Source organism: Phaeobacter italicus (assembly GCF_019801785.1).
Lineage (GTDB): Bacteria > Pseudomonadota > Alphaproteobacteria > Rhodobacterales > Rhodobacteraceae > Phaeobacter > Phaeobacter italicus.
Genome location: NZ_JAHVIJ010000009.1, coordinates 1 through 55680, shown reverse-complemented (window position 1 = coordinate 55680; position 55680 = coordinate 1). Strand labels below are relative to the sequence as shown.

Below are 55680 nucleotides of genomic sequence, written 5' to 3'. Positions count from 1 at the left end.
TGCGCAGGCGATAGAAACCTTGGGGCAATCCGGTGAAGCAATACCCGGTGATGAAAATTCGCGCCTAAATCCAGCCCTCAGGCCAAGAACGCTTTGCCCCATCTGAAATAACTTGGCTCAAAGCGTAACAAAGCAAGGTGGCAAGGGTCAAATTCCGCCAATCAGACAGAAAAAGACCGCGCCCATGTTCGGACGCGGCCCCTGTATTTCAGCTTTGGCATTTGCCCAATCGGGCTTAGCTGCGGCGGTTGTTCTTGAGGTGTTTGGCCAAGGCGCCTGCGTTTTTCTCGCGTTTGCCCTTGTAGGGGTTCTTGTCCCCCTGCCCGCGCATGTAAAGACGGATGGGCGTGCCCGGCATGTCAAAATCTTGCCGCAGCCCGTTCACCAGATAGCGCGTGTAGCTGTCTGGCAGCTTGTCGGGGTGCGAACACATCACCACAAAGGCCGGCGGGCGGGTTTTGGCCTGCGTCATGTAGCGCAGCTTGATCCGCTTGCCCTGCGGGGCGGGCGGCGGGTGCTGTTCCAGCATGCCAATCAACCAGCGGTTCAGCGCCGCAGTCGGCACCCGGCGGTTCCAGATTTCATAGGCGCGCATGATAGCTGCGTGCAGACGATCAAGCCCCTTGCCGGTCTTGGCAGAAACCGTCACCAGCGGCGCACCGCGCAGCTGTGGCAGCAGCCGGCCAAAGGCCTCCTTGAGGTCACGCAGTTTTTCCTGCTTGTTTTCCTCGGCGTCCCATTTGTTCACCGCCACGACGACCGCCCGGCCTTCACGCTCTGCAAGGTCAGCGATCCGCAGATCCTGTTGCTCGAAGGGGATGCTGGCATCCAGCAGCACCACAACGACCTCTGCGAATTTGACCGCGCGCAGACCATCAGACACAGAGAGCTTTTCCAGCTTCTCCTGCACCTTGGCCTTTTTGCGCATGCCTGCGGTGTCGAAAACCCGCATCGGCACGCCCTGCCAGTCAATCTGCAGCGAGATGGCGTCACGGGTGATCCCCGCTTCGGGCCCGGTCAGCAGTCGGTCTTCGCCAAGGATCTTGTTGATGAGGGTGGACTTGCCTGCGTTGGGGCGGCCCACAACAGCCACCTGAAGCGGCTTGTTGGCGGTCGGCATGGGCACCGAAAGATCGTCATCCTCGTCGATTTCCTCATCGACAGTCACATCCGTTTCCGGGCTGGTGGCTTCTGCGATCTTGTCGAATTTGTCCGCCAGCGGCATCAGCTGCACATAGAGGTCGTTCATGCCCTCGCCGTGTTCCCCCGACAGGCGGATCGGCTCACCAAGGCCAAGGCCATAGGCCTCCAGCACGCCGGCATCAGCTGCCGAACCTTCGGATTTGTTGGCCGCCAGAATGACATGCGCGGATTTCTTGCGCAGGATATCGGCAAAGACCTCATCCGTAGGCGTGACCCCGACGCGGGCGTCGATCATGAACAGGCAGACATCAGCCATATCCACCGCGCGCTCGGTCAGGCGACGCATCCGCCCCTCAAGCGAGTTGTCGGTGGCCTCTTCCAGACCGGCGGTATCCACAACGGTAAAGCGCAGATCGCCAAGCCGCGCTTCGCCCTCGCGCAGATCGCGCGTGACCCCGGGCTGGTCATCGACCAGCGCCAGCCGCTTGCCGACGAGACGATTGAACAGTGTGGATTTGCCCACATTCGGGCGCCCCACGATAGCGAGGGTAAAAGACATCAGACCAACTTTCTGCGATTCAGACGCGCCCCATAGCGCATCTGCGCGCGTCCTTCCAGACCGCATCGTCAGTTTTGGCTCTCCGCCTGCAGTGACCTGTCAGCGGAAAGCGTGCAATTGCCCCTTGGTGGACACCACATAAAGCGTCCCACCTGCCACCACCGGTGCGGTTGTCGCACCACCGGGGATCGACACGGTGCGCAAAAGGGCACCGCTTTCGGGGCTAAAGAAACGGATCAACCCATCGTTGGAGGCCACAACAACCTGCCCCCCAGCAACGACCGGGCCGTGGTGGGCGACAATGGCTCCACGCTTGCGGGGCTTGTCCTTGAGGTAGCCAGGCAGATCAATCGCCCAGACTGCCGCGCCGCTGTCGGCGTCAAGGCGCACCAACTGGTTCAGGTCGCTCAGCAGGAACAAGTTGCCCGCGATCGGCCAGACCGGATCGGTCGCACCGTGGGGCGCGGTCCAGATCCGCTCTCCGGTTTCTGCGTCAAAAGCCGCGGTCCGACCCGACTGGTTGCCAATGTAAAGGCGACCACCAGACACGACCGGTGCCCCCGTCACATCCCCGATCCGCGCGATGGAGCGGCCAATCCGCTGCCCGGCAACCGAGGCATTCCAACGGCGCAGACCGCCCTTGCGGAAGGCTGCCGCGACATCCCCTGACCCAAAGGCAAAGATCGCAAATTTTGATGTGACCGCTGGCGCAGGCGCTCCCAGCACATTGGATGGGCTCGGGGTGCCCTCGACCTGCCACGCGATGCGGCCGTCTTTTGCATTGATGGCCCAGCCGGTGTCATCACCCGCCACCAGATAGACAAGCCCGTCGCGCACGGTCGGCTGGCCAGATCCGGTTGCGTCCAGCTCCTGACGCCAAAGGGTTGCGCCGGACTTGGCATCAAGCGCGGTCACCACGCCAAAACCGGAGGAGACGTAGACAACACCGCCGTCATAGGCGAGCCCGCCACCGGTTGCCTGGCCTGCGCTGTCAGACGCCGGGATCAGGTCGCTTTGCCACACAACGGCCCCCGACGGGGATACCGCTGAAACCTGGGCCGCGCTGTCGAGCGTGTAGATCAGACCATCGCCGATCACCGGCGTTGCGGTGATACGCTGGCGGCGGCTGTCCCCCTCGCCAATGGAGGTGGACCAGATTTCGCTGGGCGCTGCGGCCAGGGCCGGATGCGTCGGGCGCAGGCCTTCAAGACCGCCGCCCTGTGCCCAATCGGCATTGGTGCGTGCAGCAGGCAGCGCAATGGCGCGGCTTTGGTCAACAATCGTGATCGTGCTGTCGGGGCGGATGTCCTCGCGCTCGCCGCGCAGGATTTCTTCGGGTTCGGTGCAGCCGCTCAGAACCAACGCCAGCGCGGTGCCCCCCAGAATGCCCCCTGCACGCCAAAAGCTCTTTACTGCCGTCATTGCCCTGCCCCGTTTAATGCACTTTTACTGTACTTTTGATACGCTTCGCCCCGCGCCCCAATACGCGGAACGGCTGGATTACTGGATTATCCGTCAGACCCGGTCTCAGGCTGAAGCGACCCCCCAAGGGCCACAATCACTTGAGAGGCGCGGTCTTGCAAGTCCGAGGTGACTGTTGCCGCATTGATAATGTCACGCAGCTTGGAAATCGCCTCTTCGGTCTTGCCCTCTTCGATATCAATCAGCGCCAGCTGCTCGCGCGCCAGCAGATCCAGCGGCGCGCCCGGCTGGGCCAGCGCCTCGAACTGAATGCGCCGGTCGGCGGCAGGCAGGCTGTCCTGTTGCAGGCCAAGGGCCTTGAACGTCGCGATGTGGCGGTAGATCAGCGGCACGTCACCATTGCCACCGATCGCGTTGAGCGCTGCAATCGCGGCGTCACGCTCTCCTGCATCTGCAAGGGCGCCCGCCTGCAAGAGCTTCAGCACGGTATCACCACCCGCCGAACCCGCAGTGATCTGCGACAGGGCTTCGGCTCGCGCTGCGCTGTCATCGCTGTCCAGCGCGGCAATCATCTGATCGCCCAGCTGCTCGGCCGCCGCCTGCGTCTGCGCCCGGTCATATTCACGATAGGCAGCGCCACCAACGATCAGGGCAACCGCAACGCCACCGATCCAGCCATAGCGCTTCAGCATCAGAAACAGGCGATCGCGGCGGACTTCTTCTGTCACCTCATCAATAAAGCTGTCGGTATCGCTCATGAAATTGTCCCTGACCTGCCCCGCCTGCCAGTTCCCGGCTGACGGAAAGTTTCCTGTGTTCAGCCTCTCTTACAGTGCAACAGATGCCAAGCCAAGTGGCGCTGTCGTTACCGATTGCCCACAAATCCGCCAGAAACAGCAAAAAATGTGAACTGAACTACATAGTTCAGTGTGGACAAACCCTATATGGCACTTATCACTTGGCGCAAATTTGCCAGTGTGCGCCCGATTTGGCGCGGATGTTGACTGGTCTTATAGTACCCCTTGAGGGACGACTGACGTTTAGGAAGGCCCCGTATGCGTGTAATTCCATTGCTGACTGCCGCAATTGTGACCACCGGCTTGTATTATGCCGTGATCGAGCGTGAGGCGCTGCTTGCCTTTGCCCGTGGCGAAGACGCTGTTGCCACCGACACATCGGCAGAAGCCACAGCGCCAGTGGCCGCACCGGCCACAGACAACGCAGAAAAATCCGGCGCGGCCCGTGTTCGGGTTGTGGCCCTGCGCAGCACCGCCCGCGGGATCGACAGCGCGGTCATCCTGCGGGGCCAGACAGAAGCCGCCCGCCAGGTAGAAGTGCGCGCAGAAACCACATCAACAGTTGTCTCCGAACCGCTGCGCAAAGGTGCGCAGGTCAAGGCCGGGGATCTCCTGTGCAAGCTGGACCCGGGCACCCGCCCCGCCACCCTGTTGGAGGCCAAGGCCCGTCTTGCAGAGGCCAAGATCCGCGTCCCCGAAGCCCAGGCCCGTCTGGATGAGGCCCGCGCCCGCCTGAAGGAAGCAGGCATCAACCTGACGGCAGCGCAGAAACTATCCGAAGGTGGCTATGCCTCGGAAACCCGCCTCGCAGCCGCGCAGGCGGCAGAGCGTTCCGCGGTTGCAGGCGTCGCGACGGCGGAAACCGGTCTGGAAACCACCCGCGCCGGCATCGAAGCAGCCTCTGCTCAGGTTGCAGCCTCCGAAAAGGAAATGGCACGCCTCGACATCCTTGCGCCCTTTGACGGTCTGCTGGAAAGCGACGCGGCCGAACTTGGCAGCCTGATGCAGCCCGGCAGCCTCTGTGCCACGGTGATCCAACTGGACACCATCAAGATCGTCGGCTTTGTCCCGGAAACCGAAGTGAACCGCGTGAAGATCGGCGCCACAGCCGGAGCGGAGCTTGCAACCGGCAAACAGGTCAGCGGCAAAGTGACCTTCATCAGCCGTTCTGCCGATCCGACCACCCGCACATTTGAGGTGGAAATCACCATCCCCAACCCCGGTCTCGCCATCCGTGACGGCCAGACCGCTGACATCGTGATCGCCGCCGAGGGCACCAAGGCACATCTGCTGCCGCAATCGGCCCTCACGCTCAACAACGACGGTCAACTGGGGGTGCGTGTTGTGGGCGCTGACAGCATCGTCGCCTTCTTCCCCGTAACCCTGCTGCGGGACACCTCAGACGGCGTCTGGGTCGCGGGCCTGCCCGAACAGGCCGACGTGATCGTGGTTGGCCAGGATTTTGTCGTGGCAGGCGTCCCTGTCACTGCCACCTATAAAGAGGCCAGCCAATGACCGGTATCGTCAGCTGGGCCGCCGAACGGGCGCGCATGATTCTGGCGTTTATCGCCATCTCCATTCTGGTCGGCGGTTTTGCCTATGCCTCGCTCCCCAAGGAAGGCGAGCCTGACATCGAAATCCCCGCCCTTTTCATCTCTGTCCCCTTCCCCGGCATCTCGGCCGAGGACGCCGAAACCCTGCTGGTTAAGGTCATGGAGACCGAGCTTGCCGATCTGGACGGGCTCGACAAGATGTCGGCCACTGCCGCAGAGGGCTATGCCGGCGTCGCGCTGGAGTTCGACTTTGGCTGGGACAAGACCGCGATCATGGCCGATGTGCGGGATGCGATGGATTCCGCCGAGGCCGAATTCCCGGAAGGGGCGGAAAAGTATTCGATCAACGAAATCAACTTCTCCGAATTCCCGATTGTGATTGTCAACCTGACCGGCGCCGTTCCGGAACGGACAATGGCCCGTATTGCCAAGGACTTGCAGGACGAACTGGAAGCGCTGGAACCGGTCCTGGAGGCCGGGATTGCGGGCAACCGCGATGAAATGGTCGAAGTGCTGATCGACCCCTTGCGCCTTGAGGCCTACAACGTCACCGCGCTGGAACTGATTACCGTTGTCCAGAACAACAACCAGCTGATTGCAGCCGGTGAAGTCGAAACCAATCAGGGCACCTTCTCCGTCAAAATCCCATCGTCCTTTGACGATGTGCGCGACATCTATGCCCTCCCGGTCAAGACCAACGGCGACCGAGTGGTGACACTGGGCGAGCTGGCCACCATCAACTTCACCTTCGAGGACCGCCGCGGTACTGCGCGCTTCAACGGCGAAGACACGGTGGCGCTTCAGGTGGTCAAGCGCAAAGGCTATAACCTGATCGATACCGTCGATCTGGTCAAAGAGACCCTCGACAAGGCCAAGACCAAATGGCCGCCAGAACTGCAGGCCGCGGTTCAGGTGGGCACGTCAAACGACCAGAGCCGGGTTGTCGGCTCTATGGTCAGCCAGCTTGAAGGCTCCGTTCTGACGGCGGTGGCACTGGTGATGATCGTTGTGCTCGCCTCGCTTGGCAGCCGCGCCGCGCTGCTGGTTGGTTTTGCCATCCCGACCTCGTTCCTGTTGTGTTTTGCCTTTCTTGCGGTGATGGGTGTCAGCATTTCGAACATCGTGATGTTCGGTCTGATCCTTGCAGTGGGCATGCTGGTGGATGGCGCCATCGTGGTGGTGGAATACGCCGACAAGCGCATCAGCGAGGGCACGGGCCCGATGCACGCCTACGTCGAGGCCGCCCAACGCATGTTCTGGCCGGTGGTATCCTCGACCGCAACGACGCTCTGCGCGTTCCTGCCCATGCTGTTCTGGCCCGGCGTGCCTGGTGAATTCATGGGCATGTTGCCCGTCACGCTGATCTTCGTTCTCTCCGCCTCCCTCGTGGTTGCGCTGATCTACCTTCCGGTCATGGGTGGTGTCTCTGGCCGGATGAGCCGCGTCTTTGAACGTATGGCCGCTGGCCTGCGCGCAGTTGCGCCCTGGTGGGTGCGTGCAGCTCTCGTGCCGGTGGCGCTGTGGGGGATGTTTGCAGGGGCGATGCAGATGCTGAACCCGGGCTATCTTCTCCCTGCCGAAACGGCAGGTCCCGCCGCGCTGATTGTTGGCGCTTTGGTCTTTGTCCTGTCGGCCTTTGGCGCCTCTGTCACCCTGCAGGCCGCCCAGCTGACCCGCCGCGAAAAACCGGTGGATCCCGGCCATCAGCACACGCCCTTTGGTCACTTCATCAAGTTCATCGTCGGCAATCCGATCATGCCGGTGGTTACGGTCGGCGCTGTGGCCTTTGCCATCATGACCGTTTTCGCCACCTTCAGTGAAAACAACTATGGCGTCGAATTCTTTGTGGAATCCGAACCCGAACAGGCCACCGCCTATGTCCGCGCCCGCGGCAACACCTCCTTGATGGAGGAAGACGAAATGGTGCGCCTGACCGAACAGGTGATCCTGTCCCATCCGGCGGTTGTGAACGTCTTCTCCTTTGCCGGTGAAGGCGGGCTCAATACCGATGCCTCTGGCGCGCAGACGCCGCCGGACACCATCGGTCAGGTCCAGTTCGAGATCATCCCATGGGAAGACCGTCCAACCCAGACGGAAAGCTGGTTCAATGGCTGGTTCACCCGCGAGGTGACTGCCACCGAATTCGATGGCGACACTGTCATCGACGAGATCAACGCCGAACTGGCCGAACTGCCCGGTTTCGAGGCTGAAATCCGCGCGCTGGCCCAGGGTCCGGCATCGGGCAAGCCTGTGCACCTGCGCATCAAGGGTGACAACTGGGAGACGCTGACAGCTGCCACCGCTCAGGCCCGCGCCAAGTTTGAGGCGACCCCCGGGCTCGACCTGATCGAAGACAGCCTGCCCCTGCCCGGCATCGACTGGCAGATCGACGTGGATGTCGAAAAGGCGGGCCGCTATGGCGCGGACGTGGCCACCGTTGGTGCAATGGTGCAGCTGGTCACACGCGGCATCCTCTTGGATACCATGCGCGTTGACAGCTCTGACGAGGAGATCGAAATCCGCGTCCGCCTGCCCGAGGAGGACCGCGTTCTCTCAACCCTCGATGCGCTCAAACTGCGCACCGAAGACGGGTTGGTGCCACTGTCCAACTTCATCACCCGCCAGCCCGTCCCAAAGCTGGCGGAAATCAACCGCGTCCAGCAGCAGCGCTATTACGACGTGAAGGCCGACATCGAAGCTGCCGTGGCAAAGGTCGTGGCGCCCAACCCGAACAGCGGCACCGATGAGACGCTTGCCTATGTGAAACTCGACGCCGATGGCCCCCTCACATCATCCAGCGGCATGCAGCTGTCGCTGTTCCAGCTGGAGCAGGCGCAGGACACCGAAGCGCTGAAAGAGGCGCTGGCAGATGGCGCGCGTGTTGTTGTCTTGAACCCGAACGAGCGGATCGCCAAGCTCACCGAGTGGCTGGAAACCTCACCGTTCCCGGCTGACATCACGTGGGAGTGGACAGGCGATCAGGAAGAACAGGCCGAATCCGGCGCCTTCCTGTCCAAGGCCTTTGCCGGGGCTCTGGCCTTGATGTTCGTGATCCTGCTGGCCCAGTTCAACAGTTTCTACAACTCTATCCTGGTGCTGTTGGCGGTGGTTCTGTCCACCACTGGCGTGCTGATCGGCATGATGGTGATGAAACAGCCCTTCTCGATCATCATGACAGGCACCGGCATCGTGGCCCTGGCCGGGATCGTTGTGAACAACAACATCGTCCTGATCGACACCTATCAGGAATTTGCCCGCAAGATGCCCCGCATCGAGGCGATCATCCGCACTGCAGAGGCGCGGATCCGTCCGGTTCTGTTGACCACGATCACCACGATGGCGGGCCTTGCACCGATGATGTTCGGGCTCAGCCTCGATTTCATCAACGGCGGCTACTCCATCGACAGCCCGACCTCCCTGTGGTGGAAGCAGCTGGCAACCGCCGTGGTCTTTGGTCTTGGCATTGCAACCGTGCTGACCCTTCTGGTGACGCCGTCGCTCCTGGCGATCCGGGTCTGGCTGTGGATCTACGTCGCGGCCCTTGGTCGCCTGTTTGCGCGGCTGACGGGGGGCCGGTCCAGCCGGATCGCCCGCGACATGCGCCTGGCCACCAAGGCCCGCACCCTGCCCACCACCGAAATCCTGTGGGAGCGGGAAGGCAGGCTTGATAACGAAAGCAAGGAAGAGGCCGACGCCGAGGCGCCCACCAACCCCTCGCTCCGCGCAGCCGAGTAACCCCACCAAAAAAAGCCCCGCTCTAGAGCGGGGCTTTTTGTTTTGTGTGCTCGGCGTCAGGGGCCGGATAGTGCTGCAACGACTGCAAGACAGCCGATCACGGCACCAAGGCCCGATGCGGTTGGATGCCCGCGCTAATCACGCAGCATCCTGATCCGATTGCTGGCGCTGCCACAGATGCGCATAGCGTCCATCGCGGGCCAGCAATTCATCATGGGTGCCTTGCTCTGCGATCTCGCCCTGCTCCAGCACGATGATCTGATCGGCTTCGGCAACCGTGCTCAGGCGGTGGGCGATGGTGATCACCGTGCGCCCCTGCCCCGCGCGGGTCAGCGCGTCCTTGATCTCCTGCTCGGTGTCGGTATCCAGCGCCGATGTCGCCTCGTCCAGCAGCAGGATCGGCGGGTTCTTCAACAAGGTGCGCGCGATGCCCACACGCTGTTTCTCGCCTCCGGACAGTTTCAGCCCGCGCTCTCCCACCTGGGTGTCATAGCCTTCGGGCAGACGCAGGATGAAATCGTGGATCTGGGCATCCTTAGCGGCCTGCTCCACCTCCTCCTGCGTGGCCCCGTCGCGCCCATAGGCGATGTTGTAGCGGATCGTGTCGTTGAACAGCACCGTATCCTGCGGCACCACGCCGATGGCCGAATGCAGGCTCTTCTGCGTCACATCGCGCACATCCTGACCGTCAATGCACAACGCACCGCTGGTGACATCGTAGAAGCGGAACAACAGCCGCCCAATCGTGGATTTGCCAGACCCGGTTGAGCCCACAATCGCCACTGTCTCTCCCGCCTTGGCTGTCAAGCTGACACCTTTGAGGATCTGGCGATCACTGTCATAGCCGAAACGGACATCCTTCAGGGTGATGGTGCCGCCCTTGACCTGCAGCTCGCCCGCTCCGGGCCGGTCGGTGACATCCGGGTCCTGCTCGATCAGGTCAAACATCTCTCCCATGTCGACAAGGCTCTGGCGGATTTCGCGATAGACCGTCCCAAGGAAGTTCAACGGTACGGTGATCTGGATCATGTAGGCGTTGACCATGACGAAATCACCAACCGTCAGCTGCCCCGCCTGCACACCAATGGCCGCCATCACCATCACCGCAACCAGACCAGCGGTAATCACAAGGCTCTGGCCAAAGTTCAGGAATGCCAGCGAATACGCCGTCTTGAGAGCGGCACGGGCATAGCCGCGCATGGCCACGTCATAGCGCGCGGCCTCCCGCTCCTCGGCCCCGAAATACTTGACCGTTTCATAGTTCAGCAGGCTGTCGATGGCCTTTTGGTTGGCGTCGGTATCCTGATTGTTCATCTCACGGCGCAGTTTCACCCGCCATTCGGTCACGGCAAAGGTGAACCAGACATAAAGCCCGACCGTCACCGCAACGACCACCAGATACCAAATGTCAAACAGCACCGCGAGGATCACCGCGACCAGCGTCAACTCCAGGATCAGAGGACCGATCGAGAACAGCAAGAAACGCAGCAGGAACTCCACGCCTTTTACGCCACGCTCGATGATGCGGCTCAGCCCGCCGGTCTTGCGCGTGATGTGATAGCGCATGGACAGGCGGTGGATATGACGGAAGGTCTCCAGTGCCAGACGGCGCAGCGCGCGCTGTCCCACCGGGGCAAAGACCGCATCACGCAGCTGTTGAAAGCCGGTCGTGAGGATCCGGGCCATCCCGTAGGCGACAGTCAGCCCCACCGCCCCAAGCGCCAGCGGCGGCACGCCTTCACCGGCCAGGCTGTCGACAGCGCCCTTGTACAGCATGGGCGTATAGACTGCGATCACCTTGGCCAGCACCAAAACCGCCAGCGCCGCCACCACGCGGTATTTCACCCAGGCCTGATCCTTGGGCCAGAGATAGGGCCCAACCTTGCGCAGGGTCCGCAGACCGGATCGGCGTTCGTCCTGCGCCGTTGTCTTTTCAGTGTCAGTCATCACATGTCCTTGTTCCAAGACCTATGACATAGGCGCGCCGCCCCGGTTTGGCCAGCCGCCCCACCAGATTGGCAGGCGGGCAGCGACACACCGGGACGGCGCAAAACGTCAACGCAGTCTCACTGCTCCGGGATGGTAAAGACCTGTCCCGGATAGATCAGATCAGGATTGCGGATTGCGTCACGGTTGGCGTCAAACACCCGCACATAAAGCAACCCATCCCCATAGCGCTCTCGCGAAATCGCCCAAAGCGTGTCGCCCTTTTGCACGGTGATTGCCCGCACGGGCGGCACTGGTGTGGTGCTGTCGGCAACAGGCGCTGCATCTGGCGCGGCGGGCGTTTCTGGCGCCGGAGCCAGCACTTCCGGGGCTTCCCGCTTGAAGGGCGTCTCAAGGCGGCTCAGCACCTTGCCTGACGCATCCAGCGCATCAAGGCGCAGGTTGTAGATGCCCGGCGCCACATTCGCCAGCTTGCCTGTCCAGCGCCCGTCACCTGCCACCGCAAGATCCGCGACCGCCTTGTTGTCGAGATAGGCGCGCACGACAGCATCGGCCTCTCCCCGTCCGCTGAGGATCACATCCCCTTCAGCATCATAGGAAATGGTATCCAGCGCCACACCGGTGGCGGGGGCGCCATTTGCAGGGGTTGCGGGCTGCACCAGCTGCACACCAGAGGCATCAGACCGCAACACGGCGACCTGCTTGGGGGCTGCGGGTTTCGGTGCAGGATCCACATCCGCGCCCGCATCTGCAGTCTCTGTCGTCTCTGGCACCGGCTGCGGATCGCTCTGGGCGGTGTCTGCGACCAGTGGTGCTGACTGCGGCTCGGCCACGGGGTCAGGTGCATCCACTGGCTGGGGTGCTGCGGGCTCGGCCGCGCTGTCTGCGATCTCTGCAACCTCTGCTGCAACCTCTGCTGCAACCGCGCTCGCCGCATCCCCCAGCGCCTCTGCCGTTTCATTTGCGGCATCCGCAACTGCGGTGGTCACATCCTCAGCCAGATCCTGTACCACCTCGACGGCCGCCTCGGCCGCCCCCTCTGCGCTGTCCGCCTCGGCGGTCGCAGTGATTTCTGTGTCTGAGGTCGGGGCAGGATCTACCGGCGCCTGCGCTGCCTCGGCGACAACCACGGGCGCAACAGGAGCCAGAATGAACTGCGCATCCGATGCACGCTCTTCCTCTCCCCTGCGGGCGATGAGCGAAATCACCTGCGGCTGATCCGACAGGGGCACGGTGACAAAGGCGACGAAATTGCCGTCTGCGGGAACACGCAGCGCGTCAATCTCTGCAGCGTCGAGCCGGATTGAAATCTCGCTTCCCGGCTCTGCGCGCCCTGCAATCACACCGCTGCCGTCGCTTTCAAAGCGTGCCAGATCCATCTCCGGCGCCGCAAGAGGTGGCAGAGACGCGCCTGTCTCGGCCACGCTTTCATCCGGGTCTACCGCAGCAGGGGCTGTTGCGGCGTCATCCGCCGCGTCCGCATTTGCCACATCCTCGGCATCGCTTGCCGGTTCAGCCGCCTCTTCACTGGGTTCAGCAGTTCGTTCTGGCTCTGCGCTGACCTCTGTGTCAGCCTCCGCCACAGTTTCTGGCGCACCCGTCGTTGCGGGTGTCTCTGTGCCGGTTTGTGCAGCGGTATCATTCGCTGCGTCCCCTGCACCGCTGGCTGCTGGCGTGGCAGTTGCCTGATCCGTATTTGCAGGCGATATCACCACAACATCCGACGCGCCCTTCTGATCTGCCGGTGCGACCGGGTCCGATGCCCCGCCCCATTGCAGATAAATCACGCCGCCAATCACCGCGACAACAGCCGCGACCCCACCGATGGCCGTCGCGGACATGCCGCTTTTGCCCACTTCATCCGTCATTCCGTTCCTTCCTTCTCGACGCTTCCGGACAAGGCCCGTGTGCCGATATTGCGGGATGTCTCCCCCGCTTGCTTGAGCCAACCGATCAATGTGGCTATCAGGGACCAAAGGACGACCTATTTCCCTGCAGAACACAACAAAAAAGGTGCTGAGCATGCGTATTCAATCTGTCTGTGTGTACTGTGGGGCGCGTGATGGCGCTCGCAGCAGCTATGGCGAGGCCGCCGAAGCCTTTGGCCGCGGGCTGGCCGAGCGGGACCTGCGGCTGGTCTATGGTGCCGGGGATGTGGGGTTGATGGGGCGCGTCGCGCGCGCGGCGCAGGCTGCCGGCGGGCAGACATTTGGCGTCATCCCCGAACATCTGGTGCGTCGCGAAGTCGCCAAGACCGATCTGCAAACCTATGTGGTCACCGAAACCATGCACGAACGCAAAAAGGTGATGCTGTACAACGCGGACGCCGTTGTTCTGCTGCCTGGCGGCGCGGGATCACTGGACGAGCTGTTCGAGGCTCTGACCTGGCGCCAGCTGGAGCTGCACCACAAACCGATCTTCGTGCTCAATATCGATGGCTACTGGGATCCGCTCAAGGCGCTGATCGACCATGTGGTGGGCGAAGGGTTTGCAGGCGAGGAAACCACTGCCGCTCTCACTTGGGTCACATCGGTAGAGGACGCGCTGGCCCGTATCAGCGCCCATGTCTGACGGCCTGGCGCAGGCCGCATAAAAAACGCGGCGCCATGACAGCGCCGCGTGTTCTATTCAAGTCAGCCGCGATCAGGCGGCCAGTTCCTGCGTCACGATCTCCTCGATCTTGTCGATCGGGTGATTGGTCAGGTTCTTGGGGATCTCTGCGATCACCAGATCCTGCACTTCCTTGTGCAGCTTGTCGCGCAAATCTCCCAGAACCTGAGGCGCGGCGACCAGAACAATCGGACCCAGCTTGCCCTTGTGGGCGCGCGCGTACAGCAGCTCCGCAATATCATCTGCAAACCGCTCCTTGGCCAGTTCGTGCCAGTCCGTGTCATCCAGAGCAGACCGCTGGCCGGCACCCCCGTCATGCATCCGGCCAGGCCGGTTAGCCGACTGTTCGATATCGGACGGGTTGTCCTGCTCTTCCTTCTTGCGCACCTCCAGATTGGGGTTCTGCGCATCGGTCATGTTTTCCAGCAGCAGGGCCTTTTCGCTATCTGCCACCAGAACGTAGCTGCCATGTTTCAATCCGCTCATTACTGATCCTCCTGCTCGTTGGATTTTGTCACGCGGGTCGCACCGGCCGGGCGCTCCATCGCGCGCTTTTTCTCGTCTTCGGTCGCGACCTCTCGGGCCAGTCGGCCCCCTGTGCGTCCGCCTTGGGAAATGGTGCCCTCTGCCCCCAGGATCTCCTTGGTCTCCTGACGACCATCCTTTGATCTCACGCGGTCTGCCATAGCGGCCTCCATCTCTGTTTCCGTCAGATACACAACCTTTGAGAGCGCGGATTGTTCCCCCTGAACCCTGTCATCAGACACGAAAAAACCCCGACCGCTGGCGGCCGGGGTCAATGTTTTCAAAGGCTTCTCTGCAAAAGGCAGAGGTGCCAAATCGCGATCACATGCGGGACGCGACGTTTTCCCAGTTGACCAGGTTGTCAAGGAAGTTGGTCAGATACGCGGGACGCTTGTTGCGGAAGTCGATGTAGTAGGAGTGCTCCCACACGTCGCAACCCAGCAGAGCAGTCTGACCAAAGCACAGCGGGTTCACGCCGTTTTCGGTCTTGGTCACTTTCAGGCCACCGTCGGTGTCCTTGACCAGCCACGCCCAGCCGGAACCGAACTGACCCGCGCCCGCGGCAGAGAATTCTTCCTTGAACTTGTCAACAGAGCCAAAGCTGTCGACCAGGGCCTTCTCCAGCTCGCCCGGCATCTTGCTTTCGCCCGGACCCATCATTTCCCAGAACTGGTTGTGGTTCCACAGCTGGGAGATGTTGTTGAAGATACCGTTCTGAGCAACCGCATTTGCGTCATAGGTGCCCTTGATGATCTCTTCCATCGACTTGCCGTCCCACTCGGTGCCGGCGATCAGCTTGTTGCCGTTGTCGACATAGGCCTTGTGGTGCAGGTCGTGGTGGTATTCCAGGGTCTCAGCGGACATGCCCTTGGATGCCAGAGCGTCGTGAGCGTAGGGAAGATCGGGAAGTTCAAAAGCCATTGGGGCCCCCTGTCTGAATTGTTGCGTTCCTGGCCAGATACATGCGGCTGGTCCGCCCTTTGGTCAAGGGTAAGCCGTGGAAACACCGAAAAAATAACCAAGGCTTTTCGTAAAGAGGTCGCAGCCACCCTGCGCAGATGTCGCAGATCAAACGCCGCGACACCTGCGCCTGCCGGGCGGATCAGCGCTTCATCGGGATGTTGCTGCGCACACAGGTGCCGCTGCCCGAGGGGCGGTTGTCATAGCCATGAACCCGCGCCGGATCATATCCAGAGATCATTGTCGTGAAGTGTCGGATTGCGGCCTGTCTTGCTAGCCCTGATCGGCGGCGGCTTCCTCGATCACCATTTCGCTGATCAAACGACTGCATTCGCCCACCCCACGCGGCTGATCCACATCCACCACGTCAGAGATGACCTGGACCGACAGCTTCATGTTGCGGGTGTTGAGAATGGCGCGGTAGTGGATCTCTCCGAGATCCCCGCCATTGCCAAAGGAGGGCGTCTTGATCAGCCAGCTGATCCGATAGGACGTCGGCCCCATCTCGAAAAAACCCGCGCTCAGCTTCTGGCCTGACAGGGCGCTGAAATTTCCATCGTGAGAGACTTCGCCCTTCCATCCGTCCTTGAATGACAGATGGATCTCTCTTGGGATCCATCCATGACTGGACAAGGATTTGACATGACAATGGAATTCGCCATCAAGCGCGTGCGCAGGCGTCCCGGCGGAAAGTCCAAGGACAAAAGCTGCACCCACCTTCGCCCCAAAGAGCGAAGTGATTTTTGACAAACCGACCATGTCGACCCCAAATCACGTCCAAAGGACAGGCGATGAGCCTCGTCCTTCTCAGTCACAAATAATTGGATCTGGCGGCGCACAAAAACATGGGGCAAAACACCCCGAAAGACAGTAAAATGCCCCCGGAAATACCGGGGACAGATTATCGAAGACTTTACGATCACACAAGGTGAAATTGTCGCAGATCAGTAGACGCCAACCTTGGATTGTGGATGTGCGGATACCGACAACAGATTGAACACATAGGCCGCGACCGAGCGGAAGCAGACGATATGGAATGCGCCATCATCGTCCAGCCAGAAGGCCGCGGCGACCTGGGCCATGCGGGTGCGGCGGAACTGACCGGGCTTGAAAGCCTCAGCCGACATGTCCACCGGGCAGATCTTGGCCAGAACCTCGCGGGCGCCATCGCCGGACAAGCGGAACACACCGCGCGCGTCCGACACGTTGACGGCCAATGCGTGCTCGCCCTTCAGTGCCTCTGCCAGATCAGCAACCTTGGCGTCAACCACCTCGTAAGGAACGAGCAGCAACAATTCGTCTGGCGACATCCATGCCACCCCGCCCTCAGCCGAGAGCGACACGTGACCGCTGGCAGGAACATCTGCCCCGGTGGCGGCCTTCACGGCCGCCTTCAGGGTGTCAGATGCCAGATCACCGCGCAGGGTAATCATCCCCTGCAGACCGCTGTCCTCGACCTGTGCCAGGCCGGAGAACTTCGCACCATTCATTGCGCTGACAGGATCAGACATTCTGCTTTTCCCCTTCCTTGTCGTAAAAGACCTGATCGACGATCTTGGCCTTGTAGATTTTCCCGTCGGTGCCGGGGAACTCGATGACCTCACCCATGCGGCTGGGGCCATGCTTGACCAGGCCCATGGCAATGCCACGCCCCAGGTTCGACGAATAGTAGGTCGAGGTCACACGACCGATGGTGTTCTTCTGGCCATTGGCGTTGACGCCATTGCCCACCGCATAGGCCCCATCCGGCAGGACAGATCCATCAACGGTTTCCAGACCCACCAGCTGCCAACGGTCGGGGTCGGCCATGTGGCTGCGGGAATGGGCGCGCTTGCCGAGGAAGTCTTCCTTCTTCTTGGACAGCGCCCAGTTCAGGCCCAGATCCTGCGGAATGACAGTGCCGTCGGTCTCATCACCAATCATGATAAAGCCCTTCTCGGCCCGCAGGATGTGCAGACATTCGGTGCCATAAGGCATCACGCCGAATTCCTGACCCGCTTCCATCAGCGCGGTCCAGAACGCCAGACCGTCAGAGGCTGCAACCGCGATCTCGTAAGACAGCTCGCCCGAGAAGGAGATCCGATAGGCCCGCGCCTTGAAGCCGCCGATCTCTCCGTCGCGCCACTCCATGAAGGGCAGCGCTTCCTTGGACAGATCCATGCCACCGCCTGCTTTTTCGTTCAGCTTTTCCAGCACCTTGCGGGCGTTGGGGCCAACGACGGCGACCTGCGCCAGCTGTTCGGTGACATTGGCAACATAGACTTTCCAGTCCCACCATTCGGTCTGCAGCCATTCTTCCATGTGACCATGGATGCGCTCGGCGCCGCCGGTGGTGGTGTGGCACAGCCAGGTGTCTTCGTCGATACGCGCAACCACACCGTCGTCGATGAGGAAGCCGTTCTCGGAACACATCAGACCATAGCGACATTTGCCCGGCTTCAGTGTCGACATCATGTTGGTGTACATCATGTCGAGGAACTTGCCTGCATCCGGTCCTTTGACAACCAGCTTGCCAAGGGTCGATGCATCCAGCAGGCCGAGGTTGTCGCGGGTGTTCTTCACCTCGCGGTTCACCGCGTCATGCAGGCTCTCGCCAGAGCGGACATAGGCGAAAGGACGGCGCCACTGGCCAACCGGTTCCCAATCCGCCCCGTTGCTGTCGTGCCAGTCATACATCGGCGTCTTGCGCAGCGGCTGGAAGATCTCACCGCGGGCTTCACCGCCGATCGCACCCATCGAAATCGGGTGATAGGGCGGACGGAAGGTGGTGGTGCCCACCTGCGGAATTTCAGAGCCGAGCGAGTCCGCCAGAATGGCCAGACCGTTGATGTTGGACAGTTTGCCCTGATCGGTCGCCATGCCCAGCGTGGTGTAACGCTTGGTGTGCTCAACGCTTTCAAAGCCTTCGCGCGCTGCCAGCTGCACATCCGACACTTTGACGTCGTTCTGATAATCCAGCCAGGTTTTCATGCGCAGCTTGATGTCGGCCTTGGCAGGCATCAGCCAGACAGCTTCCATCGCGTTTTCTTCAGGCGCCACGGCGGCAGGTGCATCACCAACCTTGGGGGTGAAACCCGCGGCATTGGCAGCCGCTTCACCGGCGGTCTGCGCGTCATGCAGCGCATCGGCCAGACCTGCAGCGCCATTGGCGGCACCGGCCGCAATGACAAAGCCATTGCCATCCGCACCCAGTGGCGGACGCTCTGGATCGGGGCGGAAGTTGGCATGCGCCTCATCCCAGATCAGCTTGCCACCGCAATGGGACCACAGGTGGACCACTGGCGACCAGCCACCGGACATCGCGACCGCATCGGCCTCGACCTCTTCCTGCGCACCGCCCTCGCCGTTCTGAGCGCAGATCGCCACGCCAGTGACACGCTTGCTGCCTTTGACCTTGGCAATGGCGCGGCCACATTCGACACGGATGCCCAATGCGCGCACCTCTTCCATGAGACTGCCGCCACCGCTGTCGCGGGTATCCAGCACGCGGACCACCTCGACACCGGCACCATGCATCGCAATGGCGGTGCGGTAGGCGTCGTCGTTGTTGGTGGCAACCACAACCTTCTGGCCCGGGGTCACCCCCCAGTTGACCGCATAGTCGCGCATCGACGCTGCCAGCATGACGCCGGGAATGTCGTTGCCTGCAAAGGACAGCGGACGCTCGATCGCACCGGTCGCGGTGACAATCTGGCTCGCCCGGATCCGCCACAGGCGGTGGCGCGGACCACCCTGCCCCGGTGCGTGATCGGTCAGACGTTCATACCCCAGCGCATAGCCGTGGTCATAGACGCCTGCGCCCATGCAGCGATCGCGCAGGGTGACATTGTCCATGCCGCGCAGCTCTTCCAGGGTTTTCTCAACCCAGGCACCCGGCTCCATGCCCTCGATGGTGCCGCCATCAACCGGCGCACGACCACCCCAGTAGTTGTGCTGCTCAAGCAGCAGAACCTTGGCGCCGGACTGTGCCGCGACCTTGGCAGCCTGCAGACCAGCCACACCACCACCAATCACCAACACATCGGCGAAGAAATAGAAGTGCTCGTAGGTGTCTGCATCCTTCAGCTCTTTGTCCGGTGCTTTGCCCAGACCAGCAGACTGGCGGATGATCGGCTCGTAGACGTGTTTCCACAGCGGACGCGGGTGGATGAACATCTTGTAATAGAAACCCGCCGTCAGGAAACGGCCAAGCTTGTTGTTGATCGCCAGCACGTCAAAGTCGAGGCTGGGCCAGTGGTTCTGCGACTGTGCCGACAGACCCGAGAACAGCTCGGTCGTGGTGGCGCGCTGGTTCGGCTCAAAACGATCGCCGGTGCCTAGACCCACAAGCGCATTGGGCTCTTCGGGGCCCGCAGCAACCAGACCACGGGGGCGGTGATACTTGAACGAACGACCGACCATCATCTGGTCATTGGCCAACAGGGCAGAGGCCAGCGTATCGCCTGCATAGCCCTTCATCCGCTTGCCGTTGAAGGTGAATTCGATCTGTTTGGAGCGGTCGATCAACCGGCCGTTTTTGGCAAGGCGCGTGCTCATGTGGCGGACCTTTCGCAAGAGAAGGCGACAGAAAGGAAAGAGAGGCTCAGGCGGATCATTTCACATCCCGCCATGTCCAGTTCGGACGCTTTTCAGAAATCTTGTCCTGGATTTCCTTGGGCGGCTCGGTGGTCTGGGCACTGTAGGTGCCAAAGACTTCCAGCGTCATGGTGCAGCGCGCAGCATGGAACCACTTGCCGCAACCATTGGCATGGCGCCAGCGCTCGAAATGCACGCCCTTGGGGTTTTCGCGCATGAACAGGTAGTCGTGGAACTCTTCGTCCGACGAACCGGGGCCAAAGCGCTTCAGATGCGCTTCGCCGCCAGCGGCCAGTTCGGTTTCTTCGGCTTTGACACCGCAATATGGGCATTCAAGGATCAGCATTGTGCGGACCTCTCCAACTGGGGGCCAAGGATTTTGGACAATCCCTGGCAAAATTCTTCCAAGAATTTTGCGACGGTGCGCGGCATCAGTGCGCCACACCCGCTGCAACGCTCTCATCGATGAACTTGCCTTCCTTGAAGCGCATCATCGAAAACTCTTCGGCCAGCGGCGAGTGGCCCGTGGCCATCAGCTCCGCCATCGCCCAGCCAGAGCCGGGGATCGCCTTGAAGCCGCCGGTGCCCCAGCCTGCGTTGACAAAGATGTTGTCCACCGGCGTTTTGGAGATCAGCGGCGAGCGGTCGCCGGTCACATCCACGATCCCGCCCCACTGGCGCAGCATCTTCAGGCGGCTGACCATCGGGAAGGTTTCGTTCAGCGCGCGCACGGTTTCCTCGATATGGTGGAAAGACCCGCGCTGGGTGTAGTTGTTGAAACCGTCGGTACCACCACCGATCACCATCTCGCCCTTGTCGGACTGCGACATGTAGCCATGCACGGTGTTCGCCATCACGACCACATCCATGCAAGGTTTGATCGGCTCGGAGACCAGCGCCTGCAGCGCCACGGATTCAACCGGCAGACGGAAACCCGCCATTTCGGAGAGATGCGAACAGTTGCCCGCAACCACCATGCCCAGCTTGTCACAGTCGATCGCACCTTTGGTGGTGTCGACCCCGACCACACGACCGTTTTCGGATCGCACGCCGGTGACTTCGCATTTCTGGATGATGTCCATGCCCATCGCAGAACACGCACGGGCATAGCCCCAGGCCACGGCATCATGGCGCGCGGTGCCGCCACGTTCCTGCCACAGGCCACCCAGAACCGGATAACGCGGGCCTTCAAGGTTGATGATCGGCACCAGTTCCTTGACGCGGGCAGGCTCGATCCATTCGGTCTGTACACCCTGCAGCGCGTTGGCATGTGCGGTCCGCTTGTAGCCGCGCACTTCGTGCTCGGTCTGGGCCAGCATGATGACGCCACGCGGCGAGAACATCACGTTGTAGTTCAGGTCCTGGCTCATCGTCTCATAGAGAGAGCGCGCCTTCTCGTAGATCGCCGCAGAGGGATCCTGAAGGTAGTTGGAGCGGATGATGGTGGTGTTGCGCCCGGTGTTGCCGCCGCCCAACCAGCCTTTTTCCAGAACGGCGACATTTGTGATGCCGAAGTTCTTTCCAAGGAAATAGGCAGTGGCAAGACCGTGGCCACCAGCGCCAACGATAATGACATCGTAGCGGCGTTTCGGTTCAGGAGAGCGCCAGGCGCGTTCCCATCCGGTGTGGTAGCGCAGCGCCTCACGCGCGACAGCAAAGGCAGAATAACGTTTCATGGGCGAATCCGATGGTTCGAGACTGTTACCGGGTATGCCCCAGACGCATGCCAGGCCTGCGCCGTTTATCGTCGCATTTATGTATGGTTGCGACATGCGCGCCGTAAACCGGTCGTAAAGCTGTTACAGATCAGCCGGCCGGTCCAACCCGGCGCGATCACCGCCCCCCTTGCGCCCCCAAACGGCCATTCGACTGACCACCCAGATGACGCTCTGGGCGGCGGCCCTGTCAGCAACAGGACAGCACGCCGCAGCGTTTAGGTCTTTTTTCCGCCCCCCTGCAGCTATACATGGGGAACAAACTGCGGGAGCCCCCATGACTTTCTGGATTGTCATCAGCCTCATCACCCTGGCCACAGCCGGTCTGCTGTCTCTTGTTCTGATCCGGGGGCGCGACAGCGGTGGACCTGCGGCAGCCTATGATCTGGCCGTCTATCGCCAACAGCTACGCGATGTTGACAAGGATCTGGCGCGTGGCGTCCTGCAGGAAAGCGACGCAGAGCGCATCCGCACCGAGATTTCCCGCCGCATTCTGACCGCCGATGCACAGATGCGCGCCGCCGCCGAAGGCAAGGCACAGCCCAAAACCGCAAGCAGCATCATGGCGGCCCTGGTGGTGGTGGGTGTCTCTGGCGCCGTCTACGGGCTCTATTCCACCCTGGGCGCCCCCGGCTACAGCGACCTTGGCCTGCAACAGCGCATCGCCGCCGCCGCAGAGCGCGCGGCAAACCGTCCAAGCCAGGCCGAAGCCGAGGCAGATCTGCCCCCCTCCCCCCCGCGCGAGGTTGAGCCGGGCTATGCCGAACTTGTCCAGCAGCTGCGCGACACCGCCAATGCGCGCAAGGACGACGCACAGGGTCAGGCCCTGTTGGCCCAGCACGAAGGCAACCTTGGCAATTTCTCTGCCGCCGCGCAGGCCAAGGCAAATTATATCCGCATCATGTCCGGCGATGTTGAGGCCCGCGATTTCGGCGAGCTGGCAGAGCTGCAGATCATGGCCGCAGGTGGCTATGTCTCGCCAGAGGCAGAGGACGCGCTGCGCACTGCGCTTACGCTTGATCGCTACGACGGTGGTGCCCGCTATTACTGGGGGCTGATGATGGCACAGATTGGCCGTCCGGATATCGCCTATGAGGTCTGGAGCGAAACCCTTGCAATGGGTCCGGCCAACGCCCCATGGGTCACCGCCATCACCGCCCAGATCGAAGACATCGCGTTTCGCGCCGGTGTGGATTATACCCCCATCGAACCCGGCAGCGCCCCGGTTCCTGGCCGTGGCCCCGCCATTTCTGGCCCAAGCGACGCCGACATCGCCGCCGCACAGGACATGAGCGCAGAAGACCGCGCCGCGATGATCCGGGGCATGGTCGAGGGGCTGTCTGACCGGCTCGCCACCACCGGCGGCACACCGCAGGAATGGGCCCAGCTGATCGGCGCATTGAGCGTCCTGCAAGAAACCGACCGCGCCCGCGCGATCTATGCCGAGGCCCAGAAGGTCTTTGCCGACACTCCCGACGCTCTCGCCCCCATCACCGCCGCCGCGCAAAGCGCAGGACTGACAGAATGATCTATGACGACTTCGAGGCCTTCGCGGCCGCCGTTCCCTCCCTTAGCCCCATCGCCGGTCTCGATTTTGGCGACAAGACCGTTGGCGTTGCCATCTCTGACCGGATGGGCACCGTCGCGACCCCTCTGGAAACGATCCGACGCAAGAAATTCACGCTGGATGCCGAAAAGCTCTTCGACATCGTGAAGGCCCGCGAGATCGGCGCGCTGCTTCTTGGGCTGCCACGCAACATGGATGGCACCGAAGGCCCCCGCTGCCAGAAAACCCGTGCCTTTGCCCGCAATCTCAGCCAGCTCACGGATCTGCCCATCGGCTTTTGGGACGAGCGTCTGAGCACAGTTGCCGCGGAAAGAGCGCTTTTGGAGGCCGATACGAGCAGAAAGCGTCGCTCTGAGGTTATCGACCACGTGGCAGCCTCCTATATCCTGCAGGGGGCGCTTGACCGGATGCGCCATCTGAAAACAGGTTAAGGCGGGAACAACGACATGAGCCAAGACGTCTGGAAACGCGACGAAGTGCAATCGCCCTGCATTCAGATCTGCGTGGTCCACCCCGAGGCCCGGATCTGTACCGGCTGCTATCGCTCTATCGATGAGATCACCCGCTGGTCAAAGATGACCAATGAGGAACGCGCTAGCCTGCTTGAACAGCTTCCGGCCCGCGCATGTGACCTGACCAAGCGCCGCGGCGGGCGCAGCGCCAGACTGAAGCGCGGCTGACGCGGCGCAGGCGCTGATGTTGCGCGATGGCCCTATCTGGCTGATCGGGCTGGAAAATCCCGCCTGTTACATCAGCACCGCCTGTTAACACATTGATAATCATGCGGAACGTGTGTTGACCCATTGTTTCGCACGCGAAACATTCGGACAGGTTTGCTGACCTATGCCAGCCAGCCTGTGTCCCGGTTGGTCCAATCCGCCAGTTCAGGCCGGAAATAGGCAATCATGCGCCCCTCTTCCGGTGCGCTTGCCCCCTCGCCCCAGGGGGCAACCCCATGCAGACAGAGGCGGTGCATCAGATAGGCCTCTCCCGGTTTGGCCGAAACCGTCACACGCGGACAGGTTTCAAACACCTCTGCGCGGGCTGCAGTATAGGCATCCGTCACATCCACATCTGCCCAGCTGGACCGCGGCGTATCGCCAAAGGCGGCGGCAAAGGCACGGCGCATAATGTTATGGCTACCCTCCCAGACCACGAGGGGAGACGCATCTTCACTGGCTTGGTTCAGGGGCAACCCCAAGACCCAGGCATGAGGTTCCTCCACCTTGCGGCGGCGATGTTCACCATACATCTTGACCCCATCCACATGGGCGGCGTCCCGTTTGATCCGGTAGCGCAGCGCCGCTTCGCCTTCGCCCGGACGGGGGCGCGGGTAGCCGGGAAACACCGACGACACCTGCGCCCGGTGCAAGGGCGGTATCGCGCCCAGATGGGTGCGGATGAATTCGATCGCGGGCCCCGCCAAGGCCGGGCCACCGGGCAGCTGACCGGAGCTGTCATTGGGCAACGCATCAACGCCGATGAACCAGGTGCCCTCGCATTGCAGCCAGTCGGCATTGGCGGGATCCTTCAGCGCGGCCATGCCCGCCTGATGGGCATGTCTGGCCCAATCGGCGGTTGCCTGATCCGGGCCAAAGGCGCACCAGCCCTTGTCACAAAACTGCTGCCACTGCATCACCGGCTCCTGACGTTCAACAACTCCATGCCGCCAGCCTAACGCCAGCAGCCCGCCAGATCAGAGCCCAAGCGACTTTCGCAGCATGTTTAGCGCCACAAGGATCAGGAAAATCGCAAACACCCGCTTGAGCGGTTTGGGATCCATTGCATGGGCAAGCTTTACCCCCCAGGGGGCCGTGATCAGCGTCATCGCAATGACCACGACAAAGGCCACCAGATTGACCGCCCCAACAGTCAGTGGCGGGCGCGCAGCCGCATCGATGGGCAGGAACAGAAAGCCGATCACCGAAGGCACCGCGATGATCACACCGAACCCCGCAGCCGTGGCCACGGCGCGATGAATGGGCGTTGCGTGCAAGCTCATCAGGGGCACCCCGAAACTGCCACCGCCAATCCCCATCAGCACCGACAGGAACCCCACCATCGGCGACAGGACAATCCGGCGCAGACCCTTGGGCATTTCACTGCCCAACCGCCAGTCTGCACGACCAAAAGCCATGTAGAGACCAATCACCAGCGCAAGCACCCCAAACAACGCCTGCAGCGTGGTGGAGCGCAGCGACGCCGCAACCGTCACACCGATGATGGCGCCAACCGCAATCCCCGCCCCCCAGCCGCGCAGGATATCCCAGTCGACTGCACCTTTCTTGTTATGGCTCAGGACCGAGCGCACCGAGGTCACGATGATGGTGGCGAGCGATGTCGCCAGGCACATCTGCATCAGCTGGTCGCCGCCATAGCCAAGGGTCTGGAACACATAGAAAAACGCAGGCACCAGAACGATGCCACCGCCCACGCCCAACAGCCCGGCCAGGACACCTGCCACCGCACCCGTCACCACCAAGAGCCCGGCCATCTGCGCCAGCAGCCCCGGCGTCATGGCAATTGCGCTCTCGCTCATCAGGGGGGAAATCATCGCCTGCATCTCGGTCTCCTCTGGCGCGGATCTTGCCGCTCTCGGTCTGCTCTTTGCAACGTCGCTGGCCCGCCATCACCGGCGCCAAGCGACCTCTGCCCGACCAACTGGCCGGGCCGCTGCCCTGCTTGTTGTGGTGATATAGCCGGATTGCGGCACATGGCAGTCTTTTTCTTGCGTCACACGCCGCTGTGACCCCGGTTTCCTGCCCTGCCCCAACTGCGCGCGCCCCAGACAGGCGCCGCCCGACAGGCTTGCCGGATCAGTCGGCCGGATCAGCCTGGCCGGATCAGGCCGCCTGCCCGGTCACCTGCTGCAGCGCCGCCTCGACCAGTTCGGTGCCCGCGCCCGGACGGCTTGCGCCCTCAGACAGAACCCGGCGCCAGTTGCGCGCACCCGGACGGCCGGCAAACAGCCCCAGCATATGGCGCGTGATCTGATGCAAGCGGGCGCCTTTTGTCATCTCATCGTCGATATAGCCGAGCATCTGCGCAACCACCTCGACCGGATCGCTCACCTCTCCCGTGCCATAGATCCGCCGATCCGCCGCACACAGGATATCGCTCGGCTGATGATAGGCCGCACGGCCCACCATGACCCCATCCAGACCGCGATCAAGATGCTCAACCGCTTGATCAAGCGAGGTAATCCCCCCGTTGATCGAGATATGCAGCGCCGGAAACTCTGCCTTCATCTGATGCACGATGTCATAATCCAGCGGCGGAATATCGCGGTTTTCCTTAGGGCTCAGCCCCTTGAGCCAGGCCTTGCGCGCGTGGATCGTCACCCGCTTGCACCCAGCCGCAGCAATCGCCGCGATAAAGCCCGGCAGCACCTCTTGCGGGTCCTGATCATCCACACCGATGCGGCATTTGACCGTCACCTCGACGTCGACCATGGCCTGCATGGCCGCCACACATTCGGCCACCAGATCGGGGGATTTCATCAAAACCGCCCCAAAGGCCCCGGACTGAACGCGGTCACTGGGACAGCCGCAATTGAGGTTGATTTCATCATAGCCCGCCTGCCCACCAAGGCGCGCCGCCTCAGCGAGCTCTGCCGGGTCCGAACCACCAAGCTGCAGCGCCACCGGGTGCTCTTCGACCGAGTGATCCAGCAAATGCAACGCGCCCCCCCGCACCAAAGCCGGCGCCGTCACCATCTCCGTGTAAAGCAACGCCTCCCGGCTCAGCAGACGATGCAGATAACGGCAATGGCGGTCTGTCCAATCCATCATTGGCGCAACCGACAACCGGGAACTCCTCCAAATATCTGATTTGATTAGCTTTTCTCGCATATCGACACCAGTTTTACGGCCAATGTTGGACCTGATTATTGCGTATTTCCGCCCATTCTGGCACGTTGTCCCAACAAATGTTGGGATGTTCTACGCAATGTTGGGACCATGGGATCAGTAACAGAACGCAAGCGCTTGGACGGGTCGGTCGGCTATCTCGCACAAATCGACCTGAAACGAAACGGCAAAAGATTTCGCGACAACCGCACCTTTGAGAAGCGATCAGCCGCTGAAGCCTGGATCAAAAAGCGTGAAAAGGAGGTCAAGGCCTTTGAAGGTGACTTCCTTACATTGAAGCAGCGTAACAAGACTTTGGCAGATGCGATCGACCGCTACGTTCTCGAGAGCCAACGGGAGATTGGTCGCACGAAGGCGCAAGTACTCAGAACCATTAAAGAATACGACATTGCGAGCTTGAAGTGCGCAGATATTGTCAGCCCTGATATCGTCTCGTTTGCTCAAGAACTAGCGATTGGCAAAGAACCAGCAACTGTCTCAAACTACCTCAGCCACCTAAGTTCCATTTTCGCCATCGCAAAGCCTGCTTGGGGTGTTCCACTTGACGGTCAAGCGATGAAAGATGCGATGGTTGTCTGCAACCGTCTCGGATTGTCCGGCAAGTCAAGGAAACGAGACCGGCGCCCTTCCCTGGCCGAACTCGACGCATTGCTAGACCATTTTCAGGTTGCGACGGCTAGCAACCCTCGGGCTTTGCCCATGCACAAGATTGTTCTCTTCGCCCTTTTCTCCACTCGGAGGGAAAGCGAAATCACCAGGATCCTACGCAGTGATTTGGACCCAGAGTATGGCCGGGTGTTCATCCGAGACATGAAGCATCCTGGCGCAAAGCTTGGCAATGACGTCTGGTGTGATCTTCCTCAACGAGCGATGGACGTCGCCTTATCCATGCCTGTCAGCCCTGATGGCCGGGTGTTTCCGTTCAACCCCGATACCATTTCCTCGAGGTTCACGCGCGCCTGCAAAGTTCTCGATATCAGAGATCTGCGGTTCCACGATCTACGCCACGAAGGCGCCTCACACTTGTTCGAGTTGGGCTACTCAATTCCCCAAGCGGCCGCCGTAACCGGTCACCGCTCGTGGTCCTCCCTACAGCGATACACTCACCTTCAACAAACGGGGGATAAATTCGAAGGATGGAAATGGATCAGCAGGATAAACTGAATTTCCAACGGCCTCACCACCCCACAAATAAGCACCCCTCTGTTAGAAGAGCAAACACCCCTGGGAACCGAAACAAAAAGCCATGGTTGAGCAAGCGTGGCTCCCATCACCCTCTCATATCCGTGCAACTAGGCAGACGAGCAGAACATAGCCTCACACTAGGCTATTGCGTGAGGGCCAATAAGGATATGATGGAGCATAAAAACTCATCCGGCCCACGGAGGAAGCAAGCATGAGTTCGCCTTTAGAAATCCATAGTTTGACATGGAATGTGACACCCGACCTTCTGGGCATCTTGGATCATGGTGGTTTCTTCGTTGAAACCAATCCCGCATGGCAGCACACACTCGGTTGGGAGCCGCAAGAAATCAAGGAAAGAACCTTCTTTGATTTTCTGCATCCGGATGACATCTCAAACAACGCGAAAGCATTTACTGAGATCAAGACCGGCAAGCCGATCCTAAATTTTGAAAACCGCTACCGCCACAAAGACGGAACGTATCGCTGGCTGTCATGGAATGCCGTGCCCGAAGGAGAGAATTTCTTTTGTAGTGCACGAGACATTTCTGTCGCCAAGCAGAATGCCGCCTCACTTCAGTCTAGAGAGCAGGAAGCAGCTCTGAGAGAGCAATTCGTAGCAGTGCTCGGACACGATCTTCGTAATCCACTCAGCGCGATACGGTCGGCAGCCAACATTATGAAGCGAGAAGAGCAATCGGAGCGAACAAGCGAGATGCTTGAAGCAATTGATGGTGCTGTTAATCGGATGGCGGGACTGATCTCAGATGTAATGGACTTTGCCAGATCAAAACTCGGGAGCGGCCTTGATGTATCCACAACGCAGCGGATTAACCCAGGCGAGGTCATTCAACAAGTTATCGACGAAGTTTCGCTGGCAAACCAAGATCGAGAAATTATCCAAGCGCTCGATTTTGATGACTTCATATACGGCGACGAGACCAGACTTGCACAACTTGCCTCAAATCTACTGGCAAACGCGATCACACATGGCGCCGCAACTTCTCCGGTGTTTGTTGAGCTCACCCACCGAGACTGTTGCTTGGAATTAAGCGTCGCGAACGCGGGCGAACCGATACCACCCGATAAGCTGAAAACGATTTTTGAACCTTTTTACATGGCTGAGCCTGGCGAGCAGAACAAAGGACTCGGTCTTGGGCTTTTCATAGCCTCGCAAATTGCCGAAGCGCATGGCGGAAAGATGTCCGTGGACTCGAACAACTACAGGACCGTCTTTAGGTTTTCCATGCCAACCCAAAGACCATAGAAACTGAAAACCCGCAGCGTGGGAAACCACACTGCGGGTCCTCTGAACAAGAAATTTGCGGAGCAATCTCAACGCTGAGAGGAACGCTGCTCAACGCTCTTGTCCGGAAAAGCAACCCCAGAAAACAAAGAGGAGGCGTCTTCGTAGGTACCAGTTCCCCTTCCAATTGACAACAATCACCAAGCCTGTTTTCAAACCGACGTCCAGTAAGGCTGTGTCGGCACATCCCATTGCCAAGATGTACGCAAAGCTCTCCTTGTTGCCCGTGTTTTGCTAGAAGAAACCAAGACCTTTGGTTTTGTCCAACCATTTGAAGATACCATCTGGTATCATCGCAGTCTCGTAAGCTGACGCTATTCGGAACACCTTGGACCCCCATCGAGAGTTGTCTCAAGTCGAACAACCGGAGCAATGCTGGCGGAAATAAAACTACGAAAAGAACATCTGTCTGCCTCCCGTGCGCTTTTCGAAGCCCCACAGAAAGGGTCCTCAACCAACCGATCAGCGCTTGTCAGCTAAGATACGACCAACACTTTCCAACTTCCCAGCATTACAGCGCGCTGTTGCGCGCCAGCCCAATGCAAGCTCTGCAAGGCCGCCCTCCGTCCGGCTGCCCTTTGTCGGCTCCGGGCACGATTTCAATAGAGACGCCGGGATTTCACGCTCCACATAGACCGGCACAGGGTCGCGGAAGAAACCACTACAGCCCGTCAAAGACATCGCCAAGAAAATCAGACAAAGGCGCATGATATCCCTCCTTCCCTCTAAGCTCTTTCAGCTGGATCTCATGTGCAGCCCGCACCGCTTGCAGGCGCGCTATGTGGGCATCGAGAACCGCAGCAGCTTGCCGCGCGTTTTCGATCTGGCGAGCCTGTACGGACAGGCGACCTTGCGCGGCCTCTAGCTGATCCCGCAGGCCATCGTTGCGCCAGCCAAGATAGACAGAAACAATGCCGCAGATGATTGCGAGCCCCAAGGCGCAAACAGCCATGACACGCATCACGCCGCAGCCCTCACGTCAGGAAGGTGTTCAGAGATCATCGCGCGGATGCGATCACCGACCACCAACGGATCGCCGGGCTTGCTCATACCGGGCAACCAAGTGATGTCCCATTTCCACTTTTGCCGAATACCAAAGATCGGCTGGATCTCAGCATGAGTGGGCATCCCATATCGGTTGATCGGGATCCAATACTTGACGCTGTACTCTGCCGCCCACTTGCAGAACTCATCGAGCTGGCGCGGCGTCATCGGCGCGGATCCCCGGTCAAAGGGGCGCTCGACAGCACCCACCATAGCATCGACGCAATGACCGATGGCACCGGTGTTGAAGTTGAGCGTGTGCGACGCCGCCTTTCCCACGGCATAGCGGGCCTGAGCCTCTGGCGGAAACTCTCCCTGCACTCGCGCGCCGTCATGGGTAACGAGGGAATTGTAGGCTGTGCGTTCGATCCCATTCACACCAACGGCCCCGCCGGACCAATGCAGATGAACCCGGCGCAATCCGGAATGGTGGAACAGGTGAGACACCTCAGAGCCCCGCACAGCCTTCAGAGCCACACTGAGGGCCATTCGGGTGCGCTTACCCATGATGCCATCAATAGGCCCCGGATTGTGGCCCAGGGCAGCGCAGCGAGCCTGCACATCACGGATGGAAAAGTTCATTGCGGGGCACCTCCTGATTTTCGGGGGAGTTCATGGCGAGCATCGCAGAGGCGAGGACCAGCCAAACAAGGACAGACAGAGCAAGACGCACCCGCCGCCAGAGCGACGAACGCAGGAAGCGAAGCCACCGCCCGGCACGCAAACGCAGCACCGGGCGAGATAGGGAAGCCAGAAGGCTGATAAGGGCGCTCAACTCTTCTGCCCTCCAAACGCGCTGATCACCTTGACCAGAAGCCCCATCAGCGGAGCCCGCGCCTTGCTGAAAAAGTCATGCGCGACATAGGCCACCAGAAACGCGATGATCAAAGTGAGCGCCGGGATATCGACACCCCAAACGCCGCCTATGAACTGAGCCGCCAAAGGGCCACCCAGAACACCGATCATCATGTTGAAGACACTCACCACGACCGCGGGGCGCCAGCTCAGCTCTTCCTCTTCCAGGAGCGCCATGGCCACGCCCAGAAACACCACGACCACAACCGGCCAAGATGTCCCGTAGCTGGTCAGCATGGCTGTCACGGCCCCCAGCACCCCAGCCATCGCTGAGGAAAACAACTCCAGTTTCAAAAGCGTTGCTCCTTATCGCCAATTGTGGATTGTGACGGCTAACACCATGGCCAGCCTGCGAACGCGAGAGACGCCATCAGCGCGCAGCGCTTCAGAAAAGGGGGCTGCCGCACTCACTCGCCCCCAGCGCAACCGATGCAGGGCAAAATCATGGAAGGCAGCAGCCCGCAAATAGCGGGGATCATGACGATCAAACGCCAGCCCAGCCCACCAGGGTATCGAAACATCAAACCGAAAGCCCGCGGGCACTGACACCCACAAGCCAGATCCCTTCACCCCGATCTCCCACCGCACCGGCGCGGTGGTCACATATCGGTCGCCCCGGCGCGCATACCAGCGGGCCGGTTCAGGCAATTCTCCTGCCATCTTTCCTCTCACTAATGCCTTGAATGAACTCAGGGTCAGACCTTCAGTCAGACCTTCAGTCTTCCCTCGATACTGCTGCGCAGCCCTGCCGACTTGGAGTAGGTCAGCTCAACTGTCTCCAGAATGAATACGCGCGCATCAATACCCGGACGAATACCGCTGTATTGCATTGGCTGACCTGCCATTAGAGACGGATTGCCCAATACCGTGCAGCTGGTTCTGATTTGACCGCGCTGGATCTCTTTAGCTGCGGCCTCTGCAGCTCGCCGCGCCTCCGCCTCAGAGCTGAATGGATCCGACAAGACCCGCTCGCCGTTGGCTGCCTTATCAGCGGTTACGACAACCTCACGCCGCTTAGCCCCCGCCTTGTCCTGCCAGTAGCACTTGACGGTTTTGAACCGCTCAACATCGCTATCGGAGACGCGACAGGTGCCGATCAACACGTCCTGCCGACCGATCACCGCTTCAGGGATATCATCTCCCGCCGCAGTCTTCCCCGCCCCCCGCTCCAACCAAAGCAGGCGCCCAGCCTTGATCGTAAACAGAGCATCATGTCGCCGAGCCAATCTCTCCAGAAAGTTCAGATCCGATTCATCCTGCTGCCCGATCCAGTCATACTTGTGACCGGCTACGGCATCAGCAATCTGCGGCTCCAGGTCATGCTCTTTGGCAATCTCAGTGACGATATGTTTCACCGTCGCACCATCCCAATGACGGGATTTCTGAGTTTTCATTTCGGCCCGGAAGTCAGCCGAATGCGCCCGGACGCGGATCACAAACGGCAAGCATTCATTCTCCACCTTATCAACAATGAAGGCACCCAGATCAGCAGCACCACGCAACCCCATGCGGACACTGACACGCACCACAGCGCCCCGCCTTGGCGATGCAAAATGCGGAGGACTGTCATCAAAGGACATTTCCAACGTATCCGCCTGCACGCCTTCGCGATCCGATATGCTCAACTCTATGAGCCGGTCGAAGAAGGCCCCCGAAACAGGCACACCATCAACCGTAACCAGCAACACCGGATGCGTCGTCATGACCAAAGCCGCAACATGCCGTCGCCCTCCTGAGGCTGCAGATCCGGCAAGACAACCAGCACGCCCGCAGGCAAGCGATGGGCAACCTTTGCGATCTGCGGATTTGCCCTAAGGACCGCCTCCACCGCACCGGCTTGACGCCCGTATTCGCGCTGACAGATGAGGTCGAGCGCATCCCCTTCGCGGGTTCGATATTCAACCGCCATCACAACCCTCGCAGCAAAGACAACAGAGAAAAACCAAACCCGATCTTGCGCAGCTTTAGAGAGTAGCCAACGCGCGCCGGAGCGCCCTTGCGATCATAGAAGCCCCCCTCTTCATCAACCCCCTCAATCGCGTGCAGGCCATAGATCCTGCCACCGCCTGACAGGAGGATCTGCGGCACCCCAAGTCGCGCTGACATCTTGATGCCATTCAAAGTGCCTTCCCCACCAAACTCAGCCGGAAACGCCACGCCCTTGATGGTGATCACCTCAGATGTGGGGCCAGTCCACTGCAGGACGTTCAGCCGCCCCGCAGTCTCCAGCTCCGCCCAGGTCGCATCCAGCTTGCGCTCCATTTCCGTGAAGCCCAGGCCATGCGCCTTAAACTTGAACGGGCCTAGCGCCATTGGAACGGGTCCGGACATTGCTCATCACCTCCTTAGTCGGAAAACCGCCCTTCCAGCACAGAGGAAAGGCGCCGCCCCAGCTCACCTGCGGCACTCACCGCAAAGCTCTGCGGATCACTGACAGACCCCGGCACCGGGATCTCAATTGAGATATTGTCGATATGAACCGTGCGCCCGCCCGCCGGAGCAGTGGAACTTGCAGCTGCGGGGGCGGCCACACTGGCCACCGTCGCAGCAATCGCCCCCGACCGCCGCGCAACGCCCGCCATCCTCTGCATCGCCTCAAACTGGCGATGTGTCGCGACATAGGCCGACCGGCTGGAAAAGATCGGCTCCGGCCCCAGCTCGCCTGCCAAATAGGGCAGACCCGCCTTTATGGGACCGCCACGGGCACGGGCGCCCGCAATCGGCGTCACTTCACGCGCGGGCCCCAGCGAGGTTTGCAGCTGCGAACCACCACCTGAAGGATTGCGCGCGGCCTGCACCAGCTCTTTGATCTTTGCCAACGCCCGGTCGATGGATGCAGTATCCACCACCGGCGCCACCCGCGCACCATCCAGGACACGGATCGCTTCAGCCAGCTCTGCTGATGCCACCTCCGCTTCCTCAAACCGCTCTTCTGCGGCGCGCAGGCCCGATAGAGCAGCATCAAGATCCGCTTGCGCCGTGATCCAGAGAGGATTGGTGATGCCACTGGCAAACTCAGGCGCAGACGCCAGAGCCTCTTGAGCCGCTTCCACCTCCTGACGGTAGGCCGCTACCTCTTCGCGCAGATGAGCCACCCGCTCAGCCGTTGGCCGGCCATTCTCCGGAGTGAACCGCTCCACTGTCTTTACAGCTGCGCGCGTCGCATCATCCTGCGGCAAGAAGGCCTCATCGGTCCTAGGCGGAGCGCCATGAACCCACTCAACTGCCCCCTCATACTTTTCCATCATCCAGCCAAGGCCCGGCACAGAGCGCAGCGCGCCGTCAAGGCGCCGACGATTGCGCTCCTGAAACGCCTGCAATTCTTCAGGCTCTTCAGGCACCTGCTGCATGGCCAGATAGGTGGTAAGCCCAGCAAGCGCGCCCTTCCATTTTAGGCGGGACAGGCTGCGGTTCATCGCGGCAGTGCGGGTATCAACACCATTTTTAAGCAGATCCAGCTCAGACAGCGCTGAACGCCGCAACCCTGAGAAGCCAGCAGCAGCCGGGCCAAAGTTTGGCGCGATTGAGGACATCCCCATAATGCGGGATGCAACACCACCCAGCCCGCCGCTGGCGAAGATCGCCCGCGCCCCCAGACCAGCAAGGCCAAAGCGCAAAACAGCAATAGTGCCGATCAGAGCCGCACCCGCCGTCAACAAAGCACCGCCTGCAACAGCCATGCCACCCAGGGCCGCCGCGCCGATCACAAGCCAGCGCGTGAGGGTGGGATGCTCTTCAATCCACACTGTTGTGGTCTTCAGAAGCCCCCGCATGGTAGTGAGGATTTCATTGTATACCGGCAGAATAGTTTCACCGGCAGCCGACTGCACCCGCTTCCATTCATTGGCAAGCAACTGCTCATTGTTCTGCGTGGTGGCTGCCCTCGCCCGATACTCCTTTTCCACACTATCGGGCTCGCCAACCGACCCCAAATAGTCAGCAGGATCGGCCAACAGCTTCAGCATCTTTGGCTGCAGCTGCATGTTGTTGATCAGCTTGCCCAGCTCACGCGCCTCGTCCCCGAAGAGATCAGACATCACCGAGGCCTGCAGGTGCTTTGGCAGATCGTTCAGGCGACGGATCACATCATTGGTGGTGCCAACCGCATCCTGCTGCATCGCCAAGGCGACCTTTTCCGCATCGAGCCCCAGCTTCTTAAACGCTTCAGACTGGCGATCTGTGGAGCTGGCCCCGCGTGTCAGCGCGCGCCCCATGTTCCGGAACGAGGTTGCAGCCGTATCCGCCTGAGCCCCGGCTGCGATCATGGCGGCGCCATAGGTCAGGGTTTCATTTGCCGAGAACCCATAGCGCGCACCGTCGCTACCCGCACGGTTCAGGAACTCCAGCGTTTGATCCGCTCGCGCCGCCGAGTTGTTGGACAGGTGGTTCATCGCGTTAAAGAGATTTGAGGTCTCTTTAAGGTTCAGCTCCATGGCGGTTTTCACCTTTGCCATGGAATCCCCCGCCATCTCAGCTGAGATATCAAAGGCAACGCCGACCTTGGCCGCCAGCTCTGCGAACTCGATCAACTCTGCCTTGGCAATACCAGACTGCCCACCAGAGGCCACGATTTGGGCAAGCTCTTCAGCCGTCATAGGGATGTCGGTAGACAGCGCCTGAATGTCCCGGCGCATCTGCCGCAGGCCTTCGGGGCTATCAAAATCCACAACCTTGCGGACATCCGCCATTGCGGTCTCAAGCTGCTTGGCCTGCCCTACTGGACTGGCGACACCGGAGAGGATCCGGCGGCCGGTCTGAACAGATGCCGCGCCAACAAAGCTGACGTTTGCAGCACGGGCCAATGAGCGGTCCATCTGTTCGCGGGAGCGCGCAATGCGCTCCTGCATTTCCGCAACACGCTTCAACTTATTGATCTTGCGATCAAACCCGGCAGAAGACGCATCCAGCGCCGATTTCAGGCGCTGTTCAGCCCCGGCCAGACGCGAGGTGTCCACGCCGGTCGATTGCAGCTCAGAGCGCAGTGTAGTGAGTGCCTGCCGGTTCTTACGGTGGCGCGCCTCCAGTTTGTCAGCAGATGCGCGGGCGCGGTCGAACTCCGCCCGCATCTTTGCAGTGGGCTGCTTGGTGCGTTTGATTTCAGCTGCCAGCTCGCGAACCTTTTCACGCGCCGCATCAAGGCTCTCGCCAGATTTGCGCATAACCGCTTGCTTGGCCTTAAAGTCCTCAATCAGTTTTAGCGGGCCACGGATGGCCTGCAGCCCCTCCAAATCGCGACGAACCTGGTCGGAGAAACGCCCGGTCGTCTTACCCATGGCCTTGACTGTTTTGGAGTATTTATCAACCGCCTGAATGCGCAGCTGGGTGGTGTAGCGCTTGTTAGCCATGGCGGCAGGCCTCCTTGAATTGCCGCGCAAACTCACCCATATTCAACGTATGGATGTGTTTGCGATGATCTTTGCTTTGGTGATGCTTGCCGCCGCGGTTGCGGCGACAATTGCAATTGGAATTTATGCGGGCGGCATTTGGGGGGCTTTGGCCTTTGCCGCTGTGCTGTTTGGCCTCTACAAAGCCTTCTCGCACCAAACTGGCCCCAGCCGCCCGCTTCGCGGGAAAGAGCTGAACGCTTTCCAGAAAGCCTTGTCCGAGGACTAAGCCTGCGGCAGCGGCCTCTGCAGCTCCCACATTTTCTCCGCAGCCTTTGCCCATTTGGAGAACTCGCGCACCTTCATGGCGAGAACGCTTGGCAGAGGTGCATTCAGCGCGTTAGCCGCGAATGCAGCGGCGAACCGCAGATCATCTGCAGTTACGCCGCTTCGTCGTTTCCCGCCGGATCCGGATCAACGGCACCCCAAAGACGATCCAGAACACGGGTGACTTCAGCCTGATCTTCGCTCTTCAGCTTACCGGCCACCGCCTCAGGAACCCCGGCCAGGCGCGAGATCCAAAAGCGGGTGACACGCATCGCGTCGCGCGCGGATGTCAGAGGCTCACCCCCATCACCCTCAGGAGACGGAACAAGGGTGACTGTTTCCAGAAGCTCTTGATAAGCGATCTGATCATCCAGGCAGGGCTCATCAAGCGTCAGTGCGTCATAGGTTTTGCCGTCGTGGATGACCGACCGTTTCAGCGGGACTGTGATTGGCAGATCCATAGGAACCCCTTAATCCAGCAGCAGCGCGGAGCGGATTTCTCCGGTCTGGCTTTGGCCGCCAACACTGTAATCGAAATCGTCAATCTCGAAGATCTCTTCGCCACCGATTTCGAGCTTGGCATAGTTCTGCACAACGGTGCATTTCATCTCCGCCGGATCGCCGGGCTTCCAGCGCCCCGCATCACTCGATGTCAGGCGACCACGCACGGTGTAGACCGCGCTGGTTACGGTGCCGTCCTCATCGACCAGGGCGCCAGTCACCATGAAGGCGTGTTCCGTACCAGGACGGCCAGTCATCAGTTTGATGGTCGCAGGATCCAGCGCTGTCAGGCTGAATTCCAGATCCTCCAACTCATAACCCATGGCGATGGAACGATCTTTGACCATCCCGCCATTGCGCATCTTTTCGGTTTTCTCTTTCGGCATGTTCAAGCCGATGTCCGAAGTCTGCCCGGCCTTCACATCATTGTCGGCCCACAGAACACAATTCCGCAGAATGAATGCGGGGGTAGCTTTCATGGCTGATACTCCTTTCAGCACATTGAGGAAGACCCCGCGCCCTGGAGGACGCGAGGCCGATTTCTGCAATCAAAAAAAGGGAGGCTTATGCAGCCGACTTCAGAGCGCTCTGCGTCAGCGGCAGGTAATACTCGATATTGCGGTGCGCCATGAACCGGACGTCCTCCATCGGTGCAGGCGGCTCCAGGTCAAAGCTCAGCGTGATCTTGCCAGCCGCCATGTCCTCAGGCGTGTTCAGCTCCGGATCCAACCACATATTGCCGCCGATCAAGACCCCTTGCGCCTTCAGGCTCCGGAGCGCGGCGTTCCCCGCCTCCAGCATCAGCTTGACGTTGCCAGTCGAAAACGGACGATCCACGAACGGCAGGAACGACCGGCGCACGGCCTTGTTGACGATATCCGCGACGCGACGCACGGAAATGAAGGACCAGATATCATCCCCGGTCGCGAGACGGTTGCCCCAGAACACCGGGCCATCACCGTGGTTCACGATGGTCGAGATCTGGTTGAAGTTCAGCAAGTTGGACTGCTTGGGATAGTCAGCCACCCGCGTCCACCCCTCAACACCCTTGGAGGCAGGCTTGTTCGACAGGGACCACTGAGGGCCATATTCCTCATCCACCCACGCCTGAAGGCCAGCCGCATAGGAAGAGCCGGGCATAGGGATCAGCTCACCGCTGGCCGCGTCATATTCCAGCCGCTTGCTATCCACGATCATGATCCGGCCTGAGTTGATTTGCTGACGGTAGGCAATGGCCGCCGCGTCATCCAGATCCGGCCCATCGACAAAGCCAATCGCTTCCAGCTCTTCAACGATGCTCTCAAGCGCCGAAACAACAGGCGGCTTGCTCTGCCCGTCGCTGGAGGTAAAGCCGGGCACAGCCAGCAACGTGGGCGCCAACCCTGTCACCGCCTTACCGCGCAGGAGCGCATGAACACCCGTTTTGAGCGCCGCGTCGCCCAGAACATTGGCAAGGGTTTCTGTGGCATCCGCACCTTCGGCCACGCGCACAAAAACCACGTAGGCGCCGACGTGGTAGAAGACGGATTTGATCGCATCCATCAGCGTACCGCTGTCACCAAGGCCCGCGGCCTCAGAGATCCGCCCTTTCAGCAGGATCGGCTTGTTGAGTGGGAACTTGTCGGGGTCCGCATCAGGCGCCGTGCCCACAAGGCCGACAACAGCCGTTGGCGCGTATTTCACCAGAACCGGCGTTTCCTTGCTTTCCTTCAGCCGGGTGCCGTGGTGTTGGGTCAAAAAGGTCATGTCTCTTCCCTTTCGTAAAAGAAAACCCGGCAGACACTGCCGGGCGAGATCCGGCATCCGCCGGGCAAATTCCGCCCCGCCCATCCGGGCAGAGCGCTTACACGCATCTTGGCGTGCGACTGATTTAAACGGTCGGCCAGGCGGCCAGCATGGCGGCCTTGTGTTCGGCGGTGGCGTAATCCGCTGCGATCAGGCCGCTGAGGAAGTGTTCAACAACCGGATTGTCGCGGTGGATGCTTTGGGGAACATCGGTTTCCCATTTCATCCAAAGCAGCTTGATTGCCGGATCTTCCCGCATGGCTAGCTCGCCCGCGTCATCCATGCCGGTGACGTGCCGAAACAGGGTCATGGCTTCCAGCTTGGTCAGGGGGCGGTAGACCGGATCACGGGGCGGCAGCGGTTCGACCGTCCAGCTGCCATCCTGCCAGTCCAGCCGCGTGGTGGCCGGATCATAGGTGGGCTTGGCCGGGGCCGGTGCGTATCCCGCAGCAGCAAGATCGGCCTCGGCATAAGGGGCTGTCCGCCAGCGGCCATTGGGCAGACGCAGCTTTGCCGGTGGCAAGGCCGGGCGCGCGCCATTCAAAGAATAAAGGGGCTGTGTCATATGCTTTGACCTCACATCAGTTCATAAAGGTATTCGCGCGCTGGGTAGGCGTTCAGAACCCGACCTGGCGCAAAAGCGGTTTGGCCCGTCCGATCAACCAGCATCATTTGCCCGTGGTATTCGAGTGCACTGATGTCGCCGGGTGCTGTGAAACTCAGCGCCTGGCCTCCGTAGCCTGTGAATGCCGTTCGGTTCCCGGTAATGATCAGATCTTGGGTCGGCATTTCGAGGCCATACCCCCCGTTGTTCCAAAGTTCTGGGATGTGCTGGCTCTGATCCGGGTTCGCGACGTCGATCCCGGAAAAATCCCACGGAGAGGCGGCATTCCATTTGTCTAGCGTCGTGACATACGGATTCGTTCCCGCCGTTTGGATGCGCAGCATGAAACTGCCATCAGGCGCGACGCAGGAATAGCTAACGTTGGGGATGGAAAGCTGCACCGCCGTGGTCAGATCCCAAGGCGTTGTCAGGTTGTAGATCTGACAGGCTGACGCTCCGTAGATCGCAATATGCCGTCCGTCCTCCGCCAAGCAGATCCTGTAAGACGACCCCCGCGAAATCGGAGCGTAGCTAATGACCGAATTGACCGGATCGCTGAAATCGTCCCAGTTCTGAATATCGTAGATGACAATATTGCCGCCCGTGGTCGCCGAACTGGTGATCAGCTTGCCGGTGCCATCTGAGTTGATGACGGTAAAAATGCCCGGAATGTCCCCCGTAGCGGGTGAACCGGGAACGTCACGGGGCTGTACGATTCGCTTCAGAAACCCCATTCCGGCAATGCCAGCGGCCCCAAAGCCGCCCCCGGCTTTTCCAGCACTGGCCAGCGACAGCAGGGGGCTGCTCAGCGCCCCGCCATGTCCAACAACGCGTCTCATGCGGGCACCGGACGGTCATGGTAGCTGACCCAGATATCAAGGGCGGCATCGGCACTCGCCACAAAGCGCAGCACGTCACCGGCCAAGAGTGTGCCGGGGCCGACGATACTCGCGCGGGCGTCGCCCTCGGTGATGGTCTGCGAGGGCGTCACCTTGTAGGTCTCGCCGCCTGCGTCGATTTCGCAGGTCAGGATTACGCCAGATGCCGCGTCATTGCTGGTCTGAATGGTGGCAATGTGGCGGGTGTGATCTGCCGGAACCGGCGGCATAGCCACCCCGGCTTGCGTGACATGTGCGAGAAAACGGCTTGGGATAATGCTCATGGGTTAGGCTCCTGCAATCATGGCGAGGTGTTCGGTGTCGGACAGCGCGTCAGAGGGCGCCACCCATTTGGCGCTGCCATCTGGGCCGCCTTGCAGCATGGCGCCCGGCGTCGGCGCGCCTGCGGGCAACAGGCGTGGATCCAGCGCGTCCAGGTCTTGTTTGGTGGCGAGGGTCAGATAGTCATTGATGACTGCCGTGACATTCTGAGCCTGACCCACAACGGTGATCAGATCGAATGTCTGCTCCACAACCGTCGCACCACCTTCAGCGGGGAGAAAGTCTGCGGTCTGGCCAGCATGGGTGTAAGCGTAGAGGACATCTGTTCCCACATCTGGATCATGCGCAAACAAACCCAACTCACGAATAAAGAACCCCGTTTGAACTCCTTGGTTCACCAGTACCACCCGAATGCGGGATGTACCGTCACCAACGAGGTCGATCGACTGAATACCAAGGGACGTTTCCTCAGCAACCAGCCCCTGCAGAGCCTCAATATCTGCAGGCGCGACACCAGAGCCCAAACCGACACGCGTGAACTGCAGCTGCTGACCAATTTGCGCCTTGGCCTGCAACTGACGACCAGCCGTCGTCAGGATCATTCCGGGAAAGGCTGCCATTATTGTACCTCATGATTGATAGTGAATTTCTGAGCGACGTGAACAGCACCACTTGCCAATTGCTCCAAGCCAAATGACCCGAACACCAGTTTGGCCGGATGGATGGTGGTACTGCGGCGCTGGTGAATACCAATTGCGAGCGATTGGGCGTCAGGCTGACAGCTCAACCCGACCTCATGGCCAATGCTGTAGCCAACACCCACCCGAAGCGGTCTCCCAACTGACAACTCATATTTTCGCTGACTGCTGATGTTGACCTGAAAGCTCCGCGACACGGGAGCAACCCGGCGAATAGCCTGAACCAAATGGCGGGCAACATCAGGGGCGAGCAGGCCAATGATTGCATCACGCCCCGCCTCCCCGGCGTCGATCAGAACCCGAAACGACCCCCGGCCACCGCCATACTCCCACCACTCTTCCAGTGTCGCTTCATATCCAACCGACCTGATCACTTCGCGTACAGCATAGGGCGTGCCCTTAAAGCGATGGACCTCCGCACTGGCAGCGACAACCTTCCTTTTCACATCGTCAGGCCATGCCTGATCCCACGTATCAACGGAGTTTTCCCACGCCAGATGGTCGAGAATGTCAGGACTTACAGCCCACGGATCCTTTGAGATCATTTCAACCGGAAGTGCAAAAAGGCGCTCCTCCAGCACATCGAGCGCCCGCATCAACGGTGTTGCGCTTGGCGGCAAAAGGCTCTTCACTTGCTCAGACATTGCGCCACCCATCCGCCGACTCGCTCAGCGAAATGGACACCCCCTCACAATGCGGCGCATCAAACGGGCCCGCCTCAATGTTGGCGGAGGGGGCAGTCACCTCGACATCGACAACTCCAGGAACGGAAAGCGCCGCGGCAAGTGAAGACAGGTAAACTGTCCGGCCTATCCGCAAGCGCCCCTGCAGGTAGCCTTGCAGCGCATCTCGCGCGGCAGCCTCGACCGCAGATGATGAGTTCGGGGCCTCGACGTGCAGAATAGCTTCTACGTGAAAGGGAACAGGCCGAGCCGAGACGACAGATAAGAGATCGCCAACCGGGCGCCGCTTATCTTGCACGCAAGCGCCCCTGACAACCGAAAGCAATCCCTCCGATGCGACACCGCCATCCTCTGACGACAACACAACCAGCTTTGGCTCTGCGGGCGGGATCGGTGGATCAATGTTGTCATTGGGCCCATAAACCGCGACATCCACAACCCGATCATCCGCCTGCAGCGCCCAGAATATATAGGCTCCCTCACCGCCAAACGGCGACCATGCCTCTATCGCGAGCTGGATCCGAGCCCGAAATGGCCCATCCCCCTCATAGACAGGACTATCCGGATCACTCCCATCCAAGACCTTGCGGACCACTCCGCGCTCAGCTCCCAGCTGATCAAGCGCAGGCCCACTGGCCAGAGCCAGATAAACCGAACGGATCGCCTCAATCATCCGGTTGTCAGCGTACAGCTCTCGCGCCGCCGCCGCTTCATTCAGGGCCCTCAGTGGGCTAGCTGCCACATTGCGGGCCGTGGCCATCACCTGCGCCGCCGCCTCCGGCCCCAGATCTTCAGCTGCGCGAGCCTCCAGCTCATTCAGGCGCGCAGCAAGGATCGTATCATACCCCTGCCCTTGCAGGATCTCAGGTTGCGGCAGGGCAGCCAAATCCAGCGCTGCAAATCGCGTCATGTCTGTAAACTCCACTCATCTGCCCCACCACGCGCCACGCGGACAACACGCACCTCATCGGTGACAGTCGAAACGTCACCGCTCAATGCGTGGGGCCTGTAGTTGCCGGAGAGGTCGAGAATGATTGCCCCATCTGAGGATGGGGCAACCTCCACATTGGTCAGCTCAAAGCGAGGCTCCCATTTAGCCAGCGCCTCCGCCACAGCCATGTAGAGAGACAGAATGCCCTCTTCATTTTGAGGCGCATCGACAAGCTTGGGAACTTCGGAGCCGAATTCACGCAGAAACACCCGCGTGTTGATCCGGGTAGACAGGATGATCAGAATGCTCTGTACCACCGCAGGCCACCCATCGAGCATTGCGCCTGTTCGGTGATCCAGATCCATCCAGGCTTACCCTTTGGCCGTCTCTGTCTTGGCTGGCGCAGACTTGCCCGCTACCGCCTTTGCGCGCAGCCCCCAGCCATAGGGCTGGAGATAATACTGCGCCTGACGTGGCGACATCGACACCACTTCACCCTCTTTGCGCCACACGCCCAGGATCTCGCGCGCCTGCACGACCTCATATTCCACGGCCCCAACGGCCCCAGTCTCGCTCATCAGCTCTCTCCTCGAAAATGGGCCTCAGCCCGAAAACACTTTTCCGGATCCAGTCGCGACCGAAGAGCCGCAATCAACCGGATCCCCGACCCGCCCCAGCGGCCGGCCATTTACAAAGACGCGACCGCTGCCAGAGGCGAGCGCTCCGCCGTGTGGAGGACAATCCGGGCAACCATGGGCAGCCCAGCTATCCCCCTGCCGATGGACAGGCCGCCCATCAGCAAACACATCCGGGCTTGCGCCAGTTGCCGGGCGTGACGGGAAACACCCATGGCCGGTACAGCTATCGCCCTTTCGCGCGACCGCAGGCATCAGGGCGCCAGGTCAATGCGCGGCCCATCGACAACCACACCGCCAGCCGTCAGCACCACTGAACTGGCTCCGACCTTCAGAACGATCTCAGAACCACCGCCGCGCACCGAAATCAGAGCATCGCCCACCTTCATCAACACAAACTCATCACCGGCACCAGACGGGCGACCATTCGCGTTGGAATTGATGCTGGCCTGAATAGTGCCGTCATGCAGATCGCCGGATTCAGAATAGACCTTCACCTGCTGGCCTACAGATGGCGGAACATGGGTCTTTGCCTCGCCAGCGGCCCCCTCTTCCCAAGGCAGCCAACCTGTCACAAACGGATGCGGCCCGTCATTCAGCTGGACCCGCGCCAAGCCACGCTCGGCATCCACCTTCACTACCACACCTGTGCGAGACTGCGAACGAATACGGCGCTCCAACTCACCCAGGCGCCTTAGGATCTCACTCAAAACACGTCCGAAATCATCCATCAGCCACCCCCTCAGAAAAATCTGGCAAAACGATACTGGCAGAGCGCGGGGCCCCGCCGAAGGAATAGAGCTGCAGACTTTCCGCAACCCGCGTTGTCATGGCCAGCAGCTGTTCATAGGGCGGATAGGGCTCCGCTTGCTCCACACCAAGCGCCGCCTCAATTAGGGGCAACTGTCTGATCCCGGCCTGCGTAGCCAGATGGAGGAAATCCGCCCAAGGCCCACCCGGCGGCCGCGCCGCACCTTGCGCCGGATCCGCCACCACCGTGACTGAAAACCGGAGCTGACCGGCTGCGATCCGCACGCTATCGACCTTTGTCCCAGATCGCAGCTGCTCCTTACTCTCCCAGCTGGTCACGAAAGCGCCCAACACCTGGGCCCACGGGTTCTGTCCATCCGTCAGAGCTCGGCTGATCTGGACTGCCAGAATGTCCATCGTTGCCTCAAATGCGGCATCCGTGGCGGGGATCCCCTCCAGGATCTCAGAGGCGCCCGTTTCCTTGTTGCTCCGCGCCATCGCTCGCGACACACCATAGCTGAACACCAGGTCAACCATGCCATTTGAGCGCACGCCCGATTGCCCAAGCTGCGCGGCCTTCGCACCGTCCGTATAGACCGCAACAAAAGGCGCATCGCGCGAACTGCGCAGAACGCCATCAGCTGCAACATCAATAGGGGCAATCTCACTATCCAGCACCTGCTCACCCACAAGGGTGCCCGCCGCCTTCAGCGCCTCAACAGCGCAAATCCGGATCGCCATCATTGTCAAAGACATCAGTTTGCATCCTCTAGCTGAAGGATGATCCGGTGGTGGGAACGGTCATCCACCATCCGCACCAAAAAGACCGGCTCACCATGGCGATCCAGGGCCACCACCTTGTCATCCTGCTGCACATCCAACGCCGGAAAATCAGACCGGCGGATCTTCAGAGTGCCGCCACTTGCCGCGATCCCCGGCAGAGACGCCGCACGGGATCCGAAGCTATACCGCTCCTCGCGCCGCTCACCTGTTCGCAACACAGCAAGCAACTCCAAAGGCTTGCGCTCCGGATCGGGCTCACCATCACGCATGGGCAGGATCCGGATCTCCTCTGACCACTCATCATCAACCGCACTGGCCAGCTCTTCTGCGTATTCTTTCATTCACGCCCCTCCCATGAAAAAGGGCGACCGAATGGCCGCCCTCTCGGATTTTATTTTGGTAGCGATCAGGTTATCCGGCGCGAGCGCGCTGCAGCATTTCCGGACGGCTGCAGATAAAGATCGGGTAGCTGTACAGCTCGGTGCGGTCCCACGCATCGCGGCCAGACGGATCCGCCAGCAAGAGGCCATAGTATTCCTGCGCTTTGCGGTTCAGATAGGGCTTGAACTCAGGACACGGGGTGAAACCCGCCTTGAACGCCCCGCGAGCGCCGACCGGGAAGAAACGCGCCTTGTCCGACGCAATGGCCAAAGGCCCTTCATCGGCACCACGATAGTTGATGAAGGTGATATTCTCGATTTCCTTGGAAGAATAACCGGGAATATCCTCCAGCAGAGCCGCGCGTTCCGTGCCGAGTTTGGTTTCCTTGATCGACTTGTGACCGACGATCTTGTCAAAGAACCCGTCACCGCAGATGGAGACGATCCGGGTCGAAGGCGTATAGGCCCCCTTCCCTTTCGCCTGCATTTTGCGCTCAACCTCACGGCATTTCTTGCGGACATCGGTTTCCGGATTGCCGAGCTCGAAGTTGATTTCAGCAGGCTGGGCAACATCAAACTCTTTGTACCAGTCTACGATCACTGTCCCGTCAGCATCCAGGACTTTGCCCTGCAAAGCGCCAAGGCGCATATGCTCCCACGTCAGCTCCGCCTCTTCCAGAAGATGCGCAAAGCGCTCTGCGACTTCTTCGGCCATTTCCTTGGTCTGCAGGTCGAAGGGAAGCGCCGAAACACCCGCAACTTCATGCGCGTGGATTGTGGACCCTTTCGCAAGGCGCGAGCCGGAAAAATACCGCACGCGCGCCCCTTTGGGGATCAGCTCTTGCGGCGCCTCCCCAAGGGCCGATGTCGGGATCATGGTCAGTTTGCGATCACGTTCCGTGATGGCGATCTGTGTGGAGCGCGAATAGACCGGCTCGAAGATGCCCAGCTGACCCAGAAGGTTCGGACGGAAATCGACACGTTCCACGACCTCTTCCTGAACCTCGACAGCGCCCCAGGCGTTTTGATTGAATACGTCGGATACAAGACCCATTGCGCTCTCCTTAGCGGCAGATAATGAATTGGGCTGCAAGTGCAGCAATGGCGGCTTTCTTCTGCTCAGCAGTGATCGCCTCAGGCCAGATCAGTCGCCCCTCTGTCACGGCGGTCAGGCGCGCGGTGAACACACGGCGCACGCTGGCCACAGTCGCATCACAGCCCTGATAGAGGATCCCGGCGACGACCTCCGCGCCGGTGTCAGCATCGGGATCAAACGGCACATATTCGCCGCTGGCCACCAGCTTCCCCATGACGGTGCCCGCATCGAGCTTGTTGGATCCTGCAGCAACAAGACCGGCATCACGGCTCAGCGTCAGATCCAGCTCAGCCATGATATAGGATCCGGTAACTGCCATATTCTGATGAAGAACATTGCTCATCGTCATGCCTCCTTAGCGGCGCTGCTTGTTCAGGCGACCGACTGCATCAGCCAGCGCCGTGGGCTTCGGGGAAGGATCTCCGGCACCCGCCAACTGCGGCTGCGCAAGAGTTGCCGTCATTTGGTTCAGGCGGTTGGCCTCATAACCACCAGATGCAGGCTGCTGCACCGGCGCAGCGCCCTGCTGCGAGGCCTGAGCCTGCGCGGCATCCACCGGCGCGCCTGAAGGCGCCAGCCCTGCCTCCAGCACCGCAACAGCCTGCTGCGCGTCGAGCTGGGGGCAGTTGAAGGCAAGGTGTTCAGCCTGAGCCCGTGCAGCGCCTTGCGCTGCACTGTGCGTCAGAATTTCCTGCACGCGGGCAACCGCGGCATCCTGACTGACCTGCGGTGCGGCAACCGAAGCCGCAGGCGGCGCGGCAGCCGCGGCAGGCGCTGCGGAGGTCGGGGCTGCCGCGACAGGTGCCACGTTTTGGGGAGGATTCGCCATGCTTTCAGTCTCCTTGCTTTGGCGGTGAAGGGATGCGGCAAATGCCGCCATGGGCCGCTCCAAAGGGAGCTTCCAATTTCGCTTGCTGGCCATCGCGACCAGCTTTTTCGGGGAATGCGCATAGGCGCCGTAATCAAAGGCTGCGGCCTTCGCAGCTTTGACGTCCTCAGAGGCCGTCGCAAAGCCGCGCTTCACAGCCTCTTCGCCGGTCAGCCAAAGCTCAGCCTTCATTTCCTTGCGCAAGTCGTCTGGATCATCACCAGATTGCTCGGCGTAAATGCTCGCCATCACCGCGCCGATCCGATCCAGCGCCCGAACCGCAATCGCAATCTCATCAGCCATACCGGAGGCAAACCCGGATGGGTCATGAAGCATCATTGTGGCGCCGCGCCGCATGATGATCTGATCACCAGCCATCGAGATCAGGGAGGCTGCAGACGCCGCCACCCCATCCACGACAACTGTAACCTCTCCACCGTGCGCCTTCAGGGCGTTGTAGATCGCTATGCCCTGATCGGTGTAACCACCGCCGGAGTTCACGCGCACTGTGATGTCGGCATCATCGCCAAGCTCTTCCAACGCCTCCAGAACGTCGATGTCTTCAAAATAGCGCTCACCAAAAAAGCTCGCGCCGACGGACCCGTACAAGACGAGCTCGCCATCCTTAATGATGGTCATCCGTTGTCTCCTGATGGTTAGTAGCGCAGGCCCATGGCAAAGCGACGCCGCTTGCCTGACACCTTGGACGCCCGGTCCTCATAGAATTTGATCAGCCGTTCCAGCTGCTCTGAATTGGCGCGGGTGAAGGTAACTTCCTCACCATCAATCCGCACCGTTTCCCGTTTGTCACCGGCCACGATCTGCAGCTGCACCCGGCGCAATGCCGCCGCGACGGCTGCAGGATCACTAATGTCCACGATCTGCTTACCGATCCTGACAGAGTTGAGATCACTCATTCAGACACCTCGACAGGCAAGGGTGCCGCCGAACCCGAAGTCTGAACAGCATAAGGGGAAGCCATTCCGGCATCCTCATAGCGCCGATGCTCTTCAAGCTGAGCAGCAAACACAGTTTCAAAATCAACACCCAGCTGCCCCATTTCATGGGCCAGTGTCGTGGTGCGGTTTTCAAGGCGCCGCCCGGCTGCGCGCGCCGCCTTGTAATCGTCAGCAGTTGGCTTCATTGGCCCGTGCCATTCGCTCTGGCAGATCCGCGCCCGGTTCTGGCGAAACACCTCATAGCCCGGCGGGAAGTCGATCCGGCCCTCACCAACCTCTTCATCCAACCAAGAAGCATAGACAGCGGCATATTTGGGCACCGCCCGCCGGGTGCGCCGCCGCTCAACCACCGGCCAAACCACAGCGTTATCCATCAAGACGCTGGAATATGTCGCATCGGTGTTGTCCATGGTGAACGCGCCGTAGGTGATCCCAAGACAACGCGCGACATCGCGCATCAGCGCGGCCCGGTAAGGCAGATAGTCACCACCCGGCACCTTTGGCGTTTCAAGGTTCAGCTTTTCACCGGGGCCGAGGTGTGAAACCCGCGGATCTGCTCCAACATCAACACGGCTACCGGCGGCACTCTCCAACTGACCAGACAGATAGCCCATATACTCGCCAGAGAGTGCTGAAGCGGCGGAAATACCGTCGCCCGCCTGGCCGTCAGGCACAACCGCGCCCCCCATATCCTCCAGCATCGTCAGTGCCTCAAACGCATCCTTTGACGGCTGTTCGCTGGTTAGAGCGATGGCAAACACGGTTTGAAGAACCGCCATCTGCAAAGTCGCATCATCCAGGTTCTCAGCCTGGATGAATTTCCGAAAGGACGGCGCCAAAGCCGAAACCCCACGGACATCCGTTGCGTCCATCGGGTCAAAGTTGTGAAGCACAATTGGCCGGCCATCCGCATCGCGCGCAGGGAAGTCCTGCGTTTGCGAGATCCCACCGGAGGACATCCGGAACCGATAGGCCACAGGGCGGTGCCGACTGTCATGCAGCACCCCTTGATAAAGCCCCTCATGCTCGCGCGTATCCTGCACCAGCTGCATGGGAGGAACCATCAGCAGCTTAGTGCCCGAAGTGATGCCGTATTGACGCCGCACCGACTGCGGGAAGTAGTCGATGATCCCGATATCCTCACCAAAAGCGATGTCCCAACGCAGCGAGATATCAACCAGCTCATGCAGATTGAACTTGCCCCGGTAATCCACTTCGGCTGCCGTGTTGGCATAAGACCGCCAGCGCTTCTTAATCGCCTCCCGAAACGCCTTGCCCTGCTCTTCAGACATCCCCAGACCTGAAAGATCAGGCTGAGGGGAAAGCGTCAGCCCGACACCAATCGTGTCAGACAAGACCTGATCACACGCCCCCTTCAGGATCCCCGAGTTCTGGATCAAATCCTGCGCCAGAGCCGCGCATTGCGCCCAGGAGCGGCGGATATCATCACGGCTACTGGTCAGCGGCACATTGCGAGAGGCAATAGCGCCGCTCTTGGTATCCCGCAAATAGCGGGCGGTTGACTTCTTCGCCTGCCCGCCCGACAGACGGCCCTGCGCGGCCGCCTTGCCCTGCGACTTGCGACTGCGCCTGCCTTTCTGCGATTTGCTCACTGCGTCCTCCTACTCCACTTGGAAGGCTGTTTGGCGGCCGGAGCCGGTTTCTGCGGTTGCGGATCATCAACTGGCGCATCAGATGCAGTTGAGACAGGCTTGGAAGCCACCACAGGCGGCGGGCTGATCATCAAATCCTCCAGATCTCCTTGAACCTCTTCAGGCGGGCACTCGCGCTCAGCGATCAGTCCTGCCCAAACATGATCCAGCAGCTCACGCTGAGGCCCTGCACGCCGCACAAATGCCGCTTCTGCCTGCAGCATCGTATCCAGCCCTTCGTTGTTCTGATTGGGATCCTTGACCCACCGATAGACGGTGAAGCCATGCTTCTTTTCCGGCTTGCGGCTCTCTGCGGTGATCTGGCGGAAATACTCATCCTCCAGATCGCAGGGAAACAGCACGTGACCGCTGGCCTCCGGATCCTCTTTCCGGACATTCCGGTAAAAGGCCATCTTCAGCACAGACGTGGCGAAGTTGAAAAAGCGCTTGCGATAGTGAACCTTCTCGCCGCGCTTGTTCGTCTCCTTCTTCACCTGCACGAAAAGCGGAATATGTTCCTCATGCCGACCACGCACCATGATCACACGAGCCGCAGGGTGACGACGCACCCACCCCCAGACATCTTCGGTGTAAGCGTTCCCGTCGATGGCCAGAATGTCGATCAGGAGTGATCGGCCATAGGAGTTGCGGAACCCCTGTTTCAGCAAGGCATCCAAACCCGCGCGGCATTTGTCATCGCTGATATGCCCCGGAATGACACCATACTGCACAACAGCGCGGCGCCGGTGTGGCCCCCAGGCGATAACCTGGAACTCGACACGATCATCCTGACAGTCCACCCCGCAAGTGAGATAGACAAAGCCGGGCGGCACCCTGCCCCGCCGATGCTCTGAGAGTGACGCACGATCTCGCAGCTCTTCCCAAGGTGGCGCCTCTCCGGTTGCCTTGTAAGCCCGCCCCACAACGTCATTCATGAACGTCTGCTCACTGGCAGGATCGCCCTTCGCGTCAATCCATGACCGGGCGATCCGCTCAAAAGACTGCAGCAGCGAATAAGCCGACCACAGATAAAACGACCTGTGGAACCGCTTGCGCTCAGGATACTTTGCCCGCCATTCAGCGCCCTTCAGCATCTTCGGGCGATGATGCTCATGGATCTCCTGCCCACAGGACGGACAGTAGAAACACGCTTTCTCCGGATGATCCTCATCCAGATGCTCTGCAAAATTCTCCCACTCCAGAGTGTGCATTTCGCCGCATTCGTCATGCGGACACGGCACATAAAGATGCTCTTGGCTGCCAGCCTCAAAGTTCTTTGTGATCCGACACCCAGGAATGACCAGGGGCGTTGAAATCTTGAAGATCTTGGCAAACTCATAACCCTGACTGCGGCTATCCGCCTGCTTTTCAGGATCACCGGCTGAGTTGGTCTCCCATTTCGACAAGTCATCCTGAACCTGCCGAGACATCGAAACCTGAGACAAAGACGCCGGAGAGTTTGCCCCAGAGATCTGGATAGCGCCGCGGCCGTCTTTGCGCTCTTTGTACATCACCGAGTCACCGCCCTCACGCGATGAGTTCAGCGGGAAGATTTTGCGGAGCGCAGTTGTCCCCTTCAACATTGGCGACAGCTTCATCTTAGACCAGCGCCGCCCGTTGTCTTCGGTCGGATGGACATAGAGAAAATCGCAAGGATCAAGATCCAGCGTCCCGCCGGTGAAGATATTCGCCAGCACCGTGCCCCCAAGCTGGGCCGACTTCGCAAGCGAGACGATCCGACAGGGATCCTCCGGAGACAGCGCCTGCAGGATCTCCGTGAAATAGCTGAAGCGCTCCGGATTGTATGGCCCCGGCATCGGGCTCTCACGCTTGGAGAACACGATATTTTCAGTCGCCCACCGCAGGTAATCCACGGCCTGCGGCGGCTCAAGAACCTCTGCCAGTACATCGTGGAGCATCCATTCTGTGCTGGTTAGGTTCAGATCGAGCATCAATCCTCCAATTCAATCTTCGCTGGGGCCGTCGTACCGACCGCGCTTGCGGCCTCCCGATGTTTCGCGGACGCCTGCTCTCGCACTGTGCGGAACTCATTGCGCAGAAGGTGCAGCGCGTCCCGCTGCGGCACCTCGAATTTCTCAGCCAGCCTCGCTGCAAAATCAGGCAAAGCCCCCTCAAAGATCTGCAGCATCATGCCGGAGATCCGGGCCATCTGGGCGCGAGCCACCGCGGCCTCAACCAATCGCCCCTGCAGCTGCGCCTCTGAAATCGCATCCATGCGATTTTTCCGCTGCATCTGCTCCAGCCGGGCAGCTTTCAGCGGATCAGAGGGAGCGATGACCGGCGCGCGCTGTGGCGCTGGTTCTTCAGCCGGTGAAGCGTGGGCCTCAGGAATTGCGGCTGCAGCCGGAAGATCCAGCTGCTCGACCGGCGCCACCGGTTCAGGCTGAGGTTCAGGTTCAGGCGCGGCGGGCATGACATCCGCAGCTGTCTTGGTGGCAATGCCGTTGCCAAGCGACTGACCAAGATCACGGTTCTGGGCGACCTGTGCGAGCGCCTTGGCCGTGATCAGCTTGCCCTTTTTGCCAGGCTTGCTGAAGGCGTCCTCCAGAAGAATGCCGTTTGCCTTCCACTGGCTGACAGCGGCCCGCGACACTTCGCAGTAGCGAGCAAACTCTGCCTGCGACATTTGCTCTGGAAGCGCCTCCATTCCGGCCAAGTCTCCTTTGCAGTTCAGCGGGCCAAATCTGTTAAGCCCAAAACGTTAAGCAGCCCCCATGTGTTAAGGCTTTGAAAAGTGGGTCAGACTGGAGATCCTTCGGGGGGTTTCCCACCCGCGTAGACTCAGAATGGGCTACGGTCCCTTTTTTGGGGGGCCGAGTTGCAGGCAAATCCTGGCCATAAGCTTACACTCTAATGCCGCGCCTCAACCCTAGAGGACACGCCCGATCTCATGATCAAGCCGCTGCGGTAGAACCTTGGCAACCACCTCATCAAACGCCACAGCACTTGCGCCCTCGACCATTTCAAGCGGGATAACCACGCCGGATCTCAACCGCTCCAACTCCGTCCTACCACCAGAGCGACCATAGACGTGGCCACCGAGCGTGCTGGTCAGCTCAACACGACGATCAGGGAACGCACCGCCCCGAAAGAACGTATCGCCAATGAACTCCTCATTGCCGCGCGAGCGGCCAAGGTAGGCTACAACGCCGTCGCGGGTTTCGCGCTTCTTGAAGTACCGCAGCGACACGTCACCACCGACGCTTTCCAGCGTGTAGCTCAAGTGATCCCAATCAGAGCGGCGGGTCTGGACGGCAGCACGAATTGTCTTCTGGAGCAGCCCGACCTCCACAGCCAGCGTCCGCACCACCTGTGTGCGCGCCATGTCGCCCGCACGGTTGATGGCCCGGTTGGCAACCTTTGGCCCCTCTTCGCCCAACGCCCCCAGCCGGTTGGCGAAGCGTTGCAGCTCGCGATCCTCATAGCCGTTGACGTTGAACATCCCGCCACCTCCGCGTCTCTCACGAAAAAGGGCCAGCCTAGCAATTTCCGCCAGACCAGCCCTGAAAACCACGAACATCCTAGGGAATGAATTACATTTACACCTCCATCGACAAGACCACAGTTTGCACTCAGCGCACCAAACACAAAAAAGGCCCGCGCGTTTCCGCCGGGCCATTCTTCCAATGCAGCTGCAGTGCCTAACGCTGAACCGGCTATCGCCTTTGAGCGCTGGCTTGACGGGATGGGCAGAGTTCGGGGCTGTACCATGCGAGATCTGCCGTCCGACGCTACGGTGTGTCGCTCAAGGGACAGGGGCCGCCACGTCTTCGCCTCCCTTTTGTTAAGCGCCCCAGCCGTATCCGGTCAAGCCCCCTTAACAATAAGCCATGCAACTTTACACTTAACTTATTGTGCAGCAGTCAAAAATTCCTGCTCAAGATCAACCTCAACATCCTTGCCCAAGAGGGTCATCACCGCACGGGCAGAGCCGCCAGACACATCCAGAAGAGAAACCGTCTGCCCCTCAAAAGGCCCAGCATCCACGCGGACCAAATCACCAACAGAAAATCGCACCGGCTCAGCCTCCACGTTTGAAGCCTTGCGACGCAGGCGACCGCCGCCAAACTTGCGCATCAGAAAACGCACCTTGGCGTCAGAGATCCGAACAGGCTGCCCGCCTGCCCCCATCACTCCCGCAACCACATCCAAAGCCATCAGCTCATGGAACCGCGCCTGACCAGCAGCCCAACCGACGAACAGCCAACCCTCCATAGCAGGGCGGCACTTCAACTTCTGCTCAGAGCTGTACCGATTGACCCTCGACCACTCTTTCTTGATCGGCAGGAACACCTCAAACCCCGCTTTCTGCAGCACCAGCTCCGGCACAAACACCCGCTGACCGGAGCCCTTCACCTTGCGGCGCACCATCCGGCCATTGCCCGCCTTGTAAGTCTCATACTCAACCCCAAGCAGCGTCTCCCGACGCCCGCCATTCTGGCGCGCCTTCAGCTTCACAGCATACCAATCCATCTCGGTGCCCACGGTTCGGTCTGGCAGGCTCATGATGCAACCATGTCCTCGCAGGCGCGGATCGCAGCCCGGCGCTTCTGGCGGAATTGCTCCTCTTCCCGGCTCACCTCCCCTACCCGCGCCAGACGGCTCTCGATGTCCCGCAGCCGCCGCATGCCATCATCGGCGCTCTCGCGGATCTTGCTCAGCGTCCAGGCACCCGGCCACTGGCGGTTGCCCTTCAGCCAGACATGCAGCTCCGGCGCCCAGCCCTCGCTGATCGCCTTCTGCCCGATCTCATGGGCAAAGACCTTCAGCATCAGCGGCGATGGCCCCGCCTCTGGCGGCTCAATACGGCGCGCCTGGTCCAGCACATGCAGCGCGATCGGGAAGCGATCCCGCTCCTTGCCGCCCGGATGCTGCTGACACCACTCGCAGAGGCTCATCAGCCCCTGCGGGCTCATATAGGCCAGCTTCTGCCGCAGCTCCCGGCGCATCAACTCGAACTGCTCCTTGCGCATGGTTCCGGGCTTGGTCAGCCCCATCAGATCCAGCGGGGCAATCAACAGCTCCTGCACCCGCTTTTCGCCCTCTTGCTGTTTGCTCACGTCCATACCCAACCTCTTTCTCTGCAAGTCCAACTTATCCACAGGCTCACCCGGGCTGAGTGTCCGCGTTGCTGTCTTTCTTTTTCATTCTCATTGTCT

59 protein-coding genes are annotated in these 55680 nt (G+C 60.4%); 9 read left to right on the top strand and 50 right to left on the bottom strand.

Annotation, left to right across the window (positions count from 1 at the left end; genetic code table 11):
* Window positions 1-235: 235 nt before the first annotated feature.
* From der to KUV39_RS17675, 3 genes are all read right to left on the bottom strand, one after another.
* Window positions 236-1702, bottom strand: coding sequence for a ribosome biogenesis GTPase Der (gene der, locus KUV39_RS17685; protein WP_046212189.1), 1467 nt, complete (start codon window positions 1700-1702; stop codon window positions 236-238).
* A 99-nt stretch (window positions 1703-1801) separates the two neighbouring features.
* Window positions 1802-3124, bottom strand: coding sequence for a PQQ-like beta-propeller repeat protein (locus tag KUV39_RS17680; RefSeq protein WP_222460507.1), 1323 nt, complete (start codon window positions 3122-3124; stop codon window positions 1802-1804).
* Between the two features lie 86 nt (window positions 3125-3210).
* On the bottom strand, window positions 3211-3882 hold the full coding sequence (locus KUV39_RS17675) for a hypothetical protein (protein ID WP_008558898.1): 672 nt from the start codon (window positions 3880-3882) through the stop codon (window positions 3211-3213).
* A gap of 297 nt (window positions 3883-4179) precedes the next feature.
* Here KUV39_RS17675 and KUV39_RS17670 point away from each other — a divergent pair, with 297 nt between their 5' ends.
* Together KUV39_RS17670 and KUV39_RS17665 are read left to right on the top strand one after the other, a co-directional pair.
* Window positions 4180-5436, top strand: a complete 1257-nt coding sequence (locus tag KUV39_RS17670; RefSeq protein WP_008559702.1) for an efflux RND transporter periplasmic adaptor subunit — start codon at window positions 4180-4182, stop codon at window positions 5434-5436.
* Window positions 5433-9209: an efflux RND transporter permease subunit gene (locus KUV39_RS17665; RefSeq protein ID WP_222460506.1), complete on the top strand. Its 3777-nt coding sequence runs from the start codon at window positions 5433-5435 to the stop codon at window positions 9207-9209. Before KUV39_RS17670 ends, KUV39_RS17665 begins: the two co-directional genes overlap by 4 nt.
* A 138-nt stretch (window positions 9210-9347) precedes the next feature.
* Here KUV39_RS17665 and KUV39_RS17660 read toward each other — a convergent pair whose 3' ends face one another.
* Together KUV39_RS17660 and KUV39_RS17655 are read right to left on the bottom strand one after the other, a co-directional pair.
* Window positions 9348-11156, bottom strand: coding sequence for an ABCB family ABC transporter ATP-binding protein/permease (locus KUV39_RS17660; RefSeq protein ID WP_222460505.1), 1809 nt, complete (start codon window positions 11154-11156; stop codon window positions 9348-9350).
* A 119-nt stretch (window positions 11157-11275) separates the two neighbouring features.
* A complete protein-coding gene (locus KUV39_RS17655; protein ID WP_222460504.1) occupies window positions 11276-13024 on the bottom strand; it encodes a LysM peptidoglycan-binding domain-containing protein in 1749 nt (582 codons plus the stop codon).
* 154 nt (window positions 13025-13178) lie between these two features.
* Here KUV39_RS17655 and KUV39_RS17650 point away from each other — a divergent pair, with 154 nt between their 5' ends.
* A complete protein-coding gene (locus KUV39_RS17650; RefSeq protein WP_037302275.1) occupies window positions 13179-13727 on the top strand; it encodes an LOG family protein in 549 nt (182 codons plus the stop codon).
* A gap of 72 nt (window positions 13728-13799) precedes the next feature.
* On the opposite strand, the gene KUV39_RS17645 is transcribed toward KUV39_RS17650, so the two are convergent.
* From KUV39_RS17645 to KUV39_RS17610, 8 genes are all read right to left on the bottom strand, one after another.
* Window positions 13800-14252, bottom strand: a complete 453-nt coding sequence (locus KUV39_RS17645; RefSeq protein WP_222460503.1) for a host attachment family protein — start codon at window positions 14250-14252, stop codon at window positions 13800-13802.
* Window positions 14252-14533, bottom strand: a complete 282-nt coding sequence (locus KUV39_RS17640) for a hypothetical protein (protein ID WP_317962038.1) — start codon at window positions 14531-14533, stop codon at window positions 14252-14254. Before KUV39_RS17640 ends, KUV39_RS17645 begins: the two co-directional genes overlap by 1 nt.
* 79 nt (window positions 14534-14612) lie before the next feature.
* Window positions 14613-15212 (bottom strand): superoxide dismutase, encoded by a 600-nt coding sequence (locus KUV39_RS17635; protein ID WP_008563207.1) that lies wholly within the window; start codon window positions 15210-15212, stop codon window positions 14613-14615.
* Window positions 15213-15524: 312 nt separating this feature from the next.
* The gene (locus KUV39_RS17630; RefSeq protein ID WP_222460502.1) at window positions 15525-16010 is read right to left on the bottom strand and encodes a hypothetical protein; all 486 of its coding nucleotides are present in this window, start codon (window positions 16008-16010) and stop codon (window positions 15525-15527) included.
* 185 nt (window positions 16011-16195) lie between these two features.
* Window positions 16196-16762 (bottom strand): sarcosine oxidase subunit gamma, encoded by a 567-nt coding sequence (locus KUV39_RS17625; RefSeq protein WP_050672553.1) that lies wholly within the window; start codon window positions 16760-16762, stop codon window positions 16196-16198.
* Window positions 16755-19787, bottom strand: a complete 3033-nt coding sequence (locus KUV39_RS17620) for a sarcosine oxidase subunit alpha family protein (protein WP_222460501.1) — start codon at window positions 19785-19787, stop codon at window positions 16755-16757. The genes KUV39_RS17625 and KUV39_RS17620 overlap by 8 nt, the downstream gene beginning before the upstream one ends.
* 55 nt (window positions 19788-19842) lie before the next feature.
* Window positions 19843-20172 (bottom strand): sarcosine oxidase subunit delta, encoded by a 330-nt coding sequence (locus KUV39_RS17615; protein ID WP_008563085.1) that lies wholly within the window; start codon window positions 20170-20172, stop codon window positions 19843-19845.
* Window positions 20173-20257: 85 nt separating this feature from the next.
* Window positions 20258-21502 (bottom strand): sarcosine oxidase subunit beta family protein, encoded by a 1245-nt coding sequence (locus KUV39_RS17610; protein WP_008562504.1) that lies wholly within the window; start codon window positions 21500-21502, stop codon window positions 20258-20260.
* A gap of 316 nt (window positions 21503-21818) precedes the next feature.
* On the opposite strand from KUV39_RS17610, the gene ccmI reads away from it, so the two are divergent.
* The 3 genes from ccmI to KUV39_RS17595 are packed head-to-tail and all read left to right on the top strand — an operon-like array spanning window position 21819 to window position 23788.
* Window positions 21819-23069 (top strand): c-type cytochrome biogenesis protein CcmI, encoded by a 1251-nt coding sequence (gene ccmI, locus KUV39_RS17605; RefSeq protein WP_222460500.1) that lies wholly within the window; start codon window positions 21819-21821, stop codon window positions 23067-23069.
* Window positions 23066-23539: a Holliday junction resolvase RuvX gene (gene ruvX / locus KUV39_RS17600; RefSeq protein WP_222460499.1), complete on the top strand. Its 474-nt coding sequence runs from the start codon at window positions 23066-23068 to the stop codon at window positions 23537-23539. The genes ccmI and ruvX overlap by 4 nt, the downstream gene beginning before the upstream one ends.
* A 15-nt stretch (window positions 23540-23554) precedes the next feature.
* Window positions 23555-23788, top strand: coding sequence for a DUF1289 domain-containing protein (locus KUV39_RS17595; protein ID WP_222460498.1), 234 nt, complete (start codon window positions 23555-23557; stop codon window positions 23786-23788).
* Window positions 23789-23949: 161 nt separating this feature from the next.
* Here the strand turns inward: KUV39_RS17595 and KUV39_RS17590 are convergent, their stop codons facing one another.
* The 3 genes from KUV39_RS17590 to dusA form a co-directional block, all read right to left on the bottom strand.
* Window positions 23950-24744 carry a hypothetical protein gene (locus tag KUV39_RS17590; RefSeq protein WP_222460497.1) on the bottom strand — a complete coding sequence of 265 codons (795 nt, stop codon included), beginning with the start codon at window positions 24742-24744 and terminating at the stop codon, window positions 23950-23952.
* Window positions 24745-24804: 60 nt separating this feature from the next.
* Window positions 24805-25671, bottom strand: coding sequence for a sulfite exporter TauE/SafE family protein (locus KUV39_RS17585; RefSeq protein WP_222460496.1), 867 nt, complete (start codon window positions 25669-25671; stop codon window positions 24805-24807).
* Between the two features lie 280 nt (window positions 25672-25951).
* Window positions 25952-26959: a tRNA dihydrouridine(20/20a) synthase DusA gene (gene dusA / locus KUV39_RS17580; protein ID WP_222460495.1), complete on the bottom strand. Its 1008-nt coding sequence runs from the start codon at window positions 26957-26959 to the stop codon at window positions 25952-25954.
* Window positions 26960-27067: 108 nt separating this feature from the next.
* On the opposite strand from dusA, the gene KUV39_RS17575 reads away from it, so the two are divergent.
* Entirely contained in the window at window positions 27068-28141 is a 1074-nt protein-coding gene (locus tag KUV39_RS17575) for a site-specific integrase (protein ID WP_222460494.1), read from the top strand.
* 232 nt (window positions 28142-28373) lie between these two features.
* Window positions 28374-29426: a PAS domain-containing sensor histidine kinase gene (locus tag KUV39_RS17570; protein ID WP_209033372.1), complete on the top strand. Its 1053-nt coding sequence runs from the start codon at window positions 28374-28376 to the stop codon at window positions 29424-29426.
* Between the two features lie 501 nt (window positions 29427-29927).
* Here the strand turns inward: KUV39_RS17570 and lysC are convergent.
* The 9 genes from lysC to KUV39_RS17530 form a co-directional block, all read right to left on the bottom strand.
* A complete protein-coding gene (gene lysC / locus KUV39_RS18805; protein WP_419555547.1) occupies window positions 29928-30146 on the bottom strand; it encodes an Rz1-like lysis system protein LysC in 219 nt (72 codons plus the stop codon).
* Entirely contained in the window at window positions 30127-30426 is a 300-nt protein-coding gene (locus KUV39_RS17565) for a hypothetical protein (RefSeq protein WP_244998448.1), read from the bottom strand. Before KUV39_RS17565 ends, lysC begins: the two co-directional genes overlap by 20 nt.
* Window positions 30426-31091 carry a peptidoglycan-binding protein gene (locus KUV39_RS17560; RefSeq protein WP_168578499.1) on the bottom strand — a complete coding sequence of 222 codons (666 nt, stop codon included), beginning with the start codon at window positions 31089-31091 and terminating at the stop codon, window positions 30426-30428. Before KUV39_RS17560 ends, KUV39_RS17565 begins: the two co-directional genes overlap by 1 nt.
* Window positions 31092-31280: 189 nt before the next feature.
* On the bottom strand, window positions 31281-31658 hold the full coding sequence (locus tag KUV39_RS17555; protein ID WP_050672543.1) for a hypothetical protein: 378 nt from the start codon (window positions 31656-31658) through the stop codon (window positions 31281-31283).
* Between the two features lie 12 nt (window positions 31659-31670).
* On the bottom strand, window positions 31671-32024 hold the full coding sequence (locus KUV39_RS17550; protein ID WP_222460492.1) for a DUF1353 domain-containing protein: 354 nt from the start codon (window positions 32022-32024) through the stop codon (window positions 31671-31673).
* A 47-nt stretch (window positions 32025-32071) separates the two neighbouring features.
* The gene (locus KUV39_RS17545; RefSeq protein ID WP_244998447.1) at window positions 32072-33067 is read right to left on the bottom strand and encodes a phage late control D family protein; all 996 of its coding nucleotides are present in this window, start codon (window positions 33065-33067) and stop codon (window positions 32072-32074) included.
* On the bottom strand, window positions 33064-33273 hold the full coding sequence (locus KUV39_RS17540) for a tail protein X (RefSeq protein ID WP_209033377.1): 210 nt from the start codon (window positions 33271-33273) through the stop codon (window positions 33064-33066). Before KUV39_RS17540 ends, KUV39_RS17545 begins: the two co-directional genes overlap by 4 nt.
* Entirely contained in the window at window positions 33273-33695 is a 423-nt protein-coding gene (locus KUV39_RS17535) for a phage tail protein (protein ID WP_209033379.1), read from the bottom strand. Before KUV39_RS17535 ends, KUV39_RS17540 begins: the two co-directional genes overlap by 1 nt.
* A 14-nt stretch (window positions 33696-33709) precedes the next feature.
* Window positions 33710-36709, bottom strand: a complete 3000-nt coding sequence (locus KUV39_RS17530) for a phage tail tape measure protein (RefSeq protein ID WP_222460491.1) — start codon at window positions 36707-36709, stop codon at window positions 33710-33712.
* Between KUV39_RS17530 and KUV39_RS17525 the strand changes: the two genes are divergently transcribed.
* Window positions 36708-36977: a hypothetical protein gene (locus tag KUV39_RS17525; protein ID WP_209033383.1), complete on the top strand. Its 270-nt coding sequence runs from the start codon at window positions 36708-36710 to the stop codon at window positions 36975-36977. The two genes, KUV39_RS17530 and KUV39_RS17525, sit on opposite strands and share 2 nt — an antisense overlap.
* Window positions 36978-37128: 151 nt before the next feature.
* On the opposite strand, the gene KUV39_RS17520 is transcribed toward KUV39_RS17525, so the two are convergent.
* The 25 genes from KUV39_RS17520 to KUV39_RS17400 form a co-directional block, all read right to left on the bottom strand.
* Window positions 37129-37476, bottom strand: coding sequence for a phage tail assembly protein (locus tag KUV39_RS17520; RefSeq protein ID WP_209033385.1), 348 nt, complete (start codon window positions 37474-37476; stop codon window positions 37129-37131).
* Between the two features lie 9 nt (window positions 37477-37485).
* Window positions 37486-37995 (bottom strand): phage major tail tube protein, encoded by a 510-nt coding sequence (locus KUV39_RS17515; RefSeq protein WP_168613356.1) that lies wholly within the window; start codon window positions 37993-37995, stop codon window positions 37486-37488.
* An 85-nt stretch (window positions 37996-38080) separates the two neighbouring features.
* Entirely contained in the window at window positions 38081-39262 is a 1182-nt protein-coding gene (locus tag KUV39_RS17510; RefSeq protein WP_244998446.1) for a phage tail sheath subtilisin-like domain-containing protein, read from the bottom strand.
* A gap of 124 nt (window positions 39263-39386) precedes the next feature.
* Window positions 39387-39866 carry a hypothetical protein gene (locus KUV39_RS17505; RefSeq protein ID WP_168578538.1) on the bottom strand — a complete coding sequence of 160 codons (480 nt, stop codon included), beginning with the start codon at window positions 39864-39866 and terminating at the stop codon, window positions 39387-39389.
* Between the two features lie 11 nt (window positions 39867-39877).
* Window positions 39878-40639: a hypothetical protein gene (locus tag KUV39_RS17500; RefSeq protein ID WP_222460490.1), complete on the bottom strand. Its 762-nt coding sequence runs from the start codon at window positions 40637-40639 to the stop codon at window positions 39878-39880.
* A 101-nt stretch (window positions 40640-40740) separates the two neighbouring features.
* On the bottom strand, window positions 40741-41067 hold the full coding sequence (locus KUV39_RS17495; RefSeq protein WP_168578536.1) for a hypothetical protein: 327 nt from the start codon (window positions 41065-41067) through the stop codon (window positions 40741-40743).
* Between the two features lie 3 nt (window positions 41068-41070).
* On the bottom strand, window positions 41071-41685 hold the full coding sequence (locus tag KUV39_RS17490; RefSeq protein ID WP_168578535.1) for a phage tail-collar fiber domain-containing protein: 615 nt from the start codon (window positions 41683-41685) through the stop codon (window positions 41071-41073).
* The gene (locus KUV39_RS17485) at window positions 41685-42419 is read right to left on the bottom strand and encodes a phage tail protein I (RefSeq protein ID WP_222460489.1); all 735 of its coding nucleotides are present in this window, start codon (window positions 42417-42419) and stop codon (window positions 41685-41687) included. Before KUV39_RS17485 ends, KUV39_RS17490 begins: the two co-directional genes overlap by 1 nt.
* A complete protein-coding gene (locus KUV39_RS17480) occupies window positions 42400-43356 on the bottom strand; it encodes a baseplate assembly protein (RefSeq protein WP_244998445.1) in 957 nt (318 codons plus the stop codon). Before KUV39_RS17480 ends, KUV39_RS17485 begins: the two co-directional genes overlap by 20 nt.
* Window positions 43353-43742, bottom strand: a complete 390-nt coding sequence (locus tag KUV39_RS17475; RefSeq protein ID WP_008558926.1) for a GPW/gp25 family protein — start codon at window positions 43740-43742, stop codon at window positions 43353-43355. Before KUV39_RS17475 ends, KUV39_RS17480 begins: the two co-directional genes overlap by 4 nt.
* A 6-nt stretch (window positions 43743-43748) precedes the next feature.
* Window positions 43749-43955, bottom strand: coding sequence for a hypothetical protein (locus KUV39_RS17470; protein ID WP_209033393.1), 207 nt, complete (start codon window positions 43953-43955; stop codon window positions 43749-43751).
* A gap of 24 nt (window positions 43956-43979) precedes the next feature.
* Window positions 43980-44267: a PAAR domain-containing protein gene (locus tag KUV39_RS17465; RefSeq protein WP_037302259.1), complete on the bottom strand. Its 288-nt coding sequence runs from the start codon at window positions 44265-44267 to the stop codon at window positions 43980-43982.
* Window positions 44267-44743: a phage baseplate assembly protein V gene (locus KUV39_RS17460; RefSeq protein ID WP_222460487.1), complete on the bottom strand. Its 477-nt coding sequence runs from the start codon at window positions 44741-44743 to the stop codon at window positions 44267-44269. The genes KUV39_RS17465 and KUV39_RS17460 overlap by 1 nt, the downstream gene beginning before the upstream one ends.
* Complete coding sequence (locus KUV39_RS17455) at window positions 44736-45518, bottom strand: hypothetical protein (RefSeq protein WP_222460486.1); 783 nt, start codon at window positions 45516-45518, stop codon at window positions 44736-44738. The genes KUV39_RS17460 and KUV39_RS17455 overlap by 8 nt, the downstream gene beginning before the upstream one ends.
* Entirely contained in the window at window positions 45518-45886 is a 369-nt protein-coding gene (locus tag KUV39_RS17450; RefSeq protein ID WP_222460485.1) for a hypothetical protein, read from the bottom strand. Before KUV39_RS17450 ends, KUV39_RS17455 begins: the two co-directional genes overlap by 1 nt.
* A 70-nt stretch (window positions 45887-45956) precedes the next feature.
* Window positions 45957-46979: a major capsid protein gene (locus tag KUV39_RS17445; protein ID WP_209033401.1), complete on the bottom strand. Its 1023-nt coding sequence runs from the start codon at window positions 46977-46979 to the stop codon at window positions 45957-45959.
* A 10-nt stretch (window positions 46980-46989) separates the two neighbouring features.
* A complete protein-coding gene (locus KUV39_RS17440) occupies window positions 46990-47364 on the bottom strand; it encodes a head decoration protein (protein ID WP_168578526.1) in 375 nt (124 codons plus the stop codon).
* A gap of 12 nt (window positions 47365-47376) precedes the next feature.
* Window positions 47377-48528, bottom strand: a complete 1152-nt coding sequence (locus tag KUV39_RS17435) for a head maturation protease, ClpP-related (protein ID WP_222460484.1) — start codon at window positions 48526-48528, stop codon at window positions 47377-47379.
* A 17-nt stretch (window positions 48529-48545) separates the two neighbouring features.
* Window positions 48546-48806, bottom strand: coding sequence for a gpW family head-tail joining protein (gene gpW, locus KUV39_RS17430; RefSeq protein WP_168578524.1), 261 nt, complete (start codon window positions 48804-48806; stop codon window positions 48546-48548).
* The gene (locus tag KUV39_RS17425) at window positions 48803-50461 is read right to left on the bottom strand and encodes a phage portal protein (RefSeq protein ID WP_168578523.1); all 1659 of its coding nucleotides are present in this window, start codon (window positions 50459-50461) and stop codon (window positions 48803-48805) included. Before KUV39_RS17425 ends, gpW begins: the two co-directional genes overlap by 4 nt.
* The gene (locus KUV39_RS17420) at window positions 50458-52452 is read right to left on the bottom strand and encodes a phage terminase large subunit family protein (protein ID WP_168578522.1); all 1995 of its coding nucleotides are present in this window, start codon (window positions 52450-52452) and stop codon (window positions 50458-50460) included. Before KUV39_RS17420 ends, KUV39_RS17425 begins: the two co-directional genes overlap by 4 nt.
* Window positions 52452-53168 (bottom strand): hypothetical protein, encoded by a 717-nt coding sequence (locus KUV39_RS17415; RefSeq protein ID WP_222460483.1) that lies wholly within the window; start codon window positions 53166-53168, stop codon window positions 52452-52454. The genes KUV39_RS17420 and KUV39_RS17415 overlap by 1 nt, the downstream gene beginning before the upstream one ends.
* A gap of 222 nt (window positions 53169-53390) precedes the next feature.
* Complete coding sequence (locus KUV39_RS17410; protein WP_222460482.1) at window positions 53391-53963, bottom strand: hypothetical protein; 573 nt, start codon at window positions 53961-53963, stop codon at window positions 53391-53393.
* A 407-nt stretch (window positions 53964-54370) separates the two neighbouring features.
* Window positions 54371-55027, bottom strand: coding sequence for a transcription termination/antitermination protein NusG (gene nusG, locus KUV39_RS17405; RefSeq protein WP_222460481.1), 657 nt, complete (start codon window positions 55025-55027; stop codon window positions 54371-54373).
* Entirely contained in the window at window positions 55024-55587 is a 564-nt protein-coding gene (locus tag KUV39_RS17400; protein ID WP_222460480.1) for a hypothetical protein, read from the bottom strand. Before KUV39_RS17400 ends, nusG begins: the two co-directional genes overlap by 4 nt.
* Window positions 55588-55680: the final 93 nt, after the last annotated feature.

Coding starts and splice junctions, on each gene's coding strand:
- der (WP_046212189.1), bottom strand. CDS start 1,702: ATGTCTTTTACCCTCGCTATCGTGGGGCGCCCGAATGTGGGCAAATCC.
- KUV39_RS17680 (WP_222460507.1), bottom strand. CDS start 3,124: ATGACGGCAGTAAAGAGCTTTTGGCGTGCAGGGGGCATTCTGGGGGGC.
- KUV39_RS17675 (WP_008558898.1), bottom strand. CDS start 3,882: ATGAGCGATACCGACAGCTTTATTGATGAGGTGACAGAAGAAGTCCGC.
- KUV39_RS17670 (WP_008559702.1), top strand. CDS start 4,180: ATGCGTGTAATTCCATTGCTGACTGCCGCAATTGTGACCACCGGCTTG.
- KUV39_RS17665 (WP_222460506.1), top strand. CDS start 5,433: ATGACCGGTATCGTCAGCTGGGCCGCCGAACGGGCGCGCATGATTCTG.
- KUV39_RS17660 (WP_222460505.1), bottom strand. CDS start 11,156: ATGACTGACACTGAAAAGACAACGGCGCAGGACGAACGCCGATCCGGT.
- KUV39_RS17655 (WP_222460504.1), bottom strand. CDS start 13,024: ATGACGGATGAAGTGGGCAAAAGCGGCATGTCCGCGACGGCCATCGGT.
- KUV39_RS17650 (WP_037302275.1), top strand. CDS start 13,179: ATGCGTATTCAATCTGTCTGTGTGTACTGTGGGGCGCGTGATGGCGCT.
- KUV39_RS17645 (WP_222460503.1), bottom strand. CDS start 14,252: ATGAGCGGATTGAAACATGGCAGCTACGTTCTGGTGGCAGATAGCGAA.
- KUV39_RS17635 (WP_008563207.1), bottom strand. CDS start 15,212: ATGGCTTTTGAACTTCCCGATCTTCCCTACGCTCACGACGCTCTGGCA.
- KUV39_RS17630 (WP_222460502.1), bottom strand. CDS start 16,010: ATGGTCGGTTTGTCAAAAATCACTTCGCTCTTTGGGGCGAAGGTGGGT.
- KUV39_RS17625 (WP_050672553.1), bottom strand. CDS start 16,762: ATGTCTGATCCTGTCAGCGCAATGAATGGTGCGAAGTTCTCCGGCCTG.
- KUV39_RS17620 (WP_222460501.1), bottom strand. CDS start 19,787: ATGAGCACGCGCCTTGCCAAAAACGGCCGGTTGATCGACCGCTCCAAA.
- KUV39_RS17615 (WP_008563085.1), bottom strand. CDS start 20,172: ATGCTGATCCTTGAATGCCCATATTGCGGTGTCAAAGCCGAAGAAACC.
- KUV39_RS17610 (WP_008562504.1), bottom strand. CDS start 21,502: ATGAAACGTTATTCTGCCTTTGCTGTCGCGCGTGAGGCGCTGCGCTAC.
- ccmI (WP_222460500.1), top strand. CDS start 21,819: ATGACTTTCTGGATTGTCATCAGCCTCATCACCCTGGCCACAGCCGGT.
- ruvX (WP_222460499.1), top strand. CDS start 23,066: ATGATCTATGACGACTTCGAGGCCTTCGCGGCCGCCGTTCCCTCCCTT.
- KUV39_RS17595 (WP_222460498.1), top strand. CDS start 23,555: ATGAGCCAAGACGTCTGGAAACGCGACGAAGTGCAATCGCCCTGCATT.
- KUV39_RS17590 (WP_222460497.1), bottom strand. CDS start 24,744: ATGCAGTGGCAGCAGTTTTGTGACAAGGGCTGGTGCGCCTTTGGCCCG.
- KUV39_RS17585 (WP_222460496.1), bottom strand. CDS start 25,671: ATGCAGGCGATGATTTCCCCCCTGATGAGCGAGAGCGCAATTGCCATG.
- dusA (WP_222460495.1), bottom strand. CDS start 26,959: ATGCGAGAAAAGCTAATCAAATCAGATATTTGGAGGAGTTCCCGGTTG.
- KUV39_RS17575 (WP_222460494.1), top strand. CDS start 27,068: ATGGGATCAGTAACAGAACGCAAGCGCTTGGACGGGTCGGTCGGCTAT.
- KUV39_RS17570 (WP_209033372.1), top strand. CDS start 28,374: ATGAGTTCGCCTTTAGAAATCCATAGTTTGACATGGAATGTGACACCC.
- lysC (WP_419555547.1), bottom strand. CDS start 30,146: ATGTCTTTGACGGGCTGTAGTGGTTTCTTCCGCGACCCTGTGCCGGTC.
- KUV39_RS17565 (WP_244998448.1), bottom strand. CDS start 30,426: ATGCGTGTCATGGCTGTTTGCGCCTTGGGGCTCGCAATCATCTGCGGC.
- KUV39_RS17560 (WP_168578499.1), bottom strand. CDS start 31,091: ATGAACTTTTCCATCCGTGATGTGCAGGCTCGCTGCGCTGCCCTGGGC.
- KUV39_RS17550 (WP_222460492.1), bottom strand. CDS start 32,024: ATGGCAGGAGAATTGCCTGAACCGGCCCGCTGGTATGCGCGCCGGGGC.
- KUV39_RS17545 (WP_244998447.1), bottom strand. CDS start 33,067: ATGACGACGCATCCGGTGTTGCTGGTTACGGTTGATGGTGTGCCTGTT.
- KUV39_RS17540 (WP_209033377.1), bottom strand. CDS start 33,273: ATGGCGGTTGAATATCGAACCCGCGAAGGGGATGCGCTCGACCTCATC.
- KUV39_RS17535 (WP_209033379.1), bottom strand. CDS start 33,695: ATGTCCGGACCCGTTCCAATGGCGCTAGGCCCGTTCAAGTTTAAGGCG.
- KUV39_RS17525 (WP_209033383.1), top strand. CDS start 36,708: ATGGCGGCAGGCCTCCTTGAATTGCCGCGCAAACTCACCCATATTCAA.
- KUV39_RS17530 (WP_222460491.1), bottom strand. CDS start 36,709: ATGGCTAACAAGCGCTACACCACCCAGCTGCGCATTCAGGCGGTTGAT.
- KUV39_RS17520 (WP_209033385.1), bottom strand. CDS start 37,476: ATGGATCTGCCAATCACAGTCCCGCTGAAACGGTCGGTCATCCACGAC.
- KUV39_RS17515 (WP_168613356.1), bottom strand. CDS start 37,995: ATGAAAGCTACCCCCGCATTCATTCTGCGGAATTGTGTTCTGTGGGCC.
- KUV39_RS17510 (WP_244998446.1), bottom strand. CDS start 39,262: ATGACCTTTTTGACCCAACACCACGGCACCCGGCTGAAGGAAAGCAAG.
- KUV39_RS17505 (WP_168578538.1), bottom strand. CDS start 39,866: ATGACACAGCCCCTTTATTCTTTGAATGGCGCGCGCCCGGCCTTGCCA.
- KUV39_RS17500 (WP_222460490.1), bottom strand. CDS start 40,639: ATGGGGTTTCTGAAGCGAATCGTACAGCCCCGTGACGTTCCCGGTTCA.
- KUV39_RS17495 (WP_168578536.1), bottom strand. CDS start 41,067: ATGAGCATTATCCCAAGCCGTTTTCTCGCACATGTCACGCAAGCCGGG.
- KUV39_RS17490 (WP_168578535.1), bottom strand. CDS start 41,685: ATGGCAGCCTTTCCCGGAATGATCCTGACGACGGCTGGTCGTCAGTTG.
- KUV39_RS17485 (WP_222460489.1), bottom strand. CDS start 42,419: ATGGGTGGCGCAATGTCTGAGCAAGTGAAGAGCCTTTTGCCGCCAAGC.
- KUV39_RS17480 (WP_244998445.1), bottom strand. CDS start 43,356: ATGACGCGATTTGCAGCGCTGGATTTGGCTGCCCTGCCGCAACCTGAG.
- KUV39_RS17475 (WP_008558926.1), bottom strand. CDS start 43,742: ATGGATCTGGATCACCGAACAGGCGCAATGCTCGATGGGTGGCCTGCG.
- KUV39_RS17470 (WP_209033393.1), bottom strand. CDS start 43,955: ATGAGCGAGACTGGGGCCGTTGGGGCCGTGGAATATGAGGTCGTGCAG.
- KUV39_RS17465 (WP_037302259.1), bottom strand. CDS start 44,267: ATGCCTGCGGTCGCGCGAAAGGGCGATAGCTGTACCGGCCATGGGTGT.
- KUV39_RS17460 (WP_222460487.1), bottom strand. CDS start 44,743: ATGGATGATTTCGGACGTGTTTTGAGTGAGATCCTAAGGCGCCTGGGT.
- KUV39_RS17455 (WP_222460486.1), bottom strand. CDS start 45,518: ATGTCTTTGACAATGATGGCGATCCGGATTTGCGCTGTTGAGGCGCTG.
- KUV39_RS17450 (WP_222460485.1), bottom strand. CDS start 45,886: ATGAAAGAATACGCAGAAGAGCTGGCCAGTGCGGTTGATGATGAGTGG.
- KUV39_RS17445 (WP_209033401.1), bottom strand. CDS start 46,979: ATGGGTCTTGTATCCGACGTATTCAATCAAAACGCCTGGGGCGCTGTC.
- KUV39_RS17440 (WP_168578526.1), bottom strand. CDS start 47,364: ATGAGCAATGTTCTTCATCAGAATATGGCAGTTACCGGATCCTATATC.
- KUV39_RS17435 (WP_222460484.1), bottom strand. CDS start 48,528: ATGACCATCATTAAGGATGGCGAGCTCGTCTTGTACGGGTCCGTCGGC.
- gpW (WP_168578524.1), bottom strand. CDS start 48,806: ATGAGTGATCTCAACTCTGTCAGGATCGGTAAGCAGATCGTGGACATT.
- KUV39_RS17420 (WP_168578522.1), bottom strand. CDS start 52,452: ATGCTCGATCTGAACCTAACCAGCACAGAATGGATGCTCCACGATGTA.
- KUV39_RS17415 (WP_222460483.1), bottom strand. CDS start 53,168: ATGGAGGCGCTTCCAGAGCAAATGTCGCAGGCAGAGTTTGCTCGCTAC.
- KUV39_RS17410 (WP_222460482.1), bottom strand. CDS start 53,963: ATGTTCAACGTCAACGGCTATGAGGATCGCGAGCTGCAACGCTTCGCC.
- nusG (WP_222460481.1), bottom strand. CDS start 55,027: ATGAGCCTGCCAGACCGAACCGTGGGCACCGAGATGGATTGGTATGCT.
- KUV39_RS17400 (WP_222460480.1), bottom strand. CDS start 55,587: ATGGACGTGAGCAAACAGCAAGAGGGCGAAAAGCGGGTGCAGGAGCTG.